General features: G+C 72.6%; 47 protein-coding genes (2 of these 47 running past the window's edge). 28 read left to right on the top strand and 19 right to left on the bottom strand.

Going from position 1 to position 57,671, the window contains the following annotated elements:
• A protein-coding gene (locus tag V2J63_RS07655) for a cupin domain-containing protein (RefSeq protein WP_331230420.1) crosses the window boundary here: on the bottom strand, window positions 1-336 show its 5' portion. Its footprint begins 3 nt before the window's first position; 336 of the gene's 339 nt are visible here — the first part of the coding sequence; its start codon is at window positions 334-336; the stop codon falls past the left edge of the window.
• Between the two features lie 163 nt (window positions 337-499).
• Between V2J63_RS07655 and ychF the strand changes: the two genes are divergently transcribed.
• On the top strand, window positions 500-1,585 hold the full coding sequence (gene ychF, locus V2J63_RS07660; protein ID WP_331230421.1) for a redox-regulated ATPase YchF: 1,086 nt from the start codon (window positions 500-502) through the stop codon (window positions 1,583-1,585).
• Between the two features lie 47 nt (window positions 1,586-1,632).
• Here the strand turns inward: ychF and V2J63_RS07665 are convergent, their stop codons facing one another.
• Genes V2J63_RS07665 through V2J63_RS07675 form a run of 3 tightly spaced genes read right to left on the bottom strand, consistent with a single transcriptional unit; the run spans window position 1,633 to window position 3,671 of the window.
• Window positions 1,633-2,400 carry an SCO1664 family protein gene (locus V2J63_RS07665; RefSeq protein WP_331230422.1) on the bottom strand — a complete coding sequence of 256 codons (768 nt, stop codon included), beginning with the start codon at window positions 2,398-2,400 and terminating at the stop codon, window positions 1,633-1,635.
• On the bottom strand, window positions 2,400-2,954 hold the full coding sequence (locus V2J63_RS07670) for a DUF3090 domain-containing protein (protein WP_331230423.1): 555 nt from the start codon (window positions 2,952-2,954) through the stop codon (window positions 2,400-2,402). Before V2J63_RS07670 ends, V2J63_RS07665 begins: the two co-directional genes overlap by 1 nt.
• Before the next feature lie 24 nt (window positions 2,955-2,978).
• Complete coding sequence (locus tag V2J63_RS07675; RefSeq protein WP_331230424.1) at window positions 2,979-3,671, bottom strand: histidine phosphatase family protein; 693 nt, start codon at window positions 3,669-3,671, stop codon at window positions 2,979-2,981.
• A 250-nt stretch (window positions 3,672-3,921) separates the two neighbouring features.
• On the opposite strand from V2J63_RS07675, the gene V2J63_RS07680 reads away from it, so the two are divergent.
• Window positions 3,922-4,497, top strand: coding sequence for a thymidine kinase (locus V2J63_RS07680; RefSeq protein WP_331230425.1), 576 nt, complete (start codon window positions 3,922-3,924; stop codon window positions 4,495-4,497).
• Between the two features lie 141 nt (window positions 4,498-4,638).
• Window positions 4,639-5,505 (top strand): AraC family transcriptional regulator, encoded by an 867-nt coding sequence (locus tag V2J63_RS07685; RefSeq protein WP_331230426.1) that lies wholly within the window; start codon window positions 4,639-4,641, stop codon window positions 5,503-5,505.
• Between the two features lie 131 nt (window positions 5,506-5,636).
• Here V2J63_RS07685 and V2J63_RS07690 read toward each other — a convergent pair whose 3' ends face one another.
• From V2J63_RS07690 to yidD, 4 genes are all read right to left on the bottom strand, one after another.
• Window positions 5,637-8,393 (bottom strand): amidase family protein, encoded by a 2,757-nt coding sequence (locus V2J63_RS07690; RefSeq protein WP_331230427.1) that lies wholly within the window; start codon window positions 8,391-8,393, stop codon window positions 5,637-5,639.
• 221 nt (window positions 8,394-8,614) lie between these two features.
• Window positions 8,615-10,078 carry an alanine/glycine:cation symporter family protein gene (locus tag V2J63_RS07695; RefSeq protein ID WP_331230428.1) on the bottom strand — a complete coding sequence of 488 codons (1,464 nt, stop codon included), beginning with the start codon at window positions 10,076-10,078 and terminating at the stop codon, window positions 8,615-8,617.
• Between the two features lie 201 nt (window positions 10,079-10,279).
• Entirely contained in the window at window positions 10,280-10,633 is a 354-nt protein-coding gene (locus tag V2J63_RS07700) for a VOC family protein (protein ID WP_331230429.1), read from the bottom strand.
• Between the two features lie 44 nt (window positions 10,634-10,677).
• Window positions 10,678-10,965, bottom strand: a complete 288-nt coding sequence (gene yidD, locus V2J63_RS07705) for a membrane protein insertion efficiency factor YidD (protein WP_331230430.1) — start codon at window positions 10,963-10,965, stop codon at window positions 10,678-10,680.
• Window positions 10,966-11,102: 137 nt separating this feature from the next.
• Between yidD and V2J63_RS07710 the strand changes: the two genes are divergently transcribed.
• The 17 genes from V2J63_RS07710 (at window position 11,103) to V2J63_RS07790 (ending at window position 38,621) form a co-directional block, all read left to right on the top strand.
• Window positions 11,103-11,669, top strand: a complete 567-nt coding sequence (locus V2J63_RS07710) for a DinB family protein (RefSeq protein ID WP_331230431.1) — start codon at window positions 11,103-11,105, stop codon at window positions 11,667-11,669.
• Window positions 11,670-11,903: 234 nt separating this feature from the next.
• Window positions 11,904-13,547 carry a peptide ABC transporter substrate-binding protein gene (locus V2J63_RS07715; RefSeq protein ID WP_331230432.1) on the top strand — a complete coding sequence of 548 codons (1,644 nt, stop codon included), beginning with the start codon at window positions 11,904-11,906 and terminating at the stop codon, window positions 13,545-13,547.
• A gap of 143 nt (window positions 13,548-13,690) precedes the next feature.
• Window positions 13,691-14,617: an ABC transporter permease gene (locus V2J63_RS07720; RefSeq protein WP_331230433.1), complete on the top strand. Its 927-nt coding sequence runs from the start codon at window positions 13,691-13,693 to the stop codon at window positions 14,615-14,617.
• Window positions 14,610-15,596, top strand: a complete 987-nt coding sequence (locus V2J63_RS07725; protein ID WP_331230434.1) for an ABC transporter permease — start codon at window positions 14,610-14,612, stop codon at window positions 15,594-15,596. The genes V2J63_RS07720 and V2J63_RS07725 overlap by 8 nt, the downstream gene beginning before the upstream one ends.
• Entirely contained in the window at window positions 15,593-17,332 is a 1,740-nt protein-coding gene (locus V2J63_RS07730) for an ABC transporter ATP-binding protein (protein WP_331230435.1), read from the top strand. Before V2J63_RS07725 ends, V2J63_RS07730 begins: the two co-directional genes overlap by 4 nt.
• A gap of 368 nt (window positions 17,333-17,700) precedes the next feature.
• Window positions 17,701-19,563: an ABC transporter substrate-binding protein gene (locus tag V2J63_RS07735; protein ID WP_331230436.1), complete on the top strand. Its 1,863-nt coding sequence runs from the start codon at window positions 17,701-17,703 to the stop codon at window positions 19,561-19,563.
• A gap of 245 nt (window positions 19,564-19,808) precedes the next feature.
• A complete protein-coding gene (locus V2J63_RS07740; RefSeq protein WP_331230437.1) occupies window positions 19,809-21,332 on the top strand; it encodes an ABC transporter permease in 1,524 nt (507 codons plus the stop codon).
• A 96-nt stretch (window positions 21,333-21,428) separates the two neighbouring features.
• Window positions 21,429-22,403 carry an ABC transporter permease gene (locus V2J63_RS07745; RefSeq protein ID WP_491062038.1) on the top strand — a complete coding sequence of 325 codons (975 nt, stop codon included), beginning with the start codon at window positions 21,429-21,431 and terminating at the stop codon, window positions 22,401-22,403.
• Window positions 22,403-24,184: an ABC transporter ATP-binding protein gene (locus V2J63_RS07750; RefSeq protein WP_331230438.1), complete on the top strand. Its 1,782-nt coding sequence runs from the start codon at window positions 22,403-22,405 to the stop codon at window positions 24,182-24,184. Before V2J63_RS07745 ends, V2J63_RS07750 begins: the two co-directional genes overlap by 1 nt.
• 307 nt (window positions 24,185-24,491) lie before the next feature.
• Window positions 24,492-27,845 carry an ABC transporter permease gene (locus V2J63_RS07755; RefSeq protein WP_331230439.1) on the top strand — a complete coding sequence of 1,118 codons (3,354 nt, stop codon included), beginning with the start codon at window positions 24,492-24,494 and terminating at the stop codon, window positions 27,843-27,845.
• Window positions 27,842-30,634, top strand: a complete 2,793-nt coding sequence (locus V2J63_RS07760; RefSeq protein ID WP_331230440.1) for an FtsX-like permease family protein — start codon at window positions 27,842-27,844, stop codon at window positions 30,632-30,634. The genes V2J63_RS07755 and V2J63_RS07760 overlap by 4 nt, the downstream gene beginning before the upstream one ends.
• Before the next feature lie 5 nt (window positions 30,635-30,639).
• Window positions 30,640-31,575 carry an ABC transporter ATP-binding protein gene (locus V2J63_RS07765; protein WP_331230441.1) on the top strand — a complete coding sequence of 312 codons (936 nt, stop codon included), beginning with the start codon at window positions 30,640-30,642 and terminating at the stop codon, window positions 31,573-31,575.
• A complete protein-coding gene (locus V2J63_RS07770) occupies window positions 31,572-32,300 on the top strand; it encodes an ABC transporter ATP-binding protein (protein ID WP_331230442.1) in 729 nt (242 codons plus the stop codon). The genes V2J63_RS07765 and V2J63_RS07770 overlap by 4 nt, the downstream gene beginning before the upstream one ends.
• Window positions 32,301-32,572: 272 nt before the next feature.
• Window positions 32,573-34,483, top strand: a complete 1,911-nt coding sequence (typA, locus tag V2J63_RS07775; protein WP_331230443.1) for a translational GTPase TypA — start codon at window positions 32,573-32,575, stop codon at window positions 34,481-34,483.
• 182 nt (window positions 34,484-34,665) lie between these two features.
• Window positions 34,666-36,294 carry a PIG-L family deacetylase gene (locus tag V2J63_RS07780; RefSeq protein WP_331230444.1) on the top strand — a complete coding sequence of 543 codons (1,629 nt, stop codon included), beginning with the start codon at window positions 34,666-34,668 and terminating at the stop codon, window positions 36,292-36,294.
• Window positions 36,287-36,805 (top strand): flavin reductase family protein, encoded by a 519-nt coding sequence (locus V2J63_RS07785; RefSeq protein ID WP_331230445.1) that lies wholly within the window; start codon window positions 36,287-36,289, stop codon window positions 36,803-36,805. The genes V2J63_RS07780 and V2J63_RS07785 overlap by 8 nt, the downstream gene beginning before the upstream one ends.
• Window positions 36,806-36,968: 163 nt before the next feature.
• Complete coding sequence (locus V2J63_RS07790) at window positions 36,969-38,621, top strand: VanW family protein (RefSeq protein ID WP_331230446.1); 1,653 nt, start codon at window positions 36,969-36,971, stop codon at window positions 38,619-38,621.
• A gap of 37 nt (window positions 38,622-38,658) precedes the next feature.
• On the opposite strand, the gene V2J63_RS07795 is transcribed toward V2J63_RS07790, so the two are convergent.
• Window positions 38,659-38,979 carry a putative acetyltransferase gene (locus V2J63_RS07795; RefSeq protein ID WP_491062225.1) on the bottom strand — a complete coding sequence of 107 codons (321 nt, stop codon included), beginning with the start codon at window positions 38,977-38,979 and terminating at the stop codon, window positions 38,659-38,661.
• A gap of 37 nt (window positions 38,980-39,016) precedes the next feature.
• Between V2J63_RS07795 and fdxA the strand changes: the two genes are divergently transcribed.
• The 3 genes from fdxA to V2J63_RS07810 all read left to right on the top strand — a co-directional run bounded on the left by fdxA (window position 39,017) and on the right by V2J63_RS07810 (window position 42,041).
• Entirely contained in the window at window positions 39,017-39,334 is a 318-nt protein-coding gene (fdxA, locus tag V2J63_RS07800; RefSeq protein WP_331230448.1) for a ferredoxin, read from the top strand.
• Between the two features lie 6 nt (window positions 39,335-39,340).
• On the top strand, window positions 39,341-40,483 hold the full coding sequence (gene dapC / locus V2J63_RS07805; RefSeq protein WP_331230449.1) for a succinyldiaminopimelate transaminase: 1,143 nt from the start codon (window positions 39,341-39,343) through the stop codon (window positions 40,481-40,483).
• A 259-nt stretch (window positions 40,484-40,742) separates the two neighbouring features.
• Window positions 40,743-42,041 (top strand): citrate synthase, encoded by a 1,299-nt coding sequence (locus V2J63_RS07810; RefSeq protein ID WP_331230450.1) that lies wholly within the window; start codon window positions 40,743-40,745, stop codon window positions 42,039-42,041.
• A 100-nt stretch (window positions 42,042-42,141) separates the two neighbouring features.
• Here V2J63_RS07810 and V2J63_RS07815 read toward each other — a convergent pair whose 3' ends face one another.
• Window positions 42,142-42,807, bottom strand: coding sequence for a response regulator transcription factor (locus tag V2J63_RS07815; protein WP_331230451.1), 666 nt, complete (start codon window positions 42,805-42,807; stop codon window positions 42,142-42,144).
• Window positions 42,808-42,959: 152 nt separating this feature from the next.
• On the opposite strand from V2J63_RS07815, the gene V2J63_RS07820 reads away from it, so the two are divergent.
• Window positions 42,960-43,151, top strand: coding sequence for a hypothetical protein (locus V2J63_RS07820; RefSeq protein WP_331230452.1), 192 nt, complete (start codon window positions 42,960-42,962; stop codon window positions 43,149-43,151).
• A 143-nt stretch (window positions 43,152-43,294) separates the two neighbouring features.
• Window positions 43,295-44,398, top strand: a complete 1,104-nt coding sequence (locus V2J63_RS07825) for a sensor histidine kinase (RefSeq protein WP_331230453.1) — start codon at window positions 43,295-43,297, stop codon at window positions 44,396-44,398.
• Between the two features lie 96 nt (window positions 44,399-44,494).
• Here the strand turns inward: V2J63_RS07825 and V2J63_RS07830 are convergent, their stop codons facing one another.
• From V2J63_RS07830 to V2J63_RS07845, 4 genes are all read right to left on the bottom strand, one after another.
• Window positions 44,495-45,388, bottom strand: a complete 894-nt coding sequence (locus V2J63_RS07830) for a hypothetical protein (RefSeq protein WP_331230454.1) — start codon at window positions 45,386-45,388, stop codon at window positions 44,495-44,497.
• Complete coding sequence (dapD, locus tag V2J63_RS07835) at window positions 45,381-46,328, bottom strand: 2,3,4,5-tetrahydropyridine-2,6-dicarboxylate N-succinyltransferase (RefSeq protein WP_331230455.1); 948 nt, start codon at window positions 46,326-46,328, stop codon at window positions 45,381-45,383. The genes V2J63_RS07830 and dapD overlap by 8 nt, the downstream gene beginning before the upstream one ends.
• Before the next feature lie 148 nt (window positions 46,329-46,476).
• A complete protein-coding gene (locus V2J63_RS07840; protein WP_331230456.1) occupies window positions 46,477-47,466 on the bottom strand; it encodes an NUDIX domain-containing protein in 990 nt (329 codons plus the stop codon).
• A 78-nt stretch (window positions 47,467-47,544) separates the two neighbouring features.
• Window positions 47,545-49,386 (bottom strand): acetyl/propionyl/methylcrotonyl-CoA carboxylase subunit alpha, encoded by a 1,842-nt coding sequence (locus V2J63_RS07845; RefSeq protein WP_331230457.1) that lies wholly within the window; start codon window positions 49,384-49,386, stop codon window positions 47,545-47,547.
• Between the two features lie 251 nt (window positions 49,387-49,637).
• On the opposite strand from V2J63_RS07845, the gene V2J63_RS07850 reads away from it, so the two are divergent.
• The gene (locus V2J63_RS07850) at window positions 49,638-50,060 is read left to right on the top strand and encodes a DUF6157 family protein (RefSeq protein WP_331230458.1); all 423 of its coding nucleotides are present in this window, start codon (window positions 49,638-49,640) and stop codon (window positions 50,058-50,060) included.
• Window positions 50,061-50,206: 146 nt separating this feature from the next.
• On the opposite strand, the gene V2J63_RS07855 is transcribed toward V2J63_RS07850, so the two are convergent.
• From V2J63_RS07855 to V2J63_RS07875, 5 genes are all read right to left on the bottom strand, one after another.
• On the bottom strand, window positions 50,207-51,775 hold the full coding sequence (locus V2J63_RS07855) for a flotillin family protein (protein ID WP_331230459.1): 1,569 nt from the start codon (window positions 51,773-51,775) through the stop codon (window positions 50,207-50,209).
• Window positions 51,776-51,953: 178 nt separating this feature from the next.
• Window positions 51,954-52,616 (bottom strand): Maf family protein, encoded by a 663-nt coding sequence (locus V2J63_RS07860; RefSeq protein WP_331230460.1) that lies wholly within the window; start codon window positions 52,614-52,616, stop codon window positions 51,954-51,956.
• Between the two features lie 48 nt (window positions 52,617-52,664).
• Window positions 52,665-54,347 carry a DUF885 domain-containing protein gene (locus tag V2J63_RS07865; protein ID WP_331230461.1) on the bottom strand — a complete coding sequence of 561 codons (1,683 nt, stop codon included), beginning with the start codon at window positions 54,345-54,347 and terminating at the stop codon, window positions 52,665-52,667.
• Between the two features lie 55 nt (window positions 54,348-54,402).
• The gene (locus V2J63_RS07870) at window positions 54,403-54,828 is read right to left on the bottom strand and encodes an acyl-CoA carboxylase subunit epsilon (protein WP_331230462.1); all 426 of its coding nucleotides are present in this window, start codon (window positions 54,826-54,828) and stop codon (window positions 54,403-54,405) included.
• Window positions 54,825-56,447, bottom strand: coding sequence for an acyl-CoA carboxylase subunit beta (locus V2J63_RS07875; protein ID WP_434056293.1), 1,623 nt, complete (start codon window positions 56,445-56,447; stop codon window positions 54,825-54,827). Before V2J63_RS07875 ends, V2J63_RS07870 begins: the two co-directional genes overlap by 4 nt.
• A gap of 140 nt (window positions 56,448-56,587) precedes the next feature.
• Between V2J63_RS07875 and V2J63_RS07880 the strand changes: the two genes are divergently transcribed.
• Together V2J63_RS07880 and V2J63_RS07885 are read left to right on the top strand one after the other, a co-directional pair.
• Entirely contained in the window at window positions 56,588-57,589 is a 1,002-nt protein-coding gene (locus V2J63_RS07880) for a biotin--[acetyl-CoA-carboxylase] ligase (RefSeq protein ID WP_331230463.1), read from the top strand.
• A gap of 74 nt (window positions 57,590-57,663) precedes the next feature.
• A protein-coding gene (locus V2J63_RS07885; RefSeq protein WP_331230464.1) for an adenylate/guanylate cyclase domain-containing protein crosses the window boundary here: on the top strand, window positions 57,664-57,671 show its 5' portion. It continues 1,246 nt past the right edge of the window; 8 of the gene's 1,254 nt are visible here — the first part of the coding sequence; it begins with the start codon at window positions 57,664-57,666; its stop codon lies off the right edge, out of view.

Consider the following 57,671-nt stretch of genomic DNA (forward strand, 5'->3'; position numbering starts at 1 on the left):
GCCGTGCGACGTCTCCCCGGGTAGGCCGGTCACGGTCGTGAGGAGGAAGACCGAGTCCTCGAGGGCGGAGACGGCGTGGCGCTCGTGCGTGAGCACGTGGAGCCCGCCGGTCGTCAGCTCCGAGGTGTCCGGTCCGGTCACCCGCACGCGGCCGAGGAGCACCTGGAGGCTCGCCGCGTGCGGCGAGTTGTGCTCCCCGAGCTCCGAGCCCGCGACGAGGGCGAGGATCGACTGGCGCAGGACGCCGTCGCGCACGAGGAGCTCGGCGCTGCGGCCGTGGTCCGAGGTGCGGGCGGCCTCGAGGTGGGACTGGGTGAGAGCGGTCAGGTCGGGCACGGTTCCTCCACTCGGGTGGCACGGCGTCACCCCCACCATGCCACCGCAGGCCCCGGCGTGCCCAGGGCGCCTCACGGCGCCCGCCCTTGCCGCGAGCCTGCCGGGGGCGGGCGCGGTGCCCGGGGGGAGGCCGACCACCCGCTCACGCGTAGACTCGCGTCACGTGGCCCTCACCATCGGAATCGCTGGACTGCCCAACGTCGGCAAGTCCACCCTCTTCAACGCCCTGACCCGCGCGACGGTGCTCGCCGCGAACTACCCGTTCGCGACGATCGAGCCCAACGTCGGCGTCGTCCCGCTGCCGGACCCGCGGCTCAACGTCCTCGCGGGGATCTTCAGCTCGGAGAAGATCCTCCCGGCCACCGTGTCCTTCGTCGACATCGCCGGCATCGTCCGCGGCGCGTCCGAGGGGGAGGGGCTGGGCAACCAGTTCCTTGCGAACATCCGCGAAGCGGACGCGATCTGCCAGGTGACGCGCGCCTTCGCCGACCCGGACGTCGTCCACGTCGAGGGGCGCGTCGACCCCGCCGAGGACATCGAGACGATCAACACCGAGCTCGTCCTCGCGGACCTCCAGACGCTCGAGAAGGCCATCCCGCGCATGGAGAAGGAGGTGCGCGGCAAGAAGCTCGACGCCGCCGTCCTCGACACGGCGAAGAAGGCGCTCGCCCTCCTCGAGCAGGGCACCCTGCTCTCCGCCGGCGGTGCCGCGGCCGGCCTCGACCCCGAGCACGTCGCGAGCTTCCAGCTCATGAGCGCCAAGCCGTTCATCTACGTCTTCAACACCGACGACGCCGGGCTCGCCGACGAGGCCATGCAAGCCGAGCTGCGCGCCCTCGTCGCGCCGGCCGAGGCGATTTTCCTCGACGCCAAGTTCGAGTCCGAGCTCGTCGAGCTCGAGGCCGACGAGGCCGCGGAGATGCTCGCGGACAGCGGCCAGGACGAGGCGGGCCTCGACAAGCTCGCCCGGGTCGGGTTCGAGACCCTCGGCCTCCAGACGTACCTCACCGCCGGCCCCAAGGAGTCGCGCGCGTGGACGATCCACAAGGGCTGGACGGCGCCGCAGGCCGCCGGCGTCATTCACACCGACTTCCAGCGTGGGTTCATCAAGGCGGAGGTGGTCTCCTTCGACGACCTCGTCTCGGCCGGGTCGATGGCCGAGGCCAAGTCCCGCGGCAAGGTCCGCATCGAGGGCAAGGACTACGTCATGGCCGACGGCGACGTCGTGGAGTTCCGCTTCAACGTCTGAGCCCCGCGACGTCACACGTCCCGGCGCTGCCCGTCGCCGGGGCTTCCTCAGAACAGTGGCCAGGGAACCGCCGGCATCTCACCGGCGGGAGCCGGGAACCGCCCTGCCGAGCGCAGACTGGAGCAGCGAGCAGCGAGCGATGAGATCTCCTGAGCGCTGAGCAGCTCCGCCAGGGTTCTTCCCAGGTCACCGCGCAGCCCTTCGGTGACGCGATCGATCCCGTCACGTTCCTCGGGGGTCAGAGCGTCCCCCACCCATCCCCACAGGACCGTGCGCACCTTGTGGTCACGGTGGAAGGTGAGCCCATGGTCGACGCCGTGCCGGTGACCGTCCGTCATGGCAAGGATGTGGTCGCCTTTGCGGTCGGCGTTGTTGACGACGATGTCGTACACGGCCATGCGCCGCAGCGCCGGCGAGTCTTCGTGAACGAGGGAGATCAACCGTCCGTTCTCGTCTCGTCCATCGAGAACGCGTCTCCAGCCTGTCGTCGGTACGTGGTCCGTCGCGACCAGGTCGACGGCGCGGTGGTCGGGGTCCTGCTCCTGCCAGAGCTGGACCATTCCTTCGCCCAGGGGACCATCGCGCAGCCAGGTGCGAGGTACCACGCCCCAGCCGAGGGCCTGCGAGACCAGGTAGGCGGCCACCTCCCGGTGCGCCAGGGTGCCGTCGGGAAAGTCCCACAGCGGACTCTCGCCGGCTATCGGCTTGTAGACGACGATCGCGTCGCCGATGGTGCCCAGGAATGTGGCGTTGGAGGCCGTCCTGATTCGGCCGGTGATCGTCAGCTCGGCGGTCACGAGGTCCGTCGCCGACATCAGTCCTCGGGGAGGGTGCAGATGTGCCCGTCGGAGTCCATGGGGTAGCCGCAGAGCGGGCACGCCGGGCGCCCGGCGCCCACGACCTCACGGGTGCGCTTGGCGAATGCACGGGCGGTGCCTACCGGCATGCGCACCAGCAGCATCTCGGTCTCGTCGTCGCCGTCCTCGTCAGGCAGCTCGACGTCGGCGCCAGCATCGACGTCCGTGATGGGGTGGGCCTCCAGCACGACCTGGGCCGTGGTGGGGTCCCAGCCCAGGCTCATGGTGCCGGTGCGGAAACGCTCGTGAACGGCCTCGAGCGGGTCGTTGTCGACGAGCTCAGGCGGTGTACTCGTGGGAACGCTGAAGGGGTTGCCCCCGATGGTGATGAGCTGGTCGAGGATCTCGTCGATCTTCTCCGCGAGCAGAGCCGACTGCTGCTTCTCGAGGACGATGCTCACGACCTGCTTCCCTGCGCGCACCTGGAGGTAGAACGTGCGCGCCCCCGGGAGGCCGATGGTGCCGACGACGGCCCGGTCAGGCCAGTCGAACTCGTGGACACGTAGAGGCATGTCAATATTCTAGGCGGCTGCCATTCACGGCGCCTTGTGCCCTGCGCCCCCACCCACCGGCGCATCGCCAGAGTGGACACCCTTCGCCAGCCACGAGAGATCACCCGCGTCGGTATTGGTTGCGTGGACGCTCGGCCGGCTAGCGCCGTAGCGCACGACCGATACGGATGCGGGGCCCACGTCGATGCGCTGGAACATGTCAAGGTGCATGCCGAGCGCGTCGGCGAGTATCGATTTGATGACGTCACCATGGCTGACCGCGACCCACACGGCATCGGGCCCGTGCTCGGCTTCGAAGGCTGCATCGAGGCGGCGGACGGCTGCCACCGACCGAGCCTGCATCGCGGCCATCGACTCACCGTCGGGAAAGACGACGGCAGATGGTTGCGACTGCACCAGCCGCCACAGATCCTCGGTCGCGAGCTCCGAGAGCATGCGGCCCTGCCACTGGCCGTAGTCGCACTCGGTGAGATCGAGATCGACCGGCGCGTACGGCGTGCCCGCCTGGCGATCGAGGATGTGCTGGGCGGTCTGCTGACAACGCTCGAGGGGGCTCGACACCACGGCGACCAGGGGAACGGTCGCGAGCCGGTCTCCGGCTCGAGCCGCTTGGTCGCGCCCGACCGGGTCCAGGCTGACTCCGACGGCCCTACCGGCCAGCAGCCCAGCGGCATTGGCTGTGGTGCGGCCGTGCCGCACCAGGAGAGCTGTCGCCATCCAGCCAGCCTAATGACCCGGGCGACGACGGTGTGAACGCACAGGGGTGCGCCTGTCGTGACGGATGACAGCTCGCACGATTGGCGCACGTCGGCGTAGGACCGTCTCTCCGCGCCACGCGCGTGGGAGATCCACGGGCTGGACGGCGCCCCAGGCCGCTGGCGTCAGCCAGAGCCGCCGCGCCGGTACGAAGCGCACGTAACGGTACCAATCCCGATCGTGGCCAGCTCAGCGCCCTACCGTTGCGTGTATGCGCACACAGCTGCAGGGCCGGCTCCAGGTGGTCTGCGGGCCGATGTTCGCCGGGAAGTCCGAGGAGCTGCTGCGGCGCGTGAGGCGCGCCCGTCTCGCCGGCCTGGCCGTCGAGGTCGTCAACCACGCGTTGGACGAGCGTCACGGGGTCGGCCGGGTCGCCTCGCACGCCGGGGGCAGCGTTCCGTCGCACTCCGTGCCGGACGTCGGCTCGCTGCGCGCTGTCCTCGACGGACGTCCGCTCGACCTCCTCGCGATCGACGAGGCGCAGTTCTTCGGGATGGACCTCATCCCCACGGTCGACGAGCTCGTCCTCGCGGGGACCACGGTGGTCGTCGCCGGGCTCTGCGTGACATTCGACGCCCGCCCGTTCGAGCCGCTCGCCTCGCTCATGGCGCTGGCCGAGGACGTCACCAAACTCACCGCCGTCTGCACGGTCTGCGGCCAGGACGCCGCCTTCCACGTCCGTGTCGTTCCCGACGACGTCGGAGACGCGACCGTCCCGTCCGCCGAGCACGTCGGCGGTGCGGAGTCCTACCAGGCGCGCTGCCGCCGTCATCGGAAAGCGCGTTAGGCGGGCTCGGCTGACGGGGCCCCGCACGTCCGGAGGTGGCGTGGTCGCCAGGCGTTCGGACCGGACCGACAGAATCGGACCGGGGAAGTCGGGCAGAGCGATCGTGCGTCGAACGAGAGTGGGAGGCGGAAGGGAGTCACCGTGATAGAGATCCTCAATCGCCTCGTCGACGCGATCGAGCGGCGCCTCGCTGACGACCTCGACATCGACGAGCTGGCCGGAGCGATGGGAACGACGGGCTACCACGCCCGTCGCATGTTCTCGTCGCTGGCAGGCATGCCGGTGTCCGAGTACGTGCGGCGGCGACGGATGACCGTCGCTGCGGCTGACGTCATCGGGGATGAGGACCTGCTCACGATCGCCGTGCGTTACGGGTACGGCTCGACCGAGGCCTTCGGACGAGCGTTCCGCGCCGTGCACGGCACGAGTCACGGCGACGCCCGCCGGGATGGTGGCCCCTTTCAGAGCCAACCACTGCTCAGGTTCCGCCTGACCGTCGAAGGGAGCACCCCTGTGAATGCCCGGATCGTCGAAAGACCTGCCTTCCGTCTGATCGGCCACGTTTTCCGCGTGCCGCTGATCCACGACGGCGTCAACCCGAACATCCAGCGGCACATCGCTTCTCTGCCCGTCTCCGAGCACGAGCGCCTCAAGCAGCTGAGCGGAACCGAGCCTGCGGGGCTGCTGCAGGTCAGCGACGGCGTCGACCCCGACTACGTGGAGGGCAGTGCGCTGACCTACCTGCACGGCGTGGCCGTCCCCGCAGATGCCGAGATTCCCAACGGCCTCGACGTGATCGCCGTGGACGCGGGGGAGTGGGTGGTGTTCCGCACGTCCGGCCCACATCCGGCGGCCCTGCAGGAGGCGTACGCGGCGTCCGCGACCGAGTGGTTCCCCTCGAACCCGTGGAGACTGCGGCCCGGCCCGTCGATGGTCTCGGTCCTCGACCGAGCAGAGGACTTCAGCGATGCTACGTGCGAGCTCTGGTTCCCGGTCGAGCGCGCCTGAGGAGGGGCGGACAGGCGGCTCGGGGCGTCCGGCGGCGGGGAGCACCGGGTCGCACGAAAGCCGCCGGCCGCGGCTCTCCCAGGGAGAGCCGCGGCCGGCGGCCGTCGTGATCGGGATCATTCACCGCCGGGTCATCCCGAGTGCGTCCTTCGGCGCCTGCTGAGTGCCGCACCGCCTGCGACGAGGAGTGCGAGGGCAGCGACGAGGATCACCGCGATCCCGGCTGGACCTGTGCTCGGCAGCTGACCGCCCGGCGCTTCGGTCGTCGGCTCGGCGCTGGGCTCGCCGGTCGTCGGGTCCGTCGTGGGCTCGCCGGTTGTCGGCTCCTCGGTGGGCTCCCCAGTCGTCGGCTCCTCGGTGGGTTCGACGCTTGTCGGCTCCTCGGTGGGCTCCTCGGTCGGCTCCTCGGTGGGTACCTCGACGACCGTCAGCGCCGGGGCGGTGTCCGGAGCGACGTGGCCGGCAGCGACCTGCTCGAAGGCGTACGCCATGCCGATGAGCTCGGCGTCGTCCCACGCACGGCCCATGAGCTGCAGGCTGATCGGCGCACCGTTGACGTCCGTTCCGGCCGGCATCGCGACCGTCGGCACGCCGGAGCCGCCCGACGGGGTGTCCCGGCGCCCGAAGCTGGATCGGTTCCCACCACCGTCGTTGAGGCTGATCTCCGACAGCAGCGACGGGTAGACCACGGCGTCCACGCCGTGCTCGTCCATCCAGGAGGTGATGTTCGCCTTGTACTGGGCGCGGTAGTCCCGCCAGGCGGCGACCTCGGCGTCCGTCATCCGCTCCGTGCCCTCGCAGAACTCCGGTGCGTACCGCGTGTAGGGCAGCTTGTCCTGGGAGCACACGATCTCCGCGGGCGACGTCATCCCGAGCTCGGGGTACGACTCGATGTACCGGGCCCAGCCCTCCCAGTTGAGGTTCCAGGACCCGCGCTGGGGTGCGTCCGGGCCCGCGGGCAGCTCGACGATCTCGGCGCCCGCCGTCTCGATGTGCTGCAGAGCGGTCACCGACGCGTCGATCGTCGTCGTCGTGCCGTACGGGTCCACCCACACCGAGGGCAGGATCCCGATGCGCTTGCCCTCCAGGGCGTCCTCGTCGAGGACGGTGCGCCAGTCCTCGGGGCGGTGGGCGTCCGCCTCGGCTGTCTCCGGGTTCAGCGGGTCGGTACCCGAGGTGACGTTGAGGACGTCCGCCAGGTCGGAGACCGAACGGGTCATGGCGCCGGCGTAGTCCTGGAGCCAGGAGAGCGGCATGACGCCGCGGTCGGACTGCATGCCGTCGGTACCCCGCAGCGTGAAGAGGCTCGCTGCGGTGGCAGGGGCGTAGAGAGAGTCGCCGGTCTGGGAGCCGAGCGCTGCCGCAGCCATGCTCGTGGCGGTGGCGACGGCCGAGCCCCCGGAGGAGGCGAGCGCGGAGCGCGAGGGGTCGAACGCGTTCCACACGGTGCCGTAGCCGCTGTCGGAGTAGGAGCCGCTCGTCGCGTACTCCTCCATCGTGGCCTTGCCGATGATGACCGCCCCGGCGCTCCGCAGCTGCGCGACCTGGTAGGCGTCCTCGGTCGGCCGGAATCCGTCGAAGGTGAGGGAGCCGTTCGTCGTCGGCATGTCCTTGGTGTGGTACAGGTCCTTGACCGCTACCGGGATGCCCAGCAGTGCGCCGTTCTCACCGGCCGCGCGACGACGGTCGGCCTCGGCGGCCTGCTCCAGCGCGTCGCTCGCGACGGTGGTGTAGGCGTTGAACCCGAACTGACCCTCGTCGTAGGCGGCGATGCGGTCCAGGTAGGCCTGGGTGATCTCGACTGCCGTGGTGCGGCCCGCCTCCAGATCCGCTCGCATCTGCGCGATCGTCTTGTCGACCACGTCGTAGGACGAGGTGGTGACAGTTGCCGGGGCGGCAGGCACCTCCGGCTGCTCGACCTCCGTGGCGCCGTCGCCGAGGCAGTGCGCGGGTTCGCCCCCGGTGCCCGTGGGCACCAGGCCGCCGAAGTTCACGATGGAGCAGATCTCCGTGCGCGACAGGCCGTCGAGCACCGGGTTCGCGGCGAGGTCGGCAGCCACGCCACCCACCTCAGCGAGCTCGGCGTCCAGGGTGTCGGCCGTCACGGGCTGCCCGACGACGACGAAGCGCAGCAGCGAGGCGGTCTCCCCGGGGGCAAGCGCGAGCGTGTTCACGTAGGCGGGGAAGTTGGCGGCGTGCCCCTCCGCGCCCATCGGCTGGGTGAAGGTGTCGCGCAGCCAGTTGCCGGTGCGGTCGAACTCCCCGACGACGGTCGCGGTCGGGCCGCCGGACGTGCGCTCTCCGTTGGTCCCGCTGGCTGACGCGGTCCAGGAGTCCTCCGTCGTCACGTCTGCGTCCCCGCTGGACGTCGTCATGACGCGGCTCGCGTTCGTGCCCGTGGACCCGAAGCCGGTCTGCCCGCCGAACGCCGCCTCGACGGTCAGTGCCTGCTGGGTGGTGTTGGTGAAGGTGTCCAGCCAGCGACCGAAGGTGGCGCCCGTCTCGACGTGGACGGCCCGCGAGACGAGCACGCCGCTCAGCTCGACCGACTGTGTTGTCTCGAACTGCCCTTCGCCACTCTCGGTCAGGCCGAACCCGCGCAACAGCTCGCCGTCGAAGCGGTGCTTCTCGGTCGCGTCGACGGTCACACGGATCCCGCCGTAGCCGTTGAGCATGGTCGAGTACGGCGCCTGCACACCGGTGCCGCTCTGCGTGGCCCGGATGCTGCCGGTGTCGACGGCAGGCGGCGCGGCGTCGTGGATACCCCACGCGGTGCCTTCGGCGTCAGTGACGTAGGTGAAGGCGCCCGCCGTGCTCGCCGGCACGATCAGGCCGGCGACGACCAGTGGCGCAGCGACGAGCGCAGTGAGTCGTGACTTCGTTCTCATAGGTCGTGCTCCTCGGTTGGCTTGTGCCGGGCACCACGTCGACCGGCCGATCGACACGTTCGCACGGTGCTGTTTCCAAGGAGTTACGGGCGGTGCATGACGACGTTTCGCGAGCTGCGCGACCGGGCGCGGGGCGCTCAGACCTGCGGTGCACGTCCCGATCTGGCACCGGGCAGCTGAGCCATCGCCGTGCGCGGCATGGCGGTGTGCTCAGCACGTGCCTACGGCCGGGCCGGGCTGGTGGCGCTCGTCCCGGACTCCTGCGACGTCCACACGCTGTCCGTCAGGTCGCGGGGGAGGTCTGGGTTTCCGGCGGTGAAGAACACCGGGTCGACGCCCGCCTCGACCTGACGCTCGAAGTCCCGCAGGGCGCCCAGCGCCCACCGGGCCAGCAGGACGATGGCGACGAGGTTGACCAACGCCATGAAGCCCATGGCGACGTCAGCCAGCGCCCAGACGGCTTCGAGCTCGAGGACGCTACCGGCCCCCACGACGAGCACGACGAGCGCCCGGAACGTGAAGAGCGCCGCCGGACGGGCGCGCATGAACGCCATGTTGATCTCGGCGTAGGCGTAGTTGCCCAGCACCGAGGAGAAGGCGAAGACGAAGATCAGGACGGTCATCAGCGGTGCGGTGGCGGAGCCGAGCTCGTTGGCCACCGCCGCCTGGGTGAGCGAGGCGCCCTCCGTCGTCTCGCCCGGGACGTACACGTCCGGCCCGGCGAACAGGATGATGAACGCCGTCGCCGAGCACACGATGATCGTGTCGACGAACACGCCGAGGGACTGGATGAGCCCCTGCTTGACCGGGTGGCTGGTCGTCGCGGTGGCGGCGGCGTTGGGGGCACTGCCCATGCCGGCCTCGTTGGAGAAGAGTCCCCGCTTGGCACCGTTGAGCAGCGCCGCGGCGAGCCCACCGGTCAACCCGGCCGCCGCCTCCCCGACGCCGAAGGCCGCCGAGACGATCGTCGTCAGCACCCCACCGACCTCGGTGATGTTCATCGCGATGATGACGAAGGCGAGGAGCACGTACGCCAGCGCCATGATCGGCAGGACGATCTCCGCGACGCGCGCGATCCGGCGCACCCCGCCGAAGACGACGGGCGCGACGAGTGCCATGAGCAGCAGCGCCGTCCACCCCGAGGTCACGCCGTGCCCGCTCGAGAGGACGTCCGCGATCGTGTTCGCCTGCACCATGTTGAACGCGATGCCGAACGTGAAGATGAGCAGCACCGCGAAGATGATGCCGCCCCGCCGGGACCCGAGGCCGCGCTCGATGTAGAAGGCCGGGCCCCCGCGGAACGAGCCGTCGGACGCCGGCAGCTTGAAGATCTGCGCGAGGGTCGCCTCGATGAGCGCGGTCGCCATCCCGACGAGACCGACGACCCACATCCAGAAGATCGCCCCCGGACCGCCGAGCGTGAGCGCGATCGCGACCCCGGCGATGTTCCCTGTCCCGACCCGGGAGGCCAGCCCGACGCAGAACGCCTGGAAGGACGAGATGCCGCCTGCGGACCCGCCGCGCGAGGACCCGATCTGGCGGATCATGCGGACGAACATCCTCACCTGGACGAACCGCGTGCGGATCCCGAAGTACAGCCCCACGCCCAGCAGCACGTAGACGAGCACGTACGTCCACAGGACGTCCGACACGGGGGTGATGACGTTCTCCATGATGACGTCCACGGTGCGCCTCCGGGCTTCGTACAAGGGGCCGTGTGCCACATCGCACCGGGTTGCCGGACATGGTGGCCCCGTCGGCGGGCGAGCGCACGGCGAACGCCGTGCGGCGATCTCCGCCGCCATGGATCCGTTGGTGGTCCGCCGTCCGGCTCGCGTCGCCGACGGACCCGCACCAGCGGTACGGCGGGCGGTTCGCGGGCGGGCTCAGCCGGCGAGGGAGTAGACGCTGAGGCCGTTCCCGTCCGGGTCGCGGAAGTCGACGTAGTCGACCGCGCCGGGCACGTGGACGACGTCGTCGACGTCGATGCCGAGCCCCGCGAGGCGGGCGTGCTCCGCGGTGGCGTCGGCCACCTCGAACCGGACGACGACCGCGGCACCCGACCGGGTGGCCTGCTCCTCCTCACCCAGCTGGAGCCAGACCGGCCCGAGCTGGAACTCGACCACGCCGTCCGCCGGGGCGAGCTCGGGAGCGCCGAGGCCGAAGACGCGTCCGTACCACTCGGTCGCCGCTGCGAGGTCGCTCACCGGAAGCCCTACCGTCACCCCTGAGATGTCCATGCCGCCAGCGTGAGGTCGGGACGAGGCCAGGTCAAGGGTGCTGCTCAGCGCCCGCCGAAGCGGAACGGGATGGGGATCGGCCCGCAGCAGCACACGCCCTGGACGTCGGCGGCCATGAGCAGGCTCGCGGCGCGGTAGCAGGCGAGGAAGCGCACGGTCGTCGGCACGAGGCCGCCGACGACACCGCGCTGGCGGATGATGCCGCGTACCGCCGCGGAGCATGACTGCCCGCCGTGGGCGACGAGGTGCGCGCACGTCCAGCCCTTCCGCGGGGACAGGCGCTGCTGGTAGAGCCGGATGAGGGCGTCGGCGACACGCGTGGCGGGCGTCATGCCCGGACCGTACCGGCGCCACGCACGAGGCGCGCGGCAGAGGGCTCGTCGCACGTCTCGTGCTCCCCGGGTGCCGGCGCTGCACACGCGGCCACCACGCCCGCCCCCGCCGTCGGGGTCGCTCCTACCCTGGGGCCATGACGAACGACGCAGGGACCGACGACGTCACCCCGGACACGAAGGACTGGTCGTGGGTGCTGAGGCATCCCTGCCCCGACTGCGGCTTCGACCCCGCGGGCGCCTCCGCGCACGTCGTCAGCGGGCGGATCGCGGACGCGTTGACCCCGTGGCCGGAGATCCTCGCAGCGCCGGGCGCCGCGGCGCGGCCCGCGCCCGGGGCTTGGTCCCCGCTCGAGTACGGCTGCCACCTCCGTGATGTCTGCACCGTCTTCGCGGCACGGCTCAGCTCCATGCTCGAGGACGACGACCCCACCTTTCCCGACTGGGACCAGGACGCGGCCGCCGTCGCCGGCCGGTACGGCTCGGCGGATCCGGGTGAGGTGGCCCGGTCGCTGGACGGCGCCGGGAAGCGGCTCGCGGCGCGGTTCGCCGAGCTCGCGCCCCACGAGCTGGAGAGGCCGGGCAGGCGGTCCGACGGCGCGGTGTTCACCGCCGGGTCGCTCGGTCAGTACCTCCTGCACGAGCTCGTCCACCACGCGTGGGACGCCCGGCAGTATCGGACCCTGTCTCACCGGGGGACGTAGGCGCCTGGGGCCGACACCCTCTGACCTTCGGGGGCGGTGCCTGCTGTCCCCACAGGGCCGATACCCCACTGGACGGTCTGCTACCGCGCCTTCGGGGCCCGTCGTCGTGTGACGAACATCCCAAAGATCGGCACATGCCGTGCCTATCATTCGTGGATCGCCGCGCGGCGGTGCGCCGATGGTGCCCGCGGGCGACGACGACGGAGCCTGTCCGCTCATCCACCAGGAGGAAGAATGAAGACCAGGCGCAGAACGGCCGTGGCGGCCTCGATCCTCGGCGGATCGCTGCTGATGAGTGCATGCGGCTCCGGCGGTGGCGGCGAGGAGACCACGGGAGCCGGAGCGACCGAGGGCGAGACGACGGGCGGCGGCGGGATCGTCTCCGTCAACGGCACCGAGCCGCAGAACCCGCTGCTCCCCGCGGACACCAACGAGGTGGGCGGTGGCCGTGTCATGACCCAGCTCTTCGCGGGGCTGATGAGCTACGACGCGGAGGGTGGCATCCAGAACGAGGTTGCCGAGTCGGTCGAGACCGAGGACAACCAGACCTTCACGATCACGATCGAGGAGGGTTGGGAGTTCTCCGACGGAACCCCGGTGACCGCCAACAGCTTTGTGGACGCCTGGAACTTCGGCGCGCTGCTGAGCAACGCCCAGGCCAACAGCTACTTCTTCGAGGACATCGAGGGATTCTCCTACGACGAGGACTCTGAGCTCACGGGCCTGGAGGTCGTCGACGAACGGACGTTCACCGTCCGGTTGAACGCACCGCAGGCCGACTTCCCGCTGCGGCTGGGCTACACCGCCTACTACCCGTTGCCGGAGGCCGCCTTCGCGGACCCCGAGGCGTTCGGGGAGAACCCCATCGGGAACGGCCCCTACAAGCTCGACGGCGAGGGGGCCTGGCAGCACAACGTGCGCGCCGACATGGTCGTCAACGAGACCTACGCCGGCAACCGGGTGCCCCAGAACGGTGGGGTGTCGGTCGTCTTCTACGACCAGGAGGACGCCGCGTACGCCGACCTGCTCTCCGGCAACCTCGACATCATCGAGAACATCCCCAACTCGGCCATCTCGACGTTCGAGGACGAGCTGTCCGGCCGCTCGGTGAACCAGCCGGCGGCCATCAACCAGACGCTCACGGTGCCGGAGTACCTGCCCGAGTGGTCCGGCGAGGCCGGTCTCCTGCGCCGCCAGGCGATCTCGCACGCGATCAACCGCGAGGAGATCACCGAGACGATCTTCAACGGCACGCGCACCCCGGCGGCCGACTTCACCAGTCCGGTCATCGACGGCTGGACGGACGAGGTGCCGGGCAACGAGGTGCTCGAGTACGACCCCGAGCTGGCCCAGGACCTGTGGGCGCAGGCAGAGGCCATCGAGCCGTGGGGCGACCGGGTGTTCTCGATCGCAACGAACACGGACAGCGACCACCAGCCCTGGGTGGACGCCGTCAACAACGGCATCCGCAACACCCTCGGCATCGAGGCGGAGCTCATGCCCTTCGCGCAGTTCTCCGAGTTCCTCGACGCGCGCGACAACCAGGCGCTGACCGGCCCGTTCCGCGCCGGCTGGCAGGGCGACTACCCGTCGCTCGCCAACTTCCTCGCACCGATCTACACGGAGGGGGCCGGCTCCAACGACGGCTTCTACGCGAGCGAGGAGTTCGAGGGGCTCATGGCCCAGGCCAACACGGCGGAGTCCATCGACGAGGCCAACGACTTCTACCTGCAGGCCCAGGAGGTGCTCTTCCGCGACCTGCCCAGCATCCCGCTGTGGTACCAGAACGTCACCGGCGGTTGGGCCGAGACGGTGGACAACGTCGAGTTCGGCTGGGACAGCGAGCCGCTCATCTACCAGGTCACCAAGGCAGAGTGAACCGACCGGCACCGAGGCCCTGAGCCGGGAGGGGGCGAGACCCACGGATCCCGCCCCCTCCCGCATGCCGCGCCAGGCCTCGACCCAACCGCACTCCCGCGCGCTCTCCGGACCGCACCGAGCACCCTTGGAGGGGTGAGCCGATGCTCCACTACGTCGGGCGCAGGATCCTGCAGGTGGTCCCCGTCTTCCTCGGGGCGACCCTGCTCATCTACTTCATGGTGTTCACCTTGCCCGGGGACCCCGTGGCGGCGCTCGGAGGCGAGCGTGGGCTCGCGCCGGCGGTCCAGGAGCAGATCCGCGAGCAGTACAACCTCGACGAGCCCTTCCTCGTCCAGTACCTGCTCTACCTGCGCGGCATCCTCACGCTCGACTTCGGGGTCACCTTCTCCGGTCGCGACGTCATGGACGTCATCGCCGACGCTCTCCCGGTCACCTTCCGCCTCGCCCTCATGGCCCTCGTTTTCGAGGCCGTCGCCGGCATCGCGGTGGGGCTGGTCGCCGGCCTGCGCAAGGGCGGCATCTTCGACGCCACCGCGCTGGTGACGTCCCTGCTCGTCATCGCGGTGCCGACCTTCGTCATCGGCTTCGTGCTCCAGTTCGTCGTCGGGGTGGAGCTCGGCTGGCTGCCGACGACGGCGGGCAGCGACCCGTCCTTCCGCAGCCTCCTCATGCCCGCGATCGTGCTCGGCGCGGTGTCCTTCGCCTACGTGCTCCGCCTGACCCGGACGGCGGTCGCGGAGAACCTCACCGCCGACTACGTGCGCACGGCCGCGGCGAAGGGCCTCTCGCACCGTCGGGTCATGGGCGTGCACGTGCTGCGCAACTCGCTCATCCCGGTCGTGACGTTCCTTGGCGCTGACCTCGGCGCGCTCATGGGCGGCGCGATCGTCACCGAGGGGATCTTCAACATCAACGGCGTCGGCGGGACGCTCTACCGGGCGATCTTGCAGGGCGAGTCCGCCACGGTCGTGTCCCTGACCACGGTGCTCGTGCTCATCTACATCGTCGCCAATCTCGTGGTCGACCTCCTCTACGCGGCTCTGGACCCGAGGATCCGATATGCCTGACATCACCCACTCCGGCCCGGGGAACGTGCCCGAGCCCGTCGCCGCACGACGTTCCCAGGAGCACTTCTTCGCGGAGCTCGACGAGTCCGGTTTGGGCGCCGTCGACGCCGTCGCGGAGAGCGGCGCCCCCTCGAGCCTGTGGTCCGAGGCGTGGCGCAAGCTGCGCCGGCGCCCGATCTTCTGGGTCTCCGCCGTCCTCATCGTCCTGGTCTCGCTCGTCGCGGCCTTCCCGACGCTGTTCACGGCCCAGGACCCTCGGTTCTGCGAGCTGGCCAACTCCCTCGGCGTGTCCTCTCCCGGGCACCCGTTCGGGTTCGACCGGCAGGGCTGCGACCTCTACGCGCGGGTCATCCACGGGGCCCGCCCCTCGGTCATGGTCGGTGTGCTCACCACGGTCGCCGTCCTCCTCATCGGCACGGCGGTCGGCGCCGTCGCAGGCTTCTTCGGCGGTTTGTTCGACACGCTGCTCTCGCGGCTGACGGACATCTTCTTCGCCATCCCGCTCGTCCTCGCCGCCATCGTCATCATGCAGGTGTTCTCCGAGAACCGGTCCACCCTCACCGTGGTCGCCGTGCTCGCCTCGTTCGGGTGGACGCAGATCGCGCGCATCACCCGCGGGTCGGTCATGAGCGTGAAGAACAACGACTACGTCACCGCCGCGCAGTCGCTCGGCGTGGGACGCCTGTCCGTGCTCGCGCGCCACATCATGCCCAACTCGGCCGCGCCGATCATCGTCTACGCGACGGTCGCGCTCGGCACCTTCATCGTCGCCGAGGCGACGCTGAGCTTCCTCGGGATCGGGCTGCCACCCTCGATCGTCTCGTGGGGCGGGGACATCTCCCAGGCCCAGCAGTCGCTGCGGACACGTCCGGCCGTCCTCTTCTACCCCGCCGGTGCCCTGGCCCTCACGGTGCTCGGTTTCATCATGCTGGGCGACGCCGTGCGCGACGCGCTGGACCCGAAGGTGCGTGCTCGATGACCGACGACCTGACGGCGACGGCGCCTCGGCGAGCCGTCGACCCGAACCAGCCGCTCCTGGAGATCCGTGACCTCGAGGTGGCGTTCCGTTCCTCGACCGGCATGGTGCCGGCCGTGCGCGGCGCGAACCTCACCGTCTACCCCGGGCAGTCGGTGGCCATCGTGGGGGAGTCCGGGTCCGGCAAGTCCACCACCGCCCACGCCGTCATCGACCTGCTGCCCGGCACAGGCACCATCACCGGCGGCTCCATCCGGTTCGCCGGCCGGGAGCTGGTCGGGGCCTCCCGGAAGGAGATCGAGCACCTTCGTGGGTGGGAGATCGGGCTCGTTCCCCAGGACCCGATGTCCAACCTCAACCCCGTCTGGAAGATCGGCTTCCAGGTGCAGGAGGCACTGGTCGCCAACGGCATCGCGAGGGGCCGCTCAGCGAGGGCCGAGGTCGAGAAGGTCCTCGCGGACGCGGGCCTGCCCGACGCTGCCAGGCGCGCCAAGCAGTATCCCCACGAGTTCTCGGGCGGCATGCGTCAGCGCGCGCTCATCGGGATCGGCCTGGCGGGACAGCCCGCGCTGCTCATCGCCGACGAGCCGACCTCGGCCCTGGACGTCACGGTGCAGCGGCAGATCCTCGACCACCTCGCGCGTCTGACCTCACAGCGTCACGTCGCCGTCCTCTTCATCACCCACGACCTCGCCCTGGCGGCGGAACGTGCCGAGCACCTCGTGGTCATGCACCGGGGGCGCGTGGTGGAGTCCGGGCCCGCGAGGCAGATCCTGGCCGAGCCGCGTCACCCCTACACCCAGCGGCTCGTTGCCTCCGCACCGTCCCTGGCCTCCCGGCGGATCCAGAGCGCCAAGGCGCGCGGGGTGGAGAGCGAGGAGCTCCTCGCGCACGACGAGAAGCAGCTCGAGCGGGCCGCTGACATCGTCGAGGTCCAGCACCTGACCAAGGTCTTCAACCTGCGCGGTGCCGTCCCTGGAACCGGCACGGAGTTCAAGGCCGTCGACGACGTGTCGTTCGCGATTCCCCGCGGGTCGACGATGGCGCTCGTGGGCGAGTCCGGCTCGGGCAAGTCCACGGTCGCCAACATCATGCTCAACCTCCTGGAGCCCACGGAGGGGAGGGTGATCTTCGAAGGTACCGAGGTGGGGTCGCTGGGCAAGAGGCAGCTGTTCGACTTCCGCCGGCAGGTCCAGCCGATCTTCCAGGACCCCTACGGCTCGCTCGACCCGATGTACTCCATCTTCCGGACCGTCGAGGAACCGCTGCGCGTGCATGGGGCCGGCGGCAAGAGGCAGCGCGCCGCCCGCGTGGCCGAGCTCCTCGACCTCGTGTCCCTGCCGCGCTCGACGATGCGCCGCTACCCGAACGAGCTCTCCGGCGGGCAGCGCCAGCGCGTCGCGATTGCTCGTGCGCTCGCACTGAACCCGGAGCTCCTCGTCTGTGACGAGGCAGTCTCGGCCCTCGACGTGCTCGTGCAGGCCCAGGTGCTCACGCTCCTCAACGACCTCCAGGCCGAGCTCGGGCTGACCTACCTCTTCATCACCCATGACCTCGCCGTCGTCCGCCAGATCGCCGACCGCGTGGCGGTGATGGAGAAAGGTCGTCTCGTCGAGCTCGCCACCACCGACGACGTCTTCGACAACCCCCGCCAGCAGTACACGCGCGACCTCCTCGCGGCCATCCCGGGAGCGACGCTCGAGCTCAGCCCGGAGGTCCCGCACTCTCGCGAGACGTGACGGGCGGTGTGCGGGCGGGTCAGCCGGCCAGTCCCGAACGTCCGCCTGATCACGACGGGAGCCTGCAGGATCGCGACAACGCGGTTGCACGATTCCGACAAGGGCGTTGGAGGATCGCGGCGCGGAAGGGTCGCTGATGTTTCGGGTGTTGAGACATCTCGACATTCGTCCACATCGTGAGACGTAGTGTGATCGCAGTCTCAACTCCATAACGATCCGGTTTCCGTTGGATTTCGCCTATGGGATACCCGTCACCGACATGTGTACGTTGGCGGCACTCGGCGCGTACCAGCTGACCGGCACCTGCGACCCAGGTGCCTCGGGCTTCACCAGGTTGGTGGGCGCGTCTTTCGCATCCAGGAGGAACATTGAAGATCAGGCGTACGGCTCAGGCCGCGTCGGTCGTCGCAGTGGGGGCGCTCGTTCTCGCAGCGTGCACCAGCTCACCCGACGACACGACCGGGGACGCGACCGGCGACTCGACCGCAAGCGGCGAGGAGACCACGGGGTCCGGCAGCTCCGGGACCTACGAGGGCACGGACAAGGAAGAGCTCGACATCACCGAGACGGCCGACGGGGAGATCTTCTACTCCACCGGCCAGGACGAGTGGACCGGGTACAACACCCTCACGGCGGACACCTACTCGACGTACAACAACGTCATCATGGACCGCGTCCGCCCCGACGGCTTCTTCTACTTCGGCACGGACGGCACGATCCACGAGAACCCGGAGTTCGGTTCGGTCGAGGTCGTCTCGGGCCTCGAGGGTGACGAGCCCCTCGTCATCGAGTACACCGTCAGCGACGACGCGACGTGGTCCGACGGCAACGCCATCGACTACGCGGACTTCATGTTCGAGTGGGTCTCGCAGAACCCCGAGTGGCTCTCGCCCGACCCGGCCGCCCCGGTGTTCAACCACGTCTCCGGCCCGGACTACCCCAACGTGCAGGTCCCGGACGGCCCGCAGGCCGACAGCTTCGACGCGAAGACCTTCACGGTCGAGTACGCCGAGAAGTACCCGGACTGGAAGCTCGTCACCGGCGCCTACCTCCTGCCCGCCCACGTCGTGGCGGACCAGATCGGTGTCACGGAGGAGGAGCTCGTCCAGGCGATCGTCGACCAGGACGTCGAGCTGCTCACGCAGGCTGCCGAGTTCTGGAACGAGGGCTGGCTCTCCAACCCGGGCGAGCTCCCCGACCCGGCCATCGCGCCCTCGGGCGGCCGCTACCAGCTCATGGAGGGCGGCTGGACCGCCGGCCAGTCGATCACGCTCGAGGCCAACCCCGAGTACTGGGGCACCCCGGCCGCGACCGACCGGATCACCTTCCGCTTCCTCGCGGCGGACGCCCACACCCAGGCCCTGGAGAACGGTGACCTCAACGTCATCGAGCCGCAGGCCACGGTCGACACGCTGCCGCAGCTCGAGCAGCTCGGCGACGGGGTCGAGGTCCAGACGGGCGCCGAGCTCACGTGGGAGCACCTCGACTTCAACTTCAACAACGGCGTGTTCACCGAGGACGAGGGTGGCCTGGCCCTGCGCGAGGCGTTCGCCTACTGCGTGCCGCGTCAGCAGATCGTCGACAACCTCATCGCCCCGGTCGACCCCGAGGCGGAGCTCATGAACGCCCGCGAGGTGTTCCCCTTCCAGGACAACTACGACGAGATCCTCGGCGAGTCCTACGACGGTCGCTTCGACGAGGTCAACCTCGAGGAGGCCGAGCGCCTCATCGCCGAGTCCGGCATCGCGACCCCGATCGACGTCCGCATCGGCTACTCCGCGCCGAACCCGCGTCGTACCAGCGAGGTCGAGATCATCAAGTCGAGCTGTGACCAGGTCGGCTTCAACGTCACCGACGTCGGCACCGCGGACTTCTTCGCCAACGCCCTCCCGGCCGGCGACTACGAGGTCGCGCTGTTCGCGTGGGCCGGTTCCGGCCAGATCGCCTCGGGCCAGAACATCTACTCGACGGACTACCCGCAGAACTACGGCGGCTACTCCAACACGACGGTCGACGAGGCGTGGGCCACGCTCGCCGCGTCGCTCGACCCGGAGGTCCACCTCGAGCAGACCAAGGTCATCGAGAGGGAGCTGTGGGACACCCTGTACGGCATCCCGCTGTTCGCCCACCCCGGTGTCGTCGCGCACACCGCCGGGATGGAGAACGTCCGGCACACGGCCACCCAGAACGGTGTGGCGTGGAACGCCGAGCAGTGGCTCCTGGCTGAGTGATCCGCCTCCCCGGGGCGCCGACCAGGCGCCCCGGGGACCGGCACCGCGCAGCCGCGCAGCACGCACATGAGCCGGTGGGGCAGGAGGAAAGACTCCTCCTGCCCCACCGGCTCGCGTGTACCGTGCGAAGGCGTTGGTGCTCGGCTTCCGTCGCGGACGCTTAGGATCCTCGTGCGGATCGGCCGGTGAGGTCTCGTGATCGACGACCGCAGGTGGGCGCTGGCCCAGTTCTGAAGGGTAACTACGTGATCAAGTTCATTCTCCGCAGGCTGGGGATCTCGTTCCTCATTCTGCTCGGCGGCTCGCTGCTCATGTTCGTCCTCACGATCAACTCGGGCGACCCGCTCGAGGACCTGCGGGAGTCGACGTCCGAGAACCGCGACAACCTCATCGCGCAGCGCATCACCACCATGCGCCTGGACGACCCGTGGTACGAGCGCTACGGCAGCTGGCTCGCCGGTGTGAGCAGGTGCGTCGTCGGAGCCTGCGACCTCGGTGTCAACCGCGCCGGCGTGGACGTGTCGAGCCTGCTCGCCAACGCCGCCAGCGCCACCCTGCGGCTCGTCCTCCTCTCGACGATCCTCGCCATCGTCATCGGCATCGGCTTCGGCATCCTCACGGCGATCCGCCAGTACTCGGGCTTCGACTACATCGTCACGTTCCTCGCGTTCATGTTCTTCTCCCTCCCCGTGTTCTGGGCCGCGGTGCTCCTCAAGGAGTACGGCGCCATCCGCTTCAACGACTGGATCGCGTCGCCGGACATGTCCGTGCTGACGATCCTCCTCGTCGCCGTCGTCGTCGGCCTCGTCGTCCAAGGGATGCTCGGCGGCGACGCCCGCCGGCGGCTCCTCACCGGGGGAGGGGCGTTCCTCCTCGTCTTCGCCGCGATGTTCTACTTCGACGCGGTCAACTGGTACCGCCAGCCCGCGATCGGCATCGGCGTCGTCGTCCTCGCCGCCGCCGGTGCGGCCGTGCTCCTCACGTCGCTCTCGACCGGGCTCGGCAACCGCAAGGTGCTCTACGCCGCGCTCACGACCGTCGCGGCGGGCGTCGTCGTCTACCTCGTGCTCAACGGGGCCCTCGCCGAGCCGACGTGGCTCGTCCTCGCCGGGCTGCTCGCCCTGCTCATCCTCGTCGGCGTCGTCAGCGGCTTCTTCTGGGGCGGGTACTCCCGGCGCCTCGCCATCTGGGTCTCGGTCGGGACCGGCGTCATCATGACCGGCCTCATCGTCGCCGACAAGGCGCTGTCCGCATGGGGCGGGTACCTCGACGTCATCCGCAACGGCCGGCCCATCGCGACGATCGGTGCCGAGACCCCCAACTTCAACGGGACGTTCTGGCAGGAGTTCCTCGACAAGGGGACGCAGCTCATCCTGCCGACGGTGCTCCTCACGCTCATCTCGGTGGCGAGCTACACCCGGTACACGCGGGCGTCGATGCTCGAGGTGCTCGAGCAGGACTACGTGCGAACCGCCCGCTCGAAGGGCCTGTCGGAGCGCACGGTCATCACCAAGCACGCCTTCCGCAACGCGCTCATCCCCATCACGACGATCGTCGCCTTCGACTTCGCCGGCCTCATCGGCGGTGCGGTCCTCACCGAGACGGTCTTCGGGTGGAAGGGCATGGGCGAGCTGTTCCGGACGGGCCTCGAGCAGGTCGACCCCGCACCCGTCATGGCGTTCTACCTCGTGACCGGCACCGCGGCCGTCGTCATGAACATGCTGGCGGACATCGCCTACGCCTTCCTCGACCCGCGGATCCGGCGGTGAGGGCCGTGAGGTACCCGGTGCACGTGCCCGCCAGCCGCGAGGAGGACAGCAATGAGTGAGAACGACAAGCCCGAGAAGATCGTCCCCATCCCGGCCATGCAGGGCATGGACCACGGGAGCGTCCAGAACGTCGACCCCCTCGGCGTCGAGGAGGACCTCGAGGGCAAGACGGAGAAGTCCTACTCCCAGGGCCAGCTGGTCCTGCGCCGCTTCCTGCGGCACCGCGCGGCCATGCTCTCCCTCGCCCTGCTCGTCTTCATCACCATCCTCGCCTACACCTCGATCGGGTGGGGCCCGCTGCCGGGCTGGTGGAAGCACAGCTTCACCCTCGCGGGCACGGTCGTCGACGGCGGGCGGCCGACGCTCTCGCTGTGGCCCTTCCAGATCGGTGAGCACCCCTTCGGCCAGGACAACGCCGGCAAGGACTTCTTCGCGCTCGTCATGCGCGGGACCCAGCGCTCGCTCATCATCGCGTTCGTCGTCGGTATCGTCTCGACGATCATCGGCACAGCGATCGGCGCGCTCGCCGGCTACTTCCGCGGGTGGGTCGAGTCCGTCCTCATGCGGCTCACCGACCTGCTCATCGTCATCCCGCTGCTCGTCCTCGCCGCCGTCCTCGGCCAGATGAGCGGTGGCGGCATCTGGGCGCTCGCGTTCATGCTCGGCATCGTCACGTGGACGGGCCTCGCCCGCCTCGTGCGCGGCGAGGTGCTCTCGCTGCGCGAGCGTGAGTTCGTCGCGGCGGCCCGCGCCGTGGGCACTCACCCGCTGCGGATCATCGTCAAGCACATCCTGCCCAACACCCTCGGGACGATCATCGTCTCGGCGACGCTGTCCATCGCCGCCGCGATCCTCCTCGAGACCTCGCTCAGCTTCCTCGGCTTCGGCGTCAACCCGCCGGACACGTCGTTGGGCGTGCTCATCTCGACGTACCAGAACTCCTTCACGTCGCGCCCGTGGCTGTTCTGGTGGCCCGGCATCTTCATCCTCGCCATCGCGCTGAGCGTCAACTTCATCGGGGACGGCCTGCGAGACGCGTTCGACCCCCGCCAGAACAGGAAGAAGGACTGATGAGCACCGCCATCAACTCCGAGCGGCCCGCCGGGCGCACCGGCGACGAGCGCGTCCTCACGTTCTCGGACCTCGACGTCCGTTTCGCGACCGAGTTCGGTTCCGTCCACGCCGTCAAGGGCATCTCCCTCGACGTGCGCCCCGGCGAGGTGCTCGCCCTCGTCGGCGAGTCCGGCTCGGGCAAGTCGGTCACGTCGATGACGGCGCTCGGCCTCCTGCCGAAGAACGCCCGCATCAACGGCCGCATCACGGTTGGGGACAAGGCGGTCGGCGACCTCGACACGCGTGGCCTGCGGCGGATGCGGGGCAACGACGTCGCCATGGTCTTCCAGGAGCCCATGACGGCCCTCAACCCCGTCCTGACGATCGGCACCCAGCTCACCGAGGCGCTCGAGCTCCACGGCATCGCGTACGGGAGTCAGGCCGAGCAGCGGGCGGTCGAGCTCCTGCGCATGGTCGGCATCCCCGAGCCCGAGCGGCGGATCAAGCAGTACCCGCACGAGCTCTCCGGCGGGCAGCGCCAGCGCGTCGTCATCGCCATCGCCATCAGCTGCGACCCCAAGGTCATCATCGCCGACGAGCCGACGACGGCCCTCGACGTCACCGTCCAGGCGGACATCCTCGACCTCCTGCGCTCGCTCAAGGACAAGCTCGACACGGGCATCCTCCTCATCACCCACAACATGGGCGTCGTGGCGGACATGGCCGACCGGGTCGCCGTCATGTTCAAGGGCAACATCGTCGAGACCGGCACCGCCGACGAGGTCCTCAACCGCCCGAAGCACGCGTACACGAAGCGTCTGCTCGACTCGGTGCCCCACCTCGGGCGCGGCCCGGGCCAGTTCGGCACCGCGGACACCTCCACCGAGCGCATCGACCGGACGTCCGTGCCGGCGCTCGAGATGAAGAACCTCGTCATCGAGTACCAGCGCGCCGGCAAGCCGCCGTTCCGCGCCGTCGACGACGTGACGTTCTCCGTCCACCAGGGCGAGATCGTCGGGCTCGTGGGCGAGTCGGGCTCCGGCAAGTCGACGATCGGCCGGTGCGCGCTCGGCCTCATCCCGGCCGCGGACGGGACGATCAACCTCTTCGGCGAGGACTTCGGTGCGCTCGGCCGCAAGGACGCCAAGGCGCTGCGCCGGCGCATCGGCGTCATCTTCCAGGACCCGGCCGCCTCCCTCAACCCGCGCCTGCCCATCGGTGAGGTCATCTCCGAGCCGATGGTGGTCCACAAGGTCGGGGACAAGAAGTCCCGGCAGCAGAAGGTCCACGAGCTCCTCGACGCCGTCCAGCTCCCGCGCAGCGTCTACAACCGCTACCCGCACGAGCTCTCCGGCGGCCAGCGCCAGCGCGTGTCCGTCGCGCGCGCGCTCACCCTCGAGCCGGAGCTCCTCGTCGCGGACGAGCCGACGTCGGCGCTCGACGTCTCGGTCCAGGCGAGCGTGCTCGCGATGTTCACCGAGCTCCAGGAGCGCTACCGCTTCGCGTGCCTGTTCGTCTCCCACGACCTCGCCGTCGTCGACCTCCTCGCCCACCGCGTCGTCGTCCTCCAGAACGGGAAGATCGTCGAGCAGGGGGAGCGCACGGCGGTCCTGCAGGACCCGCAGGAGGAGTACACGCGGCGCCTCCTCGCCGCGGCCCCCGTCCCGGAGCCGCGCGAGCAGCGCCGGCGGCGCGAGGAGCGGCACGCGCTCCTCGCCGCCCTCGGCGAGGAGATCACCGAGCTCAACCTCGACGGCACCGTCCGCAGCGGCCCGCTCGACTCCTCCACCCGGGAGTAGCAGCGCTCCGGGGTGCCGACGAGAGGGCGATGAGCGTGCAGGACCTCAGCGCGGTGGCACCCGGCGGGCCGGATGCGGTCCCGCCGGGTGCCTGCGTGCTCGTGCCTGCCGGGCACGCGCACGCCCTCGGGCACGGGCACCGGCATGACGGCGAGCGGCGCCGTCCGCGCGTCGCCCCGTGCCCCGTGCGGCGCGCGGCACCGTGCCCCGGGCGGCGAGCGGCACCGGGCCCCGCGCCGCGCGCCGCAGCGGGCCTCGCGCCGAGCGCCGGGTGCCGCGCTCAGCCCCTCGCCCCGGGCCGGCCGGCATGAGGGCGCCGGCGCTCCTCGCGCGCCGCGCCCGGGCGCAGGCGGGCGCCCTCACCATGCTCACGGTGCTCGTCGCGGCCATCGCGGCGATCTGCGCGGGGACGATCGGCTCGACCCGCGCGGCGGAGGTCGCGGGGATCCGCGCCTCCTTCACCGAGGCGGGCCCGACCGCGTCGGGGCTCATGGTCCGGACGAGGCTCGGCGCCGACCCCACCGCGCAGGCCGCGGCCGTCGAGGCCGCGGTCGGCCGCCTCTTCGCCGGGGTCGAGGTCGACCTGCTCCGTTCACTCCGCAGCGAGCCCGTCGCAGCGGCCGTGACCGGCGAGGAGGTACGCCTCGTCCTCGGGGCCGAGCCGGACCTCGCCACGCGCGCGACGGTGACCGGCACGGTGCCCGGGGATGACGAGGTGCTCCTGCCCGACTCGGCCGCCGCCGAGCTGGGCCTCGCCGCCGGTGACGTCATCGACCTCGATGGTGCCCCCGTGACGGTCACCGGCACGTGGACCCCGGCGGACGCCGATGACGGCGCCTGGTTCGCCGACCCGACGGTCACCGCCGGCACCGACGGCACGGCCTACGGGCCGGTCCTCACCACCGAGGCCACCCTCGTCGCGCTCGTCGACGCCCCGTTCGTCCGGTGGACGCTCCACCCGGACCCGGCCGTGCTCACGCGCGCCGACCTTCCGGTCCTCGCCGCGGGTGCTGCGCGCATCGAGCGGGTGCTCGGCGGGGACGACGGCGTCGCCGTGCGGGGGCTCGGCGTCACGGGCGACCTCGGAGCCACGGTCGCGGCCGTCGAGGCCGCGACGAGCACCGCGAGCGCCGTGGGCCTCGTGCCGGTCGTCCTCCTCGCCGTCATCGCACTCGTCGCCCTCGTGCAGGTCGTGCGGCTCCTCGGACAGAGCCGGGCGCAGGAGGTCGAGATCCTCGTCGCGCGGGGGGCAGCGCCCGGCACGCTCACGCGGTGGGCCGCGCTCGAGGCGGCCGTCGTCGCCGCCGCGGGGGCTGCCGCCGGCACGGCCCTCGCCGCGGGCCTCGTCGCGCGGCTCGACGGCGGGCGCGCCCAGCTGGGCGCCGTGCTCCTCACCGGCGCCGTCGTCGCCGCCGGCGCGCTCGCCGTCGCCGTGCTGGCGGCCGGGGCGCAGGTGCGCGCGGCGGCGGGGCGGATGGTCACCGACCGCTCGGGGCGCCTGCGTGACGCCGCAGCCCTCGGGTCCGTCCTGCTGACAGGCGTCGCCGCCGTCCTGGCCACGTGGCAGCTCCGGCGCTTCGGCACCCCCCTCGTCATCGGCGCCGACGGGCAGACCCAGGTCGACGTCCTCGCCGTGGCCGCGCTCGCTGCCGTCCTCGCCGCCCTCTCCGTGCTCGGGCTCACGCTTCTCGGCCCCCTCGCCCGTTCCGGGGAGCGGCTCGCCGCGCGCTCGCGACGCCTGGCCGTCCCGCTCGCGGCCCGGCAGGTGTCGCGGCGGCTGAGGGCATACGCCGTCCCCGTCGTCCTCCTCTCCCTCGCGGCGGGGGCCGCCACGACCGCGGGCACCTTCGCGGGGACGACGGCGACGCAGCGTGAGCAGGTCGCCGGTGTGGCCACGGGCACCGACGTGCGCGTCCTCCTGCCGGCTCGGCCCACCTCCCGGCTCGGCTTCCCCTCCGCCGACGCCGCCGCCCCGTACGCCGGGATCGACGGCGTCTCCGCCGCCGCCAGCGTCCTGCGCCAGGACGCCACCCTTGGGCAGACGCCGGTCGTCCTCACCGCGCTGCCGAGCGACCGCGTCGCCGACGTCGTCCGCGCACCCGCCGGCCTCGGGCTCGCCGGCGCGGTGGCACGCCTGGTCCCAGCGGCCGGCGGTGATGGTGGCGGGACGGGAGGGGCCGGCGACGACGACGGCGCCCGTGGCGACGGCCCCCCGGGCGACGAGGACGGCAGCACCGCCGCCAGCACCGACGGTGACAGCCCCCGCAGAGGGATCGCGCTCCCGGCGGGGGCGGCCTCGCTCGAGCTCGACGTGCGCGTGCGGGCGGAGGTCCCGGCCGACGTGCTCGCGCTGCAGGCGGAGCAGTCGGCGGCCTACGCCGAGGCCCTCCGGGCGCAGGGCGCGACCGAGGAGGAGGTCCGTGCCGGGCTCGAGAGCCGCGAGCGGGCCCTGTTCGGGGACGCGCGGTTCCCGCTGGCGACGGCGGTGTGGGTCGCGGACACCGACGGCGCCCTCTCGCTCCTCGACGCCGGTTCCCTCGTCGTCGACCTGGCTGACCCCGGCGCCGGGGACGTCGGCCCCGAGACCACGGTCCACACCCGCGCGGTCGACCTGCCGGGCGACGGGGCGTACCGCGTCGTCGGGGTCGAGGTGACGGGCAACGCCGGCGGGACGCAGACCGCGCTCGACTACGAGGTGACCGGCGTGCGGGCGGTGGGCGGCGATGCTCAGGGCACCGGTCTCGCCGGGCCCGCGTGGGACCTCGCCGACGGCGTGACGACGGGCCTCGTCGAGCCGGAGCCGCTCGGCGCCATCGGCGTCGCCGCACGGGTCGGCGGCGACGGCGCGTCCGGCCGGTTCCTCGCCCGCCTCGTCCCGGCGGGCGCGAGCGCCCCCGTCCCGGCGGTGCTGACGACGGCGCTCGCCGAGCGGGCGAGCCTCGCCGTCGGTGACGAGGTGCCCGTCGCCGTCGCGGGCCCGGAGGTCGACCTCACGGTCGTGGCGCTCCTCGACGCGGTGCCCGGCGGGCTCGAGGAGCACGCCGTCCTCGTCGACCAGGGCGTCCTCGGTGCGCACCTCCTGCGCGAGCGTCCCAACCTGCCGCTGCCGACGCAGGTGTGGCTCGCGGTCGACGAGCCGGACGCGGCCGCGGACGTCGCCGCAGCGGCGCTCGACGTCGTCGGCCGCGACGGTGACGTCGAGGTGGCGGGGGCGTTTGGGGTCGACTCCAGCGGCCCCGTGCGCGAGGCGTTCTGGCTGGCGGCGGCCGGCTCGGCGGTGCTCGCCCTCACCGGCGCGGCTGCGGTCGCGCTGGCGCTCACGCGCGAGCGGCGCGGCGAGATCATGGTCCTGCGCGCCCTGGGCCAGCCCCCGGCGGGGCAAGCCCGGGTACGTGCCGGGGAGCTCCTCGGCGTCGGCGCGTTCGGCGTCCTCCTCGGGGTGGGGGCAGGGTGGCTCGCGTCGTGGCTGCTCGTGCCGACGCTCGCGCGGGCCGCGTCGACCGACACGTCGCCCCTCGCCCTCGCCGTCGGGCTGGACGCCGTCCCCACGGCGCTCCTCCTCGGCACCGTCCTCGCGGGGCTGCTGTCCGTCGGGGCCGTCGTCGCCGCGCGCGTCCGGGCCCAGGCCCGCGACGCCGAGTACCGGGAGGAGATCCGATGACGGGCCTGCCCGGTCTGGCATGGCGCCAGCTCCGCGCGAACCGCGCCGTGCCGCTCGCCCTCGCCGTCCTCGTCCTCCTCGTCTCGTTCGTCGTCACGGCGTGGCCGCGAGTGCTCGCCGACGTCGACGACCGGCAGGTCGCGCACGAGATCGACGGTGTCAGCGTGCTGCGCCGCGACGTCATCTCCGTCCAGCTCGGTCAGTGGCCGGTGCCCGCCCCGCCCGAGCCGGGGACGACGGACCTCGCGCCGGACGTCGAGGCGAGCGTCGGAGGCCTCTTCGCCGGGCTGAGCGAGCTCCGCGCCGCGCAGCCCCTGCCGTTCCGCGCGGTCCTCGGTGAGCCGCGGGCCACGGTCGAGTCCGCCGAGGTCGCGATCCGCCCCGTCGAGGGCGGGGACATCGGCCGGCCCGCCGTGTCGTTCAAGTCCGACCCGTACCTCACCGACCACGTCGACCTCGCGGCGGGGGAGTGGCCGGCAGAGCCGCCGACGGCCGACCCGCTCGCCGGCCTCACCGAGGCGGAGTACCGCGCGCTGAGCGAGGAGGAGCTCGCCGCCCTCCTCGCCGAGGCCGAGGCGCTCCTCGCCCGGCCCGTCGAGGTGGCCCTGTCCGTCGACGCGGCCGAGGTCCTGCAGTGGGACGTCGGGGCGGAGCGCGAGGTGCCCGGCTCCGAGCGGACGATCCTCCTCACCGGGACGTTCACCGCGCTCGACCCGGACGAGGACTACTGGGGGCACAACCCCCGCTCGGCCGCCCCGTACGTCGTCGACGACCTCAACCTCGGTACGTCCGCCTCCGCCGCCGCCTACGTCCACCCCGCGTGGGACCTCACCGCGCCCCTGCCCATGCCGATGGCCGCGCCGTCGGTCCGGGTCTGGTTCGGCGTCGACGGCGGAGCGCTGACGTCCGACGACGTCCCGCAGGCCCTCGCGCAGCTGCGCGGGTTCACCGCGGCCAACCAGGCGCTGGGAGAGTCGGTGCTCGGCGAGCCCGTCAGCCTCAGCTTCGGCAGCGAGCTCCCCGAGGTGCTGCTGCGGATCCTCGCCCAGCAGAGCGTGACGTCGACCGTCCTCGCCGTCGTCGCGGCGGGACCGCTCGGGGTCACGCTCGCCGTCTTCCTCCTCGGGGCACGGCTGCTCGTCTCCCGGCGCCGGTCCTCCCTCGCTCTCCTCCGTGCGCGCGGCGGGTCCGGCGCGCAGCTCCGGACGATGATGGCCGCCGAGGGCCTCGCGCTCGCGCTGCCCGCCGCGGCCGCCGGGGCGGCGCTCGCCGTCTGGCTCGTCCCCGGCCGCACGACGCCCGGCGACCTCGTTATCGCCGGCGGCGTCGCCCTCGTCCCCGCCGCCCTCCTCGCCCTGACGACGTCCCCGCGGGGGCTGCGCGAGGCCCGCGCGGACCTCGGCACATCGCGGGCCCGCCTGCGCTGGGTGGGAGAGGTCATCGTCCTCGCACTCGCAGCGGTCGGCGTCGTCCTGCTCGGCCAGCGCGGGATCGCCCCCGGCGACGGCGAGGCGGACCCGCTCCTCGCGGCGGTGCCGCTCCTCCTCGCCCTGGCGACGTGCGTCGTCGTCTTGCGGCTCTACCCGTGGCCGGTCCGGGCGCTGCAGGGTGCGCTGCGCCGGCGCCGCGGCGTCACGGCCTTCCTCGGCGCCGCGCGGGCCGTCCGGGAACCGGCCGGCGGGATGGTGCCCGCGGTGGCGCTCGTCGTCGGGGTCTCGGTGGCGCTGTTCTCGGCCGTGCTCAGCTCGACCGTGAGCGTGGGCGTGCAAGGGACCGCCTGGACCGCCGTCGGGGCGGACCTGCGCCTGAGCGGGCCCGTCTTCGACGCCGAGACGGTCGCGCGCATCGCCGCCGTCGAGGGCGTGGCCGCCGCGGCCGCCGTCGCCGACGCCGGGACGATCGGCGTGAGCGCGGGCGGGCAGACGCACCGGGTCGAGCTCGTCACGCTGGAGGCGGAGGCGTTGCGCGCCGTCCAGGCGGACGCTGTCGGCATCGACGAGCTGCCCGACGGCCTCGGCGGGATGGAGGGGGACCGCCTGCCCGCCGTCCTGTCACGCTCGCTCGGGGCTGGACCGGGCGCCGACGGGGTGAGCGCCACGATCGGCGGCTCGACACCGCTCGACGTCGTCGGGGTCATGGACGACGTCGCGGGGGCCGGGGCGGCGGCGGACTTCGTCGTCGTCGACCACGCCGCCGCCGAGGAGCTGACGGGGCAGACCCTGCGTCCGCGGGTGCTCCTCCTCGCCGTCGGCGACGGCGCCGACCCGGCGCACGTCCTCGAGCGGGTGCGGGAGATCGAGCCCGACGCGCTCGCGGAGAACCCCTCCGCCGGCGCGCAGAACTTCCTCGCCTCGCCCATGGCCTCCGGGATGAGCGCCGCGCTCGGGGCCGCCGTCGTCCTCTCGGTGCTGCTCGTGCTCGTCGCCGTCGTCCTCACGCAGATGATGGGCGCACCGCAGCGGGCGCGGCTCCTCGCCGTGCTGCGCACGCTCGGCCTCGACCGGCGCCAGGGCCAGGGGATCGTCGCGTGGGAGCTCGCGCCGCTCGCCGTCGTCTCGGTCGTCGCGGGTGCGGCGCTCGGGATCGTCGTGCCGTGGGTGGTGCTGGGCGCGATGGACGTCACCGCGCTCACGGGCGGGGACCGGCAGCCGGACCTCGTGCTCGACCCGCTCGTCCTCGCCGCCGTGCTCGGTGGCCTCCTGCTCGTGGCCGCGGCGGCCGTGGGCGTATCGACCATGATGAGCCGACGCGCAGACCTGGCCACCCAGCTGCGCATGGGAGAGGGGTGAGGCGCGTGAGCGCGACGACGACGGCGGAGGCTGGCCCGGACATCGTGTGCCAGGACCTCGTGCGGATCTTCTCGACCGAGGGCGTGGAGGTGCAGGCGCTCCAGGGACTCACCCTGCGCGTCGAGCGCGGTGACCTCGTCGCCATCGTCGGGGCGTCCGGGTCGGGGAAGTCGACACTGCTGACGATCCTGTCCGGGCTCGACCGCCCGACGGGCGGGTCTGCGGTCGTGGCCGGGACGGACCTGCTGACCATGGGGCGCGCGGAGCGGGTGCGCTACCAGCGCCACACGGTGGGGTTCGTGTGGCAGCAGACCTCGCGCAACCTCCTGCCCTACCTCACGGCGGCCGAGAACATCGCCGTCCCGCTCGTCCTCGGCGGTGCCAGGGCCCGGGCGGAGCGGGTGGACGAGCTCCTCGACGTCCTCGGGATCGGTCACTGCCGCGACCGGCGCCCGGAGCAGATGAGCGGCGGCGAGCAGCAGCGCACCGCCATCGCCGTCGCCCTCGCGAACTCCCCGCGGGTGCTGCTCGCGGACGAGCCGACGGGCGAGCTCGACGACGCGACGAGCGTCGAGGTGCTCGAGGCGCTCCGGGCGGCCTCGGAGCGGCTCGGCGTCACCGTGCTCATCGTCACGCACGACCCGACGGTCTCCGAGCACGTGCGGCGCACGGTCCAGATCCGGGACGGCCGCACCTCGACGGAGGTGCTGCGGCGCACCGAGGTGGACCACACCGGCGCCGAGGTCCACGTGGCGGAGGAGTTCGCCGTCATGGACCGCAGCGGGCGGCTCCAGCTCCCCGCCGACTTCGTCAGTGCGCTCGACCTGCGTGACCGGGTGCGGCTCGCGCTCGAGACCGACCACGTGGGGGTCTGGCCGGACTCGACGGCGGCGCGGCCCCCTGCCGGCCCCGGCACGAGCACCGAGGGAGCAGGCGCATGAGCGAGGTCGCGGTCCGCGCCGTCGACGTCAGCCGGGTGTTCACGACCGGCGCCGGTGACGTCCACGCGTTGCGCGGGGTGAGCCTCGAGGCGCACCCGGGGGAGCTCGTCGTCGTCCGCGGGCCCTCCGGGTCCGGGAAGACGACGCTGCTCAACCTCCTCGGCGGCCTCGACCGCCCCACCAGCGGTCGGGTGCTGCTCGGGGACGGGCGCGAGCTGTCGGCCCTGGCGGAGCGCGACGTGCTCGAGGCGCGGCGCACGCAGATCGGGTACGTCTTCCAGTCCTTCGGCCTCATCCCTGTGCTCTCGGCGGCGGAGAACGTCGAGGTGCCGCTCCGGCTGCTCGAGGTGGAGCCCCGCGAGCGCGACGAGCGCGTCGCCGCAGCCCTGGAGACGGTCGGCCTGAGCGGCCACGCGCGGCAGCGGCCCTACGAGCTCTCCGGCGGGCAGCAGCAGCGGGTCGGGATCGCCCGGGCGCTCGTCGCCCGTCCGCAGATCCTCATCGCCGACGAGCCGACGGGCCAGCTCGACTCGGGGACCGCGGCGACGATCATGACCCTCATCCGCGAGCTCACGCACAGCCAGGGCCTCGCGGCGGTCGTGTCGACGCACGACCCGGTGCTCATGCAGCAGGCCGACCGCGTCGTCGAGCTCCACGACGGCGCCCTCGCCAGCGCCGGGGCCGGCCCGCCGGCTGACGGCATGCGCAGCGGCCCGCCCCGGTGAGACCCCACCTTTGAGGGTGAGACCGCACCTCGCGACCGGCGTCGGGCCCAGAAGAGTGCGGTCTCAGGTTAGGGGCTGGGGCAAGGGGCGGGTCGAGGGAGCCGGCCAGCGCCGGCCGGCCGGCGTCGGTGTGCCCTGTGACGCACGTCGCTGACACGATCGGGCTCAGGAGAGTAGGGTGGTCCGCTGGCGCCGGAGTCTCTTTCGCGCCGTCGGGCCCGGCATCTCGCCGGAACGGCCCGGCCCTCACCTGCCTGAATCGAGTTCCGCGTATGCCTGTGCGCTCTGACCTGCGCAATGTCGCCATCGTCGCCCACGTCGACCACGGCAAGACGACCCTCGTCGACGCCATGCTCTGGCAGTCGGGAGCGTTCGGCGACCACCAGCATGTCGACGAGCGGGCGATGGACTCCGGTGACCTCGAGCGCGAGAAGGGCATCACGATCCTCGCGAAGAACACCGCGGTGCGGTACGTCGGCCCCGCCGCGGCGGGCGCCGGCGCGCCCGACGGTGTGACGATCAACGTCATCGACACCCCCGGTCACGCCGACTTCGGTGGCGAGGTGGAGCGTGGGCTGTCGATGGTCGACGGCGTCGTCCTCCTCGTCGACGCCAGCGAGGGCCCCCTGCCGCAGACGCGCTTCGTCCTGCGCAAGGCGCTCGCGGCCAAGCTCCCCGTCATCCTCGTCGTCAACAAGGTGGACCGCCCCGACTCGCGGATCACCGAGGTCGTCGCCGAGGCCACCGACCTCCTCCTCGGCCTGGCGAGCGACCTCTCGGACGAGGTCCCCGACCTCGACCTCGACGCCGTCCTCAACGTGCCGGTCGTCTACGCCTCCGCCAAGGCTGGCCGCGCCTCACTCGAGCAGCCCGGCGACGGCGACCTGCCGGACAGCGAGACCCTCGAGCCGCTCTTCGCGACGATCCTCGAGACGATCCCCGCGCCGACGTACGAGGACGGCGCTCCCCTCCAGGCGCACGTGACGAACCTCGACGCCTCGCCGTTCCTCGGCCGCCTCGCCCTCCTGCGGGTGCACAACGGTTCGATCCACAAGGGCCAGTCCGTCGGCTGGGCCCGCCGTGACGGGACGATCCGCCCCGTGCGGATCTCCGAGCTCCTCCGCACCGAGGCCCTCACGCGGGTCTCCACGGACCGTGCGGACGCCGGCGAGATCGTCGCCGTCGCCGGCATCGCGGACATCACGATCGGTGAGTCCCTCGTCGACCTCGACGACCCCCGCCCGCTGCCGCTCATCACGGTCGACGACCCGGCCATCTCCATGACCATCGGCATCAACACCTCCCCGCTCGCCGGGCGGGTCAAGGGCGCCAAGGTCACGGCGCGCCAGGTCAAGGACCGCCTCGACCGCGAGCTCATCGGCAACGTCTCCCTCAAGATCCTCCCGACCCAGCGTCCTGACGCGTGGGAGGTCCAGGGCCGTGGCGAGCTGGCGCTGGCGATCCTCGTCGAGCAGATGCGCCGCGAGGGCTTCGAGCTCACCGTCGGCAAGCCGCAGGTGGTCACCCGCGAGATCGACGGCAAGACGTGCGAGCCCATGGAGCGCATGACCATCGACGTCCCCGAGGAGTACCTCGGCAACGTCACCCAGCTCCTCGCCGCCCGCAAGGGCCGCATGGAGACGATGGCGAACCACGGCACCGGCTGGGTCCGCATGGAGTTCGTCGTCCCGGCGCGTGGCCTCATCGGCTTCCGCACCCGCTTCCTCACGGACACGCGCGGCACCGGTATCGCGTCCTCGATCGCCGAGGGCTACGAGCCGTGGCTCGGGCCGATCGAGCTGCGCACGAACGGCTCGCTCGTCGCCGACCGCTCCGGCGCCGTCACGCCGTTCGCGATGATCAACCTGCAGGAGCGTGGCTCGTTCTTCGTCGAGCCCACCTCGGAGGTGTACGAGGGCCAGGTCGTCGGGGAGAACTCCCGCAACGACGACATGGACGTCAACATCACCAAGGAGAAGAAGCTGACCAACATGCGAGCTGCGTCGTCGGACACCTTCGAGAACCTCGTGCCGCCGCGCAAGCTCACGCTCGAGGAGTCGCTCGAGTTCGCCAACGACGACGAGTGCGTCGAGGTGACGCCGGAGTCCATCCGCATCCGCAAGGTCGTCCTCGACCAGACGGACCGCGCGCGGGCCTTCGCCAAGTCACGCCGGGGCGCCTGACCCCACCGGCCACGCCGCGCCGTCCCTTCCCGGGGGCGGGGTCGGGACCTTGGCCCGGGGGGGGGGGGAACGGGGGCCCCACCCCCCCCCCCCCCCCTCCTTCCCTTCTCCGTGTCGGCCTCTCCGCCGTCGTACCGGGGCGGGGCGACCGGGTGCCCCGCCGCGGGCAGCACAATAGAGACGTGACCGACACACGAACGCAGGACGGCGAGCGGCTGCTCGGCGTCTTCGCCCATCCCGACGACGAGACGCTGGGCGCCGGTGCCCTCCTCGCCCTGGCCGCCCGCGCGGGGCACGACGTCTCCGTCGTCACGTGCACGCGCGGCGAGCGCGGGCAGGTCATCCCGGAGGACCTCGCCCACCTGCGCGACGACGGCGCGGGGCTCGCAGCCCAGCGCGAGGGGGAGCTGAGCGAGGCGCTCGCCGCGCTCGGCGTCGAACGTCACCTCTACCTCGACCAGGTGCCGGCCCTCGAGCGCGCCCGACCCGCCCGCTTCCTCGACTCGGGGATGACGTGGACCGCGCCCGGGATCGCCGGCCCTGCTCCCGACTCCGGCCCCGAGGCGTTCAGCCGCCTCGACGTCGACGTCGCGGCGACCCTCCTCGCCGTCGTCATCCGCCACCTGCGCCCGACGACGGTGCTCACCGAGGAGCCCGGCGGCGGCTACGGCCACCCCGATCACGTCCAGGCGCACCGCGTCACCATGAGGGCACTCGAGCTGGCGGCTGCGCCCGGCGGCACCGCCTCCGCCTCCGCCTCCGCCGCGCCCGGTACCGGTCCCGCCGACGACCCCCTCGCCGGGCTGGACCCCTGGACCGTGCCCGCCCTCGCCTGGGTGGCGCAGTCCGAGCCGGACATGCGCGCCGCCGCCGAGGAGCTGTGCGCCCGCGCACGCCGCGTGGGGCCCCCGCCCGGCGCCGACGGCGCACCGCTCACGCTGCCGGAGGCGCTCCTCGCCCCCGGTGCCGCGCTGCCGTCGCTCCTCGTCCCGGCCTCCGACATCGACGCGGTCCTCGACGCCCGTGCCGTGGTGCCAGAGCTCGTGCAGGCGATGCGGGCGCACCGCAGCCAGGTCCAGTCCGTCGCCCTCGTCGAACGCGTGGGTCCCCTCGCCGGCCGGTTCGCGCTCGCCAACGGCATGGTCCAGCCGCTCCTGTCCCGGGCGTACCTCCGCCTCGCGCCCGGGTACGGCCCGGTCCCGACGGCATGGGCGGCGATGGCAGGGGCGGCGGACCCGGCATCTCTGCATGATCACGAGGGGGTGGGGGTGCGCGAGCCGGCAGAGCTGCGTGATGAGGACCGGGTGGAGGGGGCGGGGCGTGTGCCCGCCTTCGACGACGTCGTGCACGGCGGCGAGCGCCGTGACGACCCCGGACCACGGAGGATCACTCGCACCCGGACACGCCCGAGCAGCGTGAACGGCCCGTTGCCTTACACGACGCCCGTCGCAGCGCTTCTCGGCGTCGTCGTCGCCGTGCTCGGCACCGTCGTGCACCGGTGGGAGCAGGCGGGGCGCCCGACCGGGATGGTCCTCGCGCTCGCGGGCGTGCTCGCCGCCGCGACGGCCGCCCGCGCGCTCGCCGGGGCCGGCGGCCTGCTCGTCATGACGCTGGCCGTCGTCGTCGTCACGCAGGCGATGACGTTCGTGCGGCCCGGCGGCGACGTGCTCGTCACCGGGGAGGCGCTCAGCTACGTGTGGCTCTTCGGCGCCCCGCTGGTGTGCGTCGTGGCCGCCGTGCTCCCGCGGCGCTGGTTCGCGGCCGTCCGGCGTCCCGCGCGCCGCGGCGCCGACGAGGTGGCTCGTGGCTGACCTCGCCGCACAGGACGCCGAGGATCTCGTCGAACGCTTCCGGACGACGATGCAGCGCCTCGCCGGCGGAGTCACCGTCGTGTCGCTGCGGCACGGCGCCACCGACCTCGCGATGACGGCCACCGCCGTCGCCTCGGTGTCCCTGCGCCCGCCGATGGTGCTCTTCTGCGTCCACACGGACGCCCGCATGCGTGACGCCCTCGACGAGGTCGACACGTGGGCGGTCAGCATCCTCGACGCAAGCGCCCAGGTGGCCGCGGAGCGGCTCGCGAGCCCCGGGCGCCCGGCCGCCGGTCAGCTCATCGGCATCGACCACACCCGCGGGCCGCGGAGCGGGGCCGCGCTCCTCGCGCCCGCGCAGGGCTGGCTGGAGTGCCGGACGGCGTGGGTCAAGACGGCGGGGGACCACGACGTCGTCGTCGGCCACGTCCTCGCCGCGGACCTCGGCGGGACGGGGACCGGCGCGCTCGTCCACCACCTCGGACGCATCCGCCCGCTGCCGGGACGCTGATCCGGCGCGGGCGCACCACCCCGCCCCGTTAGCATAGGTCGTTCGTTCGGAGCGCCAGCACGAGAGAAGAGACGTCATGGGACCGCACGCGTCGTCGGCTACGAGCTCGCCGCTCGCCGACTTCGACGACGATCCCGGGCCCGCTCGGGGCAGGCGCCGGTGGGTGATCACGCTCGTCCTCCTGCTCGTCCTCCTCGCCGGCTACGCCGCCGCCGCGTGGTACCTCGGTGACCGCGTCCCGCGCGGCGCGAGCGTCGCCGGCGTCGACATCGGCGGCCTGAGCGAGCCGGACGCGCGCGACCGGCTCACGGAGTCCCTCGCGCCCGCCGCCGCGGCGCCGGTGGCGGTCGTCCTCGGCGAGAACGAGACGACCCTCGACCCGGCCGCGGCCGGCCTCGCCCTCGACGTCGACGCCACGGTCAGCGACCTCACCGGACTGTCCTTCGACCCGCGCGACCTCGTCCGGCACGTCTTCGGCGGCGGCGAGGAGGACCCGGTCACGACCGTCGACGCCGACGCGCTGAGCGCCGCGCTCACACGGGTGGACGACGCCGTCAGCACGGCGCCCGTCGAGGGTGCCGTCGAGCTCACCGCCGGAACCGCGGTCGCCACCGACCCGGTACCGGGCACGTCGCTCGACGTGGAGGCGGCCGCGGACGTCGTCGCCGCCGAGTGGCTCACGGGCCCGCACCCCATCGAGCTCCCCGGCACGGAGGTGCCGCCCGTCGTCGGTGCCGACGCCGTCGCGGCCGCCATGGCCGAGCTCGCCGGGCCGCTCACGGGTGCCCCGGTCTCCGTCCAGATCGACGAGCGCCTCGTCGAGCTCTCCCCGGAGGACCTCACGAGCGTCGCCGCGATCGTTGCCGACGGCGAGAGCCTCGACCTGCAGATCGACGGCGATGCCCTCGTCGCCCTCCTCACCGAGCGCGACCCCGAGCTCGACAACGCCGGCCAGGATGCTCGCATCGTCCTCACGGACGGCGTCCCCACGGTCATCCCGTCCGCCACGGGCCTCGGCTTCGACTCCGAGGCGCTCGTCGCCGCCGTGCGCGCCGCCGCCACGTCGACGACCGACCGCACCGCCGTCGTCACCCTCGTCGAGACCGAGCCGGAGTTCACCACCGCCGACGCCGAGGCGCTCGGCGTGCGCGAGGTCATCTCCTCCTTCTCGACGCCGCTCTTCCACGACCCGGCGCGCACGCAGAACCTCGTCACCGGCACCGAGAAGATCAACAACACGCTCGTCAGGCCAGGGGAGACGTTCTCCCTCATCGAGGCCCTCGGGCCGATCACGGCCGAGCGCGGCTTCGGTGCCTCCGGGGTGGTCGTCGACGGCCTCGAGACGACCGGCATGGGCGGCGGCCTCTCCCAGATCTCCGCGACGACGTTCAACGCGGCGTACTTCGCCGGCATGGAGATCGTCGCCCACCAGCCGCACTCCCACCACTACCCCCGTTACCCCGAGGGGCGCGAGGCGACGATCTACACGCCGTCGGTGGACATGGTGTGGCGCAACACCTCCGAGTACGGCGCGCTCGTCCAGGCGTGGGTCGCGGACAACCAGGTCCACGTGCGGCTGTGGGGGACCCCGTACTTCGAGGTCCGCTCGACCACGAGCGAGCGGTTCGACTTCACCGAGCCCTCGACCGTGTACAACACGAGCGAGAACTGCGTGCCGAACAACTCCCCGGAGCCCGGCTTCACCGTCCGGGTGAACCGGACCGTGCTGCGCGAGGGGACGGTCGTGGACGAGAACGAGTGGACCACGCGCTACATCCCCTGGGACCGCGTCGTCTGCGGCCCCGCCCCCGGCTGAGTCGGTCCGCCTCAGCCGGTCGCGGTCCCGTCCGGCCTCAGCCGCGCGCCGTGCCGTCCGGCGGTCCGGGCCTCGGTGCGGGTGGCGGGGGCACCGTCTTCCCGGTGACCATGTCCGCGGCACGGACGCGCACGGGTCCGCGCCTGGTGGCGATGAGGACCCCGTCGACGGCCGTCTCGAGGACCTCCCCGAGCGCGTCGCTCAGGCCGCCGTCGGGGAGCCGGTACCGCACGACCACACGGGTACCGAGCGCCCATCGCGTCCACGGGAGCGTCACGCCGTCGAACCGCCTCTCGCCTTCCGGCGAGACCGAGTGGGTGCCGCGCGGGGTGTGGGGGATACTAGACAAGCATCGCACCACGGCGCCGGACGACGGCGCAGAGGGAGGAAACTTCGTGACCTACGTCATCGCCCAGCCCTGTGTCGACGTCAAGGACAAGGCCTGTGTCGACGAGTGCCCGGTCGACTGCATCTACGAGGGCAAGCGCGCGCTGTACATCCACCCGGACGAGTGCGTCGACTGCGGCGCCTGCGAGCCGGTCTGCCCCGTCGAGGCCATCTACTACGAGGACGACACCCCCACGGTGTGGTCGGACTACTACCGCGCCAACGTCGAGTTCTTCGCCGACCTCGGGTCCCCCGGTGGCGCCGCCAAGATGGGGCTCATCGACAAGGACGACCCGATGATCGCCGCTCTTCCCCCGCAGGCCTGACCGCCCGTGCCGCTCCTCGGTGAGGCGCTGCCCGCGTTCCCGTGGGACAGCCTGGCAGCGGTCCGCACCCGCGCGAACGAGCACCCCGGTGGGATCGTCGACCTCTCGGTCGGCACGCCCGTCGACCCGACGCCTGACGTCGTGCGCGACGCGCTCGTCGCCGCGGCGGACTCCCCGGGCTACCCGACGACCCAGGGGACGCCGGCGCTGCGCGAGGCGATCGTCGCGTGGTTCGCGCGCCGCCGCGGCGTGCACGGCCTCACGCCGGACGCCGTCCTGCCGACGATCGGGTCCAAGGAGCTCGTCGCCCTCCTGCCAGCCCTCCTGGGGCTGGGCGTCGGCGACGTCGTCGTCCACCCCCGCGTCGCCTACCCCACGTACGACGTCGGGGCCCGCCTCGCCGGTGCCGAGCCGTTCCCCGCGGACGCGACGACCGCGGTCGGGCCGGGGCCCGTGCGGCTCGTCTGGCTCAACTCGCCCTCGAACCCCACGGGGCGGGTCCTCGGCGTCGAGCACCTCGCCAAGGTCGTCGCGTGGGCACGCGCCCGGGGCGCCGTCGTCGCGAGCGACGAGTGCTACGCCGAGCTCGCCTGGGAAGAGCCGTGGGCGAGCGAGGGAGTCCCGAGCATCCTCGACGAGCGCGTCAACGGCGGCAGCCACGAGGGCCTGCTCGCCCTGTACTCCGTCAGCAAGCAGTCCAACCTCGCGGGCTACCGGGCCGCGTTCGCCGCGGGGGACCCGGCCCTCATCGAGCGCCTGCTCGCCGTGCGCAAGCACGCGGGCATGATCATGCCGGGCCCGGTGCAGGCAGCGCTGACCGCCGCCCTCACCGACGACGCGCACGTCGCCGAGCAGCGGGAGCGTTACCGGTCCCGCCGGCAGGTCCTCCGGGCCGCCTGCGAGGTCGCCGGTCTCGAGGTCGCTCCGGAGAGCGAGGCCGGCCTCTACCTCTGGGCGAGCCTGCGGGACCAGCCCGGCGCTCCGTGCCGGGCGATCGCCGCCGCGTTGGCCGAGCGGGGGATCCTCGTCGCCCCGGGTGAGTTCTACGGCCCGCTCGGCGCCCACCACGTGCGCATCGCCCTCACGGCGAGCGACGAGCGGATCGAGGCGGCGGCGGCGCGGCTGGCGGCGGGGCCGCTCCGGGTCTGAGCGTCGCGCCCCCGCCCGCCCGCCCTCGCGTGCACGCGGGAGAGCCTCGGTACGGCCGGCGGCGGCCGACGTGGTCCGCCGACCTTCGTCCAGGCCGGTAGCCGGCCCGTCGAGGCGTCGTGCGGGCCGTGGCCGATGGCATACCCTTCTGAGAGAAAACGTACGAATCACGTCCGTGCGGACCAACGGGGGACCACGCCCCGACGGTGCGGCGGTCACCGGGCCCGTCCCGGGAGCACCAGACCCGAGGAGGGCCTCCATGTCCGATTCCACGCTTGCCCCGGCGACGTTCGAGGTCGACGACAAGAGGCTCGAGTTCGAGCGCGTCCAGGCGCGTGAGGGGAATGACGGCGTCGTCATCTCCAACCTCCTCAAGGAGACCGGCCTCGTCACGCTCGACTCCGGCTTCATGAACACCGCGGCGACGACGTCGGCGATCACGTACATCGACGGTGACCAGGGCATCCTGCGCTACCGCGGGTACCCGATCGACCAGCTCGCCAAGGGCTCCAGCTTCCTCGAGACGGCCTACCTCCTCATCTACGGGGAGCTCCCGAGCAGCGACGAGCTCGAGGCCGTCACGCGCCGCATCAAGCGCCACACGCTGCTCCACGAGGACTTCAAGGCCTTCTTCACCGCCTTCCCGCGCAACGGGCACCCGATGGCCGTCCTCCAGTCCGGCATCTCGGCGCTGGCGACGTACTACCAGCACACGCTCGACCCGAAGGACCCCTACCAGCGGGAGCTCTCGACCGTCCTGCTCATGGCCAAGGTGCCGACGATGATCGCCTACATCGCCAAGCGCGCCAACGGCCTGCCGCTGCTGTACCCGGACAGCTCGAAGTCCTACATCGAGGACTTCCTGCGCATGACGTTCGCGCTGCCGTACCAGCACGACGACGTCGACCCGACGATCGTCAAGGCGCTCGACATGCTGCTCATCCTCCACGCCGACCACGAGCAGAACTGCTCGACGTCGACCGTGCGCATGGTGGGTTCGAGCCAGGCGAACATCTACTCCTCGATCGCGGCGGGCGTCGGCGCCCTCTCCGGCCCGCTCCACGGCGGCGCCAACGAGGCCGTCCTCGACATGCTCGCGGACATCCAGGCCGGCGGGGGCGACGCCTCCGAGTACATGCGCCGCGTGAAGAACAAGGAGGACGGCGTCCGGCTCATGGGCTTCGGGCACCGGGTCTACAAGAACTACGACCCGCGCGCCGCGATCGTCAAGGACGCCGCGCACGAGGTGCTCACCAAGCTCGGCAAGTCCGACGAGCTGCTCGAGATCGCCATGGGCCTCGAGGAGATCGCCCTCAACGACGAGTACTTCATCGAGCGCAAGCTCTACCCCAACGTCGACTTCTACACCGGCCTCATCTACAAGGCCATGGGCTTCCCGCGGCAGATGTTCACGCCGCTGTTCGCCATGGGCCGCCTGCCCGGCTGGATCGCCCAGTACCGCGAGATGATCGCGGACCCGACGACGAAGATCGGCCGCCCGCGCCAGATCTACACCGGCGAGGGCGAGCGCAGCTACGTCGACCTCAGCGAGCGCTGAGACGAGACCACCGCGCCCGGCGGGGAGCGCCTGACACCAGGTGCGCCCCGCCGGGCGTCGTCGTCCTGCGGGGACGGCGAGGGCCGGGTGCCGGGCCGGCCTAGGCGTCGAGCGCGAGGTCGATGAGGCCGAGCTGGGAGGCCTTGATGACCGTCTGCACGCGGTCGCGCACCCCGAGCTTGTTCATGATCTGGGTCATGTTCGCCTTGACGGACGCCTCGGAGAAGTGGATCCGGTTGGCGATCTCCGCGTTGCTCAGTCCTCGGCCGAGCAGCTGGAGCACCTCGCGCTCGCGTGCCGTGAACATCGCGAGGGCGGCCTCGTCCATGTGCGCGCCGGAGCCCTCCCGCACGCTGCGCACGAGCGCGAGCGAGATGGCCGGCGCGAGGGCGGCCTCGCCGGCGTAGACGCGACGGATCCCCTCGACGATGTCCGCGGGGTCCATGTCCTTGACGAGGTAGCCGCTCGCACCCGCGCGCAGGGCGGCGACGACGTGCTCCTGGTCGCTGAACGTCGTCATCGCGATGATCTTCGTCGTCGGCTGCTCCCGCGTGAGGATCTCCATCGCCTCGACCCCTCCCATGACGGGCATCTGCAGGTCCATGAGGACGACGTCGGGGCGGTGCGTCCGCGTCATCTCGATGCCGAGCTGGCCGTTCGGTGCCACGCCCGCGCACGCTATCCCTTCGGCGTTGTTGACGAAGACGGCGAGAGCCTCGGACATCAAGGGGTGATCATCGACTATGAGGACGCGAATCTGCTCCATAATGAAGAGTGTAGGTAGTCAGGGCCCTGGCGTCGTCGCCTTGACCCGGCACGCGGGGGGACTTGCATAACTTTGCCGATTCGGGAAGTATGCGGATGAACGACACATGTCGACGGTCGGTCGGCCGTCGCCCTACAAGAAGGTTGGACATCATGCGAGTACTGGCTTCCATCAGCATCGCCGCGGCGCTCGCCGCGGGACCGACCGCGGCAACGCTCACCATCGAGCGTGCGGAGGCCGTCCAGGCCCCCACCACGGTCACCCGGACGGTCGACACCTCCGGTGACGTGAGCACGCAGGGCTTCATCCGCGACTTCAACTGCTTCTTCTTCAACCGCTGCTGACGCGCCGGACGCGCGGCGGGGCGCGGTATCTTCGGGAGGTGGACCGGCGCCCGCTTGTTGAACCCGCACGGCGGGCCCTCGAGCCCGCACAACGGGCGCTGCGAAACTTCTGGCAGAGCGCACCGCTCGCACCCTGGGTGCGAGTGGTCATCGTCGGCGCCACCATCTTCTCCGCCGCGTCGGATCTCTTGGTTGGGATCAGCGACGGAGAGGCGGACGGCGCGGCGGACGGCACGGGTGTCGCGCTCGTCCTCATGGCGCACGCCGCACTGGTGGTCGTCGCCTTCCGTGTCTCGATCGGCGCGGCGATCCTCGCCGGGACGATGGCTGTCAGCATGTTCTCCGACCTCGGCACGGGTATCGGCATCGTCGGGCTTGTGATCAGCGGTGTCGTCATCGGCAGGGCGAGCAGGCTCTTCGCGACCAGCTACGTCGCCTTCTGCTTCATCTGGGTCATCGGCAGCGCCGTGCTTCACGAGGACATACGCGAGCGGATCTTCGTCCCCGTCGGCCTCCTCCTCGTCTCGGCGGTGATCGGGGTGACGTACGCAGCGCTCGCCGAGCGCAACCGCGCGGCCGCGTTGCGCATCTCCGGCTTCGAGGAGGAGCAGGAGCGCTCGCTGCGCGGCGAGCGGAACCGGATCGCCCGCGAGCTCCACGACATCGTCGCGCACCACATCACGATGGCCTCGATGCACGCCAACGTCGTCTCGATGGCGCAGGACTCCGACCAGCGGGACAAGTCCCTCAAGGTCATCGCCGGGTCGACCCGCCAGGCCCTCACCGAGCTGCGGTGGATGCTCGACGTCCTCCAGGGCGACGAGGAGGAGGAGGCCGGGAACGGCGAGACCGCGGTCGACCTCAAGCTCGCGACGACGCTCGCGTCCATCCGGCAGAACCTCGAGGGCATCGGCTTCAGGACCGCCGTCGAGTACGACCCGACCGTGCTGGCCGGCCTGCCCGGCGAGGTGGACCTCGCGCTCGGCCGGATCCTCCAGGAGGCGGCGACGAACGTGGTCAAGCACGGGGACCGTGCCCAGACGGTGCGCATCAGCATCCGGCAGAGTCGCCGGGCGGTCCACCTGCTCGTCCGGAACGGGATCGCGGCGACCGGGGCGCCGGCGGAGGAGTCGTCCGGGATGGGCCTGCAGAACATGCGGACGCGTGCGAGCCAGCGCAGCGGCACGGTCGAGGCCGTCGCCGACGGCTCGGTGTGGACCCTGCGCTGCGAGCTCCCGCTCTCGTAGTACCACCCCGCACGGCTGGGCCCCGTCACGGGCCCGCGAGTCCCCCGACGGTCCACGACGTCGCTCGCGGCCGAGTCCCGTCGTCCGGTGACGCCGCTAGGAGATCCGGACGAGCCCGGGGCCGGCTGTCGCGCCGGCGTCGCTCGCCCAGCGGGCGTCCTCGCCGTCGCTGCGTCGCCAGACCTGCCCGTCCACCTCGACGGTCGTCACGCCGGTCACGGAGGCTGTCGCGACGGCCCAGTGGGCGAGCGACCACGCGAGGCGCTCACCCGCGTCACCACCGGCGAGGCTCGCAGCGTCGGCGGTGACCACGCCACCGGCGGCCGAGGCGTCGAGCGCACCGAAGTCCCGCTCGAGGCGGGCGAGGACCACTCCGCTCACGTCGGTGCCGCCGTCAGCGGCGTCCCCGTCGGGCAGGGCGAGGCGGCACGTGAGCGCGGCGGGGGAGTGCCCCGTGAGCGCGGAGGCGAACGCGCGTCCCTCGGGCTCGTGATCGGCGTAGGCGTCGGGGAAGGCAGAGCGCTGGACGAGCTGGGCCGCCTCCGTGACGGGCAGGTCGGCGTAGCCGGGGACGGTCACGAGCGCGTCGTAGAACGCGCCGGTCGCGTAGACGGGGTCGAGGATCTGCTCCTCGGTGCCCCAGCCCTGGGAGGGGCGCTGCTGGAAGAGGCCGAGGGAATCGCGGTCGCCGTAGTCGATGTTGCGGAGCCTCGACTCCTGGACGGCCGTCGCCAGCGCGATCGTCACGGCCCTGGCGGGCAGCGCGCGGCGCACCGCGACGGCGGCGATGAGGGCGGCGTTGTCGGCCTGGTCGGCGTCGAGGGTCGCGCTCGTCCCGTCCGCGAGCGTCACGGTGCAGTCGTCCGAGACGCGCGCGGGGACCACCCAGGTGAGGACGGCGACGACGGCGCCCGCGGCGAGGGCGAGGACGAGCAGGATCCCGAGGGCACCGGCGAGGCAGCCCGCCGCCCTGGCCTCGCGCTCAGGCATGGAGCGCGTCGTTGAGCGTGACTCCGCTCCCCGTGCGCGAGAGGGCCTCGACGGCGCCGCTGACGGAGTTCCGGCGCAGGAGGATGTTGTCCTTCCCGGACAGCTCACGGGCTGCCACGACCCGCGGCGCGGCGGCGCCCTCGCCCGGCGCCGGCAGGAGCGAGACCTTCATGCCGGCCGTGACGTAGAGCCCGGCCTCGACGACGCAGTCGTCGCCGAGGCTGATGCCCAGGCCCGCGTTCGCCCCGAGGAGGCAACGCTCGCCGATCGAGATGACGTGCTGCCCGCCGCCCGAGAGGGTGCCCATGATCGAGGCCCCTCCGCCGATGTCGGACCCGTCGCCGACGACGACGCCCTGGGAGATCCGGCCCTCGACCATCGACCGGCCCAGGGTGCCCGCGTTGTAGTTGACGAAGCCCTCGTGCATGACGGTCGTGCCCGGCGCGAGGTGGGCGCCGAGGCGCACCCGGGAGGCGTCGGCGATGCGCACGCCCGTCGGGGTGACGTAGTCCGTCATCCGCGGGAACTTGTCGACGCCGTCGACGCTCACGTGGGTGCCCCGGGCACGCAGGCGCGCACGGGTGGCCTCGAAGCCCTCGACGGCGCACGGGCCCGCCGACGTCCACACGACGATCGGCAGGGCACCGAAGATGCCGTCGAGGTTGATGGTGCCCGGGCGCACGAGGCGGTGGGAGAGGAGGTGGAGGCGCAGGTAGGCGTCGGCCGTGCCGGCCGGGGCGGCATCGAGGTCGATCTCGGTGCGCACGACCTCCGTGCGGACCCCGCGCGCCTCGTCCCTGCCCTCCCCGGACGTGAGGTCGGCGCCGGCGGGGGTCTCCGGCGCCGGGCCGAGGGCCGGTGCGGGGTACCAGACGTCGAGCACCTGCCCGCCGTCGGTGATCGTGGCCAGGCCGAGTCCGTGTCCGATGCGCGCGTCCATGCCCCGAAGCCTACGTAACGTGGCGGGCAGCGGTACCACGCGTCCGCCGGGCAGGGACGACGCAGGGGGGTGCCGGCCCGGAGTACCCGGCCCGGGGCGTCGTGCCGCGGCCGGCGGCGCTGGGCGGGGAGATCGCAGGTCGGTGGCGTCAGTGGATGAGCCGCGGGCCGGCGACGCCGGCCCCGATCTCGCTCACCCGCTCACGGAGCGCGCGGTCCGCGGTGACGACGACGACCTCGACCGCGCCCCCGCTCTCGGCGAGGTCCGCGGTGGTTCCGGGCACGGCGTCGGTCGTGCCGGCCCCCCGTTCCCCGCCTGGCTGACCGCGGCCGCCGGGCGCCTCCGCGACGGTGAGCCCGAGGGCGAGGGCGACCTGCCGGACGACCTCGTCGTCACCGGAGCCCGGGGCGTCGACGACGCGGGTGTGCTCGCTCGAGGGCACCCCGCGAGCGGCACCCTCCGCGACGAGGACGACGTCGGGGAACCACGTGTGCCCGGGCAGGCCGACGGCGTCGGCGGGGACCCCCGTGCTGGCCAGCGCGTCGAGCTCGTCCCGCAGGCGCCGGGTCGCGCCGAGCCGGTCGTTCCACCAGCCGTCCGGCCGCGACCCGACGGTGTTCGCCGCGTCGACGACGAGGACGAGGCGGCGCCCGATGATCCGGGCGAGCTCTGGCAGCGAGGCGGCGAAAGCCGGCAGGAGGGGCAGGTCGGCGAGCGCGCCGACGCCGACCCAGCGGGTGTCGAGGCTCTCCGCGTCCGTCACCGTGGGCTCGAAGGCTGCCACGGCGTCCGCGACCACGGTCGTGTAGGACCAGTCGGGGTGGTCGAGCACCCACGTCGCGCGGGGCCGCAACCACTCGGCGCGCAGACCCACCTCCTCGACGGCCTCCCGCACGGCGCCCTCGACCGCCGTCTCGTCCGGTCCGATGGCGCCCCCGGGCAGCCCCCACGTCCCACCGTGGTGGCTCCACAGGGCGCGGTGCTGGAGGACGACCGCGTCGCCGTCGTCCCCGTGGCGGACCACGAGCACGCCGGCGGCGCCGAACTCACCCCAGTGCCGGCTCCCGCACCGGCACTCGACCCACGCGTCGCCGGGGCGCCGCGGAGGGCGCTGGTCCGGCGGGCGGGAAGGGTCCACGGGCTCAGCCTGGCACGACCGGGCCGGTGCCCGCCGCCGGGACGCCCCCCGAGGCGTCGTGGAGGGGCGTCGGGGGGCTCAGCCCGCGGTGATCTCCGCCTGCGGCGCGATGTCGCAGATGAGGCTCCCCGAGGAGACGTTCTGCCCCACGGTCGCCTGCAGCCCGCTCACGCGCCCGTCACGGTGGGCGACGAGCGGCTGCTCCATCTTCATCGCCTCGAGGACGACGACGAGGTCGCCGGCCGAGACGAGGTCGCCCTCGGCGACCGCGACCTTGACGATCGTCCCCTGCATCGGCGAGGTGAGCCCGCCGTTCGAGGAGGCGGCCACCCTCGTCCCGGCGCGCCGGACCGGGCGGCGCAGCGCGCTGCGCCCGGCGCGTCCGGCCGAGATGCCGAGGCCGGCGGGGAGGACCACCTCGAGCCGCTTGCCGCCGACCTCGACGACGACCCGCTCGGTCGCGCCCTCCGGCTCGTCCTCCTGGGGCGGCGCGGCCGGGGCGGCGGGGGCGCTCGCGGCGGCCTCGGCCACGCGGGCGGCGTAGTCCGTCTCGATCCACGTCGTGTGGACGGCGAAGTCCTCGGCCGTCGTCGCGGCGAACTCCGGGGCGTCGAGGACGGCCCGGTGGAAGGGGATGACGGTGGCGAGCCCGGTGATCTCCACCTCGCGCAGCGCGCGCCGGGCGCGCTCGATGGCCTGCTGCCGCGTCGCACCGGTGATGATGATCTTGGCGAGCATCGAGTCGAAGGCGCCGGAGACGCGGTCCCCGGCGACGACGCCGGAGTCCACCCGGACGCCGGGCCCGGCGGGCCAGCTGAGCGCGCTGATGGTGCCGGGAGCCGGCAGGAAGCCGGCGCTCGGGTCCTCGCCGTTGATGCGCATCTCGATCGAGTGCCCGCGGGAGGCGACCTCGGTGTAGCCGAGCTCCTCGCCCGCGGCGATGCGCAGCTGCTCGCGGACGAGGTCGATGCCCGTGACCTCCTCCGTGACGGGGTGCTCGACCTGGAGGCGGGTGTTGACCTCGAGGAACGAGATCGTGCCGTCGGAGCCGATGAGGAACTCCGCCGTGCCGGCGCCCACGTAGCCGGCCTCCCGGAGGATCGCGATGGAGGCACGGCGCAGCTCGGCGTCCTGCTCGGGCGTGAGGAACGGCGCCGGCGCCTCCTCGAGGAGCTTCTGGTGCCGGCGCTGGAGCGAGCAGTCGCGGGTCGAGACGACGACGACGGTGCCGTGGGAGTCGGCGAGGCACTGGGTCTCGACGTGGCGCGGGCGGTCGAGGAACCGCTCGACGAAGCACTCCCCGCGGCCGAACGCGGCGGTCGCCTCGCGGACGGCGGAGTCGAAGAGCTCGGGGATCTCCTCGCGGGTGCGGGCGACCTTGAGGCCGCGCCCGCCGCCGCCGAACGCTGCCTTGATGGCGACCGGGAGGCCGTGCGTGTCCGCGAAGTCGAGGACCTCGTCGGCGCCGGTGACGGGGGCAGGGGTGCCGGCCACGAGGGGGGCGCCCGCTGCCTTGGCGATCCGGCGTGCGCTCACCTTGTTGCCGAGGGACTCGATGGCCGACGGGGGTGGACCGATCCAGGCGAGCCCGGCGTCGATGCATGCCTGCGCGAAGTCGGCGTTCTCGGAGAGGAACCCGTACCCCGGGTGGATGGCGTCAGCGCCGCTGCGGCGGGCGACGTCAAGGATCTTCGCCGAGTCGAGGTACGTCTCGGCGGCGCGGGAGCCGCCCAGCCCGAAGGCCTCGTCGCACAGGCGCACGTGGAGGGCGTTGCGGTCGGGCTCGGCGTAGACACCGACGGTCGCGATCCCGGCGTCGGCGCACGCCCGCGCGACGCGGACGGCGATCTCGCCCCGGTTGGCGATGAGCACCTTGGTGAGCCGACGGGACGGGCTCGGCGTTGGTGAGGTGCTCGTCATGGACGCTCCGCTCGATGGCCCGGTGGGGAAGACTGACCGGCCCACGTTAGCCGGGCGGCGCGCAGTCTCCACACTCGACCCTCGGGCGGCGGCCAAGTCTGTCCATCCTCGCAACGGCGGTGCAGTCCAGTTGTGCAGTGCCCACAAGTGGACTGCGCCATGCGGTCCGTCGGCCGGGAGGGGTTGATAGCGCTCGTACAAATTCGCGCTCGCCCCTGTCCGCCGGCGGTGCTCCGCCCTAGGCTCCCGCCATGGGCACCACGAACTACCGCGAGACGTTCATCGCCGTCGCCGAGGACTGCCCCGCGGCAGCCGGCACGGTCCCGACGGCGCCGGGCTCGGTCGCCGCGCTCACGTACGAGCTCATCAGCGCCGCGCCGTACACGTTGACCTCGGACGACGTCCTGTTCACCGTGCACGCGGTCCGCAAGGGGATCGCCGAGGAGGACCGGGCGCAGGCGCGCGAGGAGTTCTTCGCCAAGCCGCAGGCGTGCCTGCGGGCCTCGCCGCTCGGCAAGACGTACGGCTGGGGCGTCCACCACGACGCCGAGGGCAGGGTCGCGCTGTACGGCGTCGAGACCGAGCGCTACGCCGAGCTGGCGGCGCCCGGAGCGACGGGCAGCGACGGCGCATCGCTCACCCTCAAGCGGGCGATGCGGCGCTCGCGGGCGTAGCGCGCAAGCCGGCGGCGCGACCGCCGCGGGTTCCCGCAGCGGTCGCTGCACGCCGCCGCCGGGTTCCCGCAGTGATCGCTGCACGCCCCCGCCGGGGCGTGCAGCGACCGCCACGACTGCCGCTGGGCGTGCTCGCCGCGGCAGGGCTACGTCAGCGAGCTGTCGCCGCTCTCGTGGGCTCCTGCGGAGCGGCCTGCCGGCGCGAGGCCGTCCGGCCGGTGCTCGGGGGACGCTCCGCCGCGGACCAGCTCGATGAGGTCGATGCCGGTCTGCGCCTTGAGGAGCGTTCCGAGCTCCTGGACGCCGGCGGCGACCTGGGTGGTCAGCTTCGACGCGCCGTCCCTGTCGATCACCGTGATGTCGTCGATGCTGGCGAGCGCGTCCGCGTAGGGCTGCGCCATCTTCGGCAGCGCGTCGAGCACCATCTGGAGTCGGGCCGAGTCGGGGAACGACTGGTACGCGTCGGCCTCTGCCTTGATCGCGGAGCCTCGTGCCTCACCCTTGGCGCGCTCGGCAGCGGCCTCGGCCTCGCCGCGGGCCTGGACGCCGTCGGCCTCGGCCCGTGCGAGCGCCAGCGCACCCTCGGCCCGGCGCTGCTGCTCCACCAGCGACGCCTCGGCGCGAGCGCGGGAGGCGGACGCCTCGGCGTCGGCCTGCGCGGTGGTGCGCTGCGCCTCCGCCTCGGCCTTGCGGATCGCCGCCGTCTTGGTGGACTCGGCCTCCTGCTCGGCGGCGTACTTGCGGGCGTCGGCCTCCTGCGCCGCCTCGTACTTGCGTGCCTCGGCGGGCTTGCGCACCTCGGTCTGCAGCTCCTGCTCGCGCAGCGCTGCGCGGCGCACGGCCACCTGCTCCTGCTCGACGAGCACGGCCTGCTGCGCCTCGGCCTCGGCCCGCTCCTTCGCCGCCTCGGCCTCGGCCTGGGCCTGGGCGGTCTCCTGGGCGATGTGGGCGTTGCGCAGCGCCAGTGCCTTGTTCGACTCCGCGATCTGGACGGCCGCCTCGTTCGAGCGCTGGGTGCTCTCCTGCTGCGCCTGCGCCTCGGCGATCTCCGCGTCGCGGGCCACGGCAGCGGCCCGCGGACGGCCGAGGTTGCGGATGTAGTTCCCGGAGTCCTCGACCGTCTGGATCTCGAAGTTCTCCAGCACGAGCCCGCGCTCCGCGAGCATCGGCACGGCGATGTCCTTGACCTCCTTGGAGAACTCCTGGCGCTCGTACAGGATCGACTCGACGGTGAGCGTGCCCGCGATCGTGCGGAGGACACCGACGAGCACCTCGCTGGTCTGCTGCTCGATGACCTGCTCCTGGCTGCGTCCGGCGAAGCGCTGGGCCGAGGCCCGCACCATCCGCTCGGTGCCGCCGACCTTGACGACGGCGATGCTCCGCAGGGTGACGCCCACGCCGCTCTTGGTGGTGGCGTCCTCGGCGGCGACCGAGAAGCTCTGCGAGGCGAGCGAGAGGCGCACCACCTGCTCGAAGACGGGCTTGACGAACGTGCCGCCCCCGATGACGACGCGCTGCCCGGACAGGTCCGTCGTCTCGTCGCCCGTCTCAGGGTTGATGACCGGCTTGCCGCTCTTGCGGCCGGTGATGATGAGCGCCTCGTCGGGTGTGGCGATCTTGAAGCGCACCTTCGCGTAGATGAACGCGACGATGGTCAGGACCACCACGGCGACGACCGCCGTGGCGACGATGAGGACGGGGCCGGCGATATCCATGGAACTCCTGAGTGTGTGAGTGACGGAGGGCGGTGCGGTGGTGAGCGCCCTGCCGGTTGCCGATGCCGTCCTCATCGTCGAGCGGATGACCGCGCCATCCAGCTGTCCAGGGCCACTGACACCCTATCGAGCGACTGGCGCATTGTTGGCGGTACAGCAAGACCGCCGGTCACCGACGTCAGTCGTCGCGTGCGGACGTGTCCCACAGGCTCGTGATCGCGATGCCGACGGCGGAGAGGAGCTCGCGCAGCAGCGGCAGGCTGAGCCCGACGACGCCGTGGTGGTCGCCCTCGATGCCCGTGACGAACGGTCCACCCAGGCCGTCGATCGTGAACGCGCCGGCGACGGCGAGCGGTTCGCCGGTGGCGACGTAGGCCTCGATCTCCGCGTCGCTCACGTCGGCGAAGTGCACGACCGTCGTGGACGTCGCCCCGAGCTCTGCCCGCTCGGCGGGGCCCGGCCCGTCGGCGCCGTCGACCGACCGGCTCAGCCAGTGCCCGGTGTGGAGGGCGCCGCTGCGGCCCCGCATGGCGTGCCAGCGCCGGACCGCGTCGGCGGCGTCGCGCGGCTTGCCGAGCACGGCGCCGTCCAGCTCGAGCATGGAGTCACATCCGAGGACGACGACGTCCGGCCCGACGCCCGCCGCCACGACGTCACGCGCCTTGGCGCGGGCGAGCAGGAGGACCTGCTCGGCCGCCGGCACCGGTCCGCCGGCGTCGCGCTCGGCAGCGGCGAGGAGCGCCTCCTCGTCGACGCCGGAGACCCGGACGAGCGGCTCGATCCCGGCCGAGCGCAAGGTCGCGCGGCGGGCAGGAGAGGCGGAGGCAAGGAGGAGGCGCATCGACGTGGACTCTACGACTGCCGCACACCACTCGCCCCCGCCAGGCACCTACGCGAGCGCGTCCCGCAGGACGTCGAGGCCCACCGAGCCGATGTCGAGCGCCCGGCGGTGGAACGCGCGGAGGTCGAAGTCGACACCACCGCTCCGCCGGGAGGCGTCGCGGATCTCCTCCCACAGCCGCTGGCCGACCTTGTACGACGGCGCCTGCCCCGGCCACCCGAGGTACCGGTCGAGCTCGAACGCGAGGAACCCCTCCGCCATGTTCGCGTTGGCGAGGAGGAACGGCCACGCCTTCCCGGCGTCCCACGTGCCGCCGCCCCACTCCTCGGGCGCCGGCTTGCCGAGGTGGACGCCGATGTCGAGGACGACGCGCGCGGCGCGCAGTCGCTGCCCGTCGAGCATGCCCATCGCCTCGCCCGGGTCGTCGAGGAAGCCGAGGTCCGCCATGAGGCGCTCGGCGTAGAGCGCCCAGCCCTCGCCGTGCCCGCTCACCCAGCACGCGAGGCGCCGCCACGTGTTGAGCAGCTCGGAGCGGTAGGCGGTCTGCCCGATCTGCAGGTGGTGGCCGGGGACGCCCTCGTGGTAGACGGTCGTCTTCTCACGCCACGTCGCGAACTCCGTCACGCCCGCGGGGACCGACCACCACATGCGGCCGGGACGGCTGAAGTCCGCGCTCGGCCCGGTGTAGTAGATCCCGCCGCTCTGGGTGGGGGCGATGCGGCACTCGAGGCGACGCACCGGCGCCGGGATGTCGAACTGGGTGTCGGCCAGCGCGGCGAGCGCCTCGTCCGAGGTCTCCTGCATCCACTCGCGGAGGGCGTCGGTGCCGTGGATCTGGCGGGCGGGCTCGGCGTCGAGGCGCGCCATCGCCTCGCTCACGCTCACGCCGGGGCCGTAGAGCCGCTCGGCGAGGGCCTCCTGCTCGGCCACGATGCGGCGGAGCTCGGCGAGGCCCCACTCGTACGTCTCGTCGAGGTCGACGCGGGCGCCGAGGAAGTGGCGCGACCACAGCTCGTACCGTTCGCGCCCCACCGCATCCTCGGTCGGGGCCTGCGGGACGAGCTCGGTGCGCAGCATGCCGGCGAGCCCCGCGTAGGCCTCGCGTGCCGCGGCGGCCCCGTCGGCGAGGTAGGTCGCGAGGGCGCCACCGGCGGGCGCGCCGTCGGGGCGGGCGCCGGCGGTAAAGGTCGTGAAGAAGGAGGTCTCGGCCTCGGCCAGCGTCTCGGCCTGCGCGGCGGCGGCCTCGACCTGGCGCACGGCCGCGACCTGCCCGCGCGCGGCGGCCGCCCGCAGCGACTCCTGGTAGCCGTCGAGCGCCGCGGGGAGGGCGGCGAGACGGGCGCCGACGTTCTGCCAGTCGGCCGCCGTCGCCGTCGGCATGAGGTCGAAGACCTCGCGCAGGGACTGGACGGGGGAGGAGATGACGTTGAGCTCCCGGCCGAGCTCCCCGGCGTCGTGCAGCTCGACGTCGAGCCCGAGGCGCTCCGTCATGGCGGCGTGCGTGATCCGGTCGACGTCGTCCGTCGGCGTGGTCCGGGCGAGGTCGGCGAGCGTCCGGCGGGCGGTGTCGGCGCGGGCGGCGAGGCCTGCGGGGGAGAGATCGGGCATCGCGTCGTCGTGCCCGGGCAGGCCGAGCGTCGTCGCCTCGAGCGGGTCGAGCTCGGCGAGGCGCAGGACGTACGCCTCGGCGATCGCGTCGGTCGGGGTGGGGGTGCGCTCCGGTGTGGTCACGGCACGGGAGCGTAGTAGCCGCCCGCTCCCACCCGCTCGGTGGCGGGTGGCCGGCTCAGCGCTGCAGCGACCAGCGCCAGGCGTCCGTGCCCGGCACGGGCGGGAGGCGCAGAGGCCGGGCGTGGTCGGACCACGGGGCCGGCCGGGCCACGAGCACCTCCGGCTCGGCGGTGACACCGCGCGCCGCGACGATCCCCGCGACGAGGGCCGCGAGCTCGATGTCGTCGGGGTCGCCACGCAGCACGCGCACGGTGGTGTGGGTGTGCACCTCGCCGTGGCCCGGCAGGTCGCGCACCCCGGCCGGGCCGAGCGCGGCGGCCACGACGTCGTCCGTCCCCGCGCCCGACCAGTCTGTGTCGTCGGTGCCCTCGTCGGGGCTGGGCACGGTGGTGACCTCCTCGAGGCCGGGCACGTCGGCACGGCCGTCGGAGGCGGGCGCCTCGCCTCCGGCCCGGCCCGGCCCGTGCGCGCCGCCGGTCACAGCGGGATGTTCCCGTGCTTCTTCGCCGGCAGCGACGCCCGCTTCGTCCGCAGGGCGCGCAGTGCGCGGATGACCTGGACCCGCGTCTCGGACGGCGCGATGACGGCGTCGACGTACCCGCGCTGGGCGGCGTCCCACGGGTTGACGATGGCGTCCTCGTACTCGGCGACGAGGCGGGCGCGCTCGGCGTCGACGTCGAGACCGGCCTCGGCCGCCCTCTTCAGCGCACCGCGGTGGAGGATGTTCGCCGCACCGCTCGCGCCCATGACCGCGATCTGCGCCGTCGGCCAGGCGAGGTTGACGTCCGCGCCGAGCTGCTTGGAGCCCATGACGATGTAGGCGCCGCCGTAGGCCTTGCGGGTGATGAGGGTGACGAGCGGGACGGTCGCCTCGGCGTAGGCGTAGATGAGCTTCGCGCCGCGGCGGATGATCCCGTTCCACTCCTGGTCCGTCCCGGGCAGGAAGCCCGGCACGTCGACGAGCGTGAGGACGGGGATGTTGAAGGCGTCGCACGTGCGGACGAACCGTGCCGCCTTCTCGGAGGCGTTGATGTCGAGCGTGCCCGCCATGTGGAGCGGCTGGTTGGCGACGATGCCCACCGGGCGGCCCTCGACGTGGGCGAACGCCGTGATGATGTTCGAGGCGTACAGCGGCTGGATCTCGAGCATCTGGCCGTCGTCGACGACGTGCTCGATGACGGTGCGCATGTCGTACGGCTGGTTGTCCGAGTCGGGCACGAGCGCGTCGAGCTCGAGGTCGGAGTCCGTCGTCTCGAGCGGCACCTCGTCGGTGTGCCACACCGGCGGGTCGGAGAGGTTGTTCGAGGGCAGGTACGTGAGGAGCGACCGGACGTAGTCGAGCGCGTCGTCCTCGTCCTCGGCGAGGTAGTGCGCGACGCCGGAGCGCTCGTTGTGCGTCATGGCGCCGCCGAGCTCCTCGAAGCCGACGTCCTCGCCCGTGACGGACCGGATGACGTCCGGGCCGGTGATGAACATGTTGGACGTGCCGTCGGCCATGACGATGAAGTCGGTGAGGGCGGGGGAGTACACGGCCCCACCGGCGCTCGGGCCGAGGATGAGCGAGATCTGGGGGATGACGCCGGAGGCGGCGACGTTGCGCCGGAAGATCTCCGCGAACTGGGTGAGGGCCGCGACGCCCTCCTGGATGCGGGCACCGCCGCCGTCGGAGATGCCGATGAGCGGCACGCCGGTCCGCAGGGCCAGGTCCATGACCTTCGTGATCTTCTGCCCGTGCACCTCGCCGAGGCTCCCGCCGAAGACGGAGAAGTCCTGGCTGTAGATGCAGACCTGGCGCCCGTCGACGGTCCCGTGCCCGACGACGACGCCGTCGCCGGCGACCCGCTTCGCCCCGAGGCCGAAGTTCGTCGACCGGTGGGTCGCGAACGCGTCGAGCTCGACGAAGCTGCCCTCGTCGAGGAGGCCGGCGATCCGCTCCCGGGCCGACTTCTTGCCCCGCGGGTGCTGCCTCGACCGGGCGGTCGTCTCGGCCTGCTCGAGCGCCGCGTCACGGGCACGGAGGTCGGCGAGCTTGTCGGCCGTGGACGCCGGTGCGGTCGCAGGGGCGGGGGCGGAGGGCGCGAGGCCGGGCACGTCGGTCACGCCCACGAGACTAGTTGTCGCACCGCGCACCTCTCGCTGCGGCCATCGGGCGTGTTCTGCCTGGTTCCCTTGTCCAGGTCCCACAACGTCCGGGGGTGGCGCAGGCCGTGCGCACCGCGACCCGGTGGTTGGCTGGGCGCATGGACACCACCTCCTTCGCGCGGGTCGAGCGCGTCGCCCGCACCGGTTCGACGAGCACCGACCTCGTCGGTGCCGCCGCGGCGGCACCCGAGGCGTGGCCCCACCTCTCGGCCCTGCTCGCCGACCACCAGGACGCCGGTCGCGGCCGGTCGGGGCGGGCGTGGGAGACGCCCCCGGGCGCGGCGCTGACCGCCTCGATCCTCCTGCGCCCCCTCGTCGCGCCCGACCAGCTCGGGTGGATCACGCTCCTGGCGGGGCTGGCGGTCGCGCGCGCCGTCGGCGGCTGCCGGCACCTCGGCGTGCTCGGGCGGCCCACTCCCCTCGGGGACGGAGCGGCCGGCGCGCCGGGGCGGGCCGGCGAGCGCGTCGCCCCCACCGGCCCCGGCTCGGCGGCCCCCTCGACCGCCGGCCCGGCCGTCGCCCTCAAGTGGCCCAACGACGTCCTCGTCCGCGACGCCGGCCCGCCGCTCGACGGCTGGGGCACCGACCGCAAGGTCGCGGGCGTCCTCACGGAGGTCGTCCCGGTCGCCCCCGCCGCAGGCACGGGTGCGGGCCGCAACGAGAACGGCGGAGCGCAGGACAGCGCGGATCGGGCCGGCCGCACCGCCGTCGTCGTCGGCATCGGGGTCAACCTCACCCAGGGCCAGGCGGACCTGCCGGTGCCGTGGGCGACGTCGCTCGCGCTCGCGGGCCTGCCCGTCGCCGAGCCGATGGACCTCCTCGGGCGCATCGGTGCCGGGCTCGCGGCGATCCTGCGGGCGTGGGAGGGGGAGGGCGGGGTCGCGCCCCCGGCAGCGGTGCGCTCCGCCGTCCACGAGGCGTGCGCGAGCATCGGTCAGGAGGTGCGCGTCGACCTTCCCGGCGGCGGCACGGTCACCGGGACCGGGACGGACCTCGACGACCACGGGCACCTTCTCGTGGCGACCGCCGCGGGTGAGGTCGCCGTGCTCGCCGGCGACGTCGTCCACCTCCGTGGCGCGACGGCGGGTCCGCCCGGGTGAGGCCGAGGCCGCGTGATCGGGGCGGGACCGGCGGTCGATGTGGCGAGGGACACGGCCGGGATAACCTCGACCATGTGAGCGG

The organism is Georgenia wangjunii (assembly GCF_036421975.1).
In the GTDB taxonomy this organism is placed as follows: domain Bacteria; phylum Actinomycetota; class Actinomycetes; order Actinomycetales; family Actinomycetaceae; genus Georgenia_A; species Georgenia_A wangjunii.

What these genes read in the sequence shown, in the direction of transcription:
- V2J63_RS07715 (WP_331230432.1), top strand. Translation starts at nt 11,904, where the DNA reads ATGAAGACCAGGCGCAGAACGGCCGTGGCGGCCTCGATCCTCGGCGGA.
- V2J63_RS07710 (WP_331230431.1), top strand. Translation starts at nt 11,103, where the DNA reads ATGACGAACGACGCAGGGACCGACGACGTCACCCCGGACACGAAGGAC.
- typA (WP_331230443.1), top strand. Translation starts at nt 32,573, where the DNA reads ATGCCTGTGCGCTCTGACCTGCGCAATGTCGCCATCGTCGCCCACGTC.
- dapD (WP_331230455.1), bottom strand. Translation starts at nt 46,328, where the DNA reads ATGGACGCGCGCATCGGACACGGACTCGGCCTGGCCACGATCACCGAC.
- V2J63_RS07730 (WP_331230435.1), top strand. Translation starts at nt 15,593, where the DNA reads ATGACCGACGACCTGACGGCGACGGCGCCTCGGCGAGCCGTCGACCCG.
- V2J63_RS07700 (WP_331230429.1), bottom strand. Translation starts at nt 10,633, where the DNA reads ATGGACATCTCAGGGGTGACGGTAGGGCTTCCGGTGAGCGACCTCGCA.
- V2J63_RS07745 (WP_491062038.1), top strand. Translation starts at nt 21,429, where the DNA reads ATGCAGGGCATGGACCACGGGAGCGTCCAGAACGTCGACCCCCTCGGC.
- V2J63_RS07770 (WP_331230442.1), top strand. Translation starts at nt 31,572, where the DNA reads ATGAGCGAGGTCGCGGTCCGCGCCGTCGACGTCAGCCGGGTGTTCACG.
- V2J63_RS07880 (WP_331230463.1), top strand. Translation starts at nt 56,588, where the DNA reads ATGGACACCACCTCCTTCGCGCGGGTCGAGCGCGTCGCCCGCACCGGT.
- V2J63_RS07820 (WP_331230452.1), top strand. Translation starts at nt 42,960, where the DNA reads ATGCGAGTACTGGCTTCCATCAGCATCGCCGCGGCGCTCGCCGCGGGA.
- V2J63_RS07690 (WP_331230427.1), bottom strand. Translation starts at nt 8,393, where the DNA reads ATGAGAACGAAGTCACGACTCACTGCGCTCGTCGCTGCGCCACTGGTC.
- V2J63_RS07665 (WP_331230422.1), bottom strand. Translation starts at nt 2,400, where the DNA reads ATGTCGGCGACGGACCTCGTGACCGCCGAGCTGACGATCACCGGCCGA.
- V2J63_RS07675 (WP_331230424.1), bottom strand. Translation starts at nt 3,671, where the DNA reads ATGGCGACAGCTCTCCTGGTGCGGCACGGCCGCACCACAGCCAATGCC.
- V2J63_RS07845 (WP_331230457.1), bottom strand. Translation starts at nt 49,386, where the DNA reads ATGACGAGCACCTCACCAACGCCGAGCCCGTCCCGTCGGCTCACCAAG.
- V2J63_RS07815 (WP_331230451.1), bottom strand. Translation starts at nt 42,807, where the DNA reads ATGGAGCAGATTCGCGTCCTCATAGTCGATGATCACCCCTTGATGTCC.
- V2J63_RS07725 (WP_331230434.1), top strand. Translation starts at nt 14,610, where the DNA reads ATGCCTGACATCACCCACTCCGGCCCGGGGAACGTGCCCGAGCCCGTC.
- V2J63_RS07720 (WP_331230433.1), top strand. Translation starts at nt 13,691, where the DNA reads ATGCTCCACTACGTCGGGCGCAGGATCCTGCAGGTGGTCCCCGTCTTC.
- V2J63_RS07830 (WP_331230454.1), bottom strand. Translation starts at nt 45,388, where the DNA reads ATGCCTGAGCGCGAGGCCAGGGCGGCGGGCTGCCTCGCCGGTGCCCTC.
- V2J63_RS07750 (WP_331230438.1), top strand. Translation starts at nt 22,403, where the DNA reads ATGAGCACCGCCATCAACTCCGAGCGGCCCGCCGGGCGCACCGGCGAC.
- V2J63_RS07810 (WP_331230450.1), top strand. Translation starts at nt 40,743, where the DNA reads ATGTCCGATTCCACGCTTGCCCCGGCGACGTTCGAGGTCGACGACAAG.
- V2J63_RS07855 (WP_331230459.1), bottom strand. Translation starts at nt 51,775, where the DNA reads ATGGATATCGCCGGCCCCGTCCTCATCGTCGCCACGGCGGTCGTCGCC.
- yidD (WP_331230430.1), bottom strand. Translation starts at nt 10,965, where the DNA reads ATGACGCCCGCCACGCGTGTCGCCGACGCCCTCATCCGGCTCTACCAG.
- V2J63_RS07680 (WP_331230425.1), top strand. Translation starts at nt 3,922, where the DNA reads ATGCGCACACAGCTGCAGGGCCGGCTCCAGGTGGTCTGCGGGCCGATG.
- V2J63_RS07755 (WP_331230439.1), top strand. Translation starts at nt 24,492, where the DNA reads ATGAGGGCGCCGGCGCTCCTCGCGCGCCGCGCCCGGGCGCAGGCGGGC.
- V2J63_RS07850 (WP_331230458.1), top strand. Translation starts at nt 49,638, where the DNA reads ATGGGCACCACGAACTACCGCGAGACGTTCATCGCCGTCGCCGAGGAC.
- V2J63_RS07860 (WP_331230460.1), bottom strand. Translation starts at nt 52,616, where the DNA reads ATGCGCCTCCTCCTTGCCTCCGCCTCTCCTGCCCGCCGCGCGACCTTG.
- V2J63_RS07670 (WP_331230423.1), bottom strand. Translation starts at nt 2,954, where the DNA reads ATGCCTCTACGTGTCCACGAGTTCGACTGGCCTGACCGGGCCGTCGTC.
- V2J63_RS07760 (WP_331230440.1), top strand. Translation starts at nt 27,842, where the DNA reads ATGACGGGCCTGCCCGGTCTGGCATGGCGCCAGCTCCGCGCGAACCGC.